Raw genomic sequence first — 57,671 nt, forward strand, 5'->3', positions numbered from 1 at the left:
ATGCGGTCATCGTACGCGCCGACGGTCGGGTCGATGATGCAGTTAGAGGTCATCACGATAGGGCCAGGGAAGCGGGCGAACTCCACCTGCTGGTTCTGCCAGCCGCTGCCGTAGTTACCGATCAGATGCTTAAATTTACGCAACTCCGGGTAGCCGTGCGCCGGCAGCATTTCGCCGTGGGTATAAACGTTAACGCCGGTGCCGTCGGTTTGCTTCAGCAGGTTGTAGAGATCTTTCAGGTCGTGACCGGAAATCAGGATGCACTTGCCTTCAGTTGCCTTGACGTTGACCTGCGTCGGCGTCGGGTGGCCGTAGGTGCTGGTTTCACCGGCATCCAGAATGCTCATCACGCGGAAGTTCATCTTGCCGATTTCCATTGAGCACTCAAGCAGCGCGTTCATATCGGCAGGCCAGGTACCCAGCCACGCCATGATTTTGTGGTACTGGGCGTAGATGTCGTTGTCGTACTGACCGAGCACATGCGCGTGTTCCATATAGGCCGCAGCGCCTTTCAGGCCGTACAGGCACAGCAGGCGCAGGCCGAGAATGTTCTCGCCAATCGCCGCTTTGTCTTTATTCGGGGTGAATTCTGCCGCCTGACGCTGGAGGTCGCCGAGATCGTCGCTGACCAGCTGCAGCTCAGACATCGGGTTTTCCACGCGGGCGCTGGCGTCCGCCTTCAGGCACTGTGCTTTCAGCGCTTCACGCAGGGCAATCGCTTCGCGGGCGTAGCCGACAATGCGCGGAGAGTCGAAGTTAACGTTGGTTAGGGTGGAGAAAAACGCGCGCGGGGCGAAGCTATCGACGTAGTGGTCGACAATGCCGTATTCGCGGGCTTTGAACGCCCATGCGGAAAGGCCCTGCAGGGCCGCAATCAGCAGGTCCTGCAGGTCAGATGTTTCTGCGGTTTTACCGCACATACCCTGTGCGTAAGAGCAGCCATTGCCTGCCGGGGTACGGATGGTTTGTTCACATTGCACACAAAACATAATCACACCTGTTAAAGTTATATTTGATATACATGTTTAAGGTTATGCCTGTGCCAGAACGGAGAAAAGGGCTTTCTGCTACAAAATAGAGGGAGATTGATTTAGCGCAATTTTGGCGGCAGGAAACCTACCGCCAAAGAAGTATCAGGCAGAGAAGAAGGCCATCATGACCGGAACCAGCAGGCTTAAAATAAATCCGTGCACGATAGCCGCGGGCACCATCTCCAGCCCTCCGGAGCGTTGTAGTACCGGCAGGGTAAAGTCCATTGACGTTGCGCCGCACAGGCCCAGCGCGGTAGAACGGCTGCGGCGAACCAGGCTCGGGATCAGCATGATGGCAATCAGCTCGCGCGCCAGATCGTTAAAGAAGGCGGCGCTGCCGATCACCGGACCGAACGATTCGGTCAGCAGAATACCGGAGAGCGAATACCAGCCAAAACCAGACGCCATCGCCAGGCCGGTTTTCAGCGGCAGATCGAGAATAAAGGCGTTAATGACGCCCGCCACCATTGAACTGGCGACAACCATAACGGCAACCATCATCCCCCGACGGTTGAGGACAATTTGTTTTAGCGTCATGCCATTATTTCGCAGCTGAATACCAATCAGGAACAGCAGGAAGATCAGCGTATATTCACTGGCCTCAGTCGCGTGCTGTAAAAATGCCCAACCGGTCAGCCCAAGAAGAAAACCGAGCACCACGACGCCGCATAATTTTAATGATTCAAGCGCCATTGCAATTCGTGAAGGGAGTTTTTCCTGATGGTGGTGATTTTTCCATGGAATAGTGCGCTCCAGCCACAGCAGCGCGGCAATATTGCACAGCAAAATAACCACCACGGTGACGACAGAATAATGGAGGATGGAGAGTAAATTCGCCGATAAGTTGTCCAAAAATGCCAGGCTAATCCCCATAAAGAAAAGAATAACGTAGACAATCCAGCTCAGGAATCGATTAATGAGCCTTAATGCGGATTCACGGTGCAGCGGAATAAGATAGCCCACGATCAAGGGCAGCAAAATGATGAGGAGTCCTGAAAACATGAACAGCCGGTCCTTTTTGAGTATCGGTTAAGCGCCAGTGACACTACCCAATAAAGACTGTTCAGTAAAGCGGCAAAAGAAAGCCGGGCGGCGGCTACGCCTTACCCGGCTTGTGTCTATGTGGGGTGTGCGGCCTGCAGCCCTCACCCCGGCACTCTCCCACGGGGAGAGGGAGGAAAGATTAATCGCGTTTTTCCAGCAGGGTGCGATACAGCACGCCGCCCAGGATACCGCCGATAATTGGCATCACCCAGAATAGCCACAGCTGCTCAAGCGCCCAGCCGCCCTGGAAGATGGCGACGGCGGTACTGCGCGCCGGGTTAACGGAGGTGTTGGTGACCGGAATAGAAATCAGGTGGATAAGCGTCAGCGCCAGACCAATGGCGATCGGGGCGAAACCGGCTGGCGCGAGTTTGTCCGTTGCGCCGTGGATCACCAGCAGGAAGCCGGCAGTAAGCACGATTTCAATCACGATGGCAGACAGCATGGAGTAGCCGCCCGGAGAGTGCTCGCCAAAGCCGTTAGAGGCAAAGCCGCTGGCCGCCGCGTCGAACCCGGCTTTACCGCTGGCAATCACGTACAGAACCCCCGCTGCGATAATACCGCCAACCACCTGGGCGACAATATAACCAATCACCTCTTTCGCCGGAAAACGACCACCGGCCCATAAACCTAATGTCACTGCCGGGTTAAAATGGCCGCCGGAAATATGCCCCACGGCAAACGCCATGGTTAATACGGTTAAACCAAACGCCAGCGCGACGCCGACAAAACCAATGCCTAATTCCGGGAATGCTGCTGCCAGAACGGCGCTACCGCAGCCACCAAATACCAGCCAGAATGTACCAAAGCATTCTGCTGCCAATTTTCTAAACATAACCACCTCAAATAATTTTCCGCACGCATTCCCGCGCACGGGATATATCGCCATAAAGGGATGACGACTCAAAGAGCCCGTATTTTAAAAACCAATAACACCCCTTCGCCACTTAAATAAATTCGATTAATTTGATTTAAGGCAATGTGATGTCAATCCTTGTTCAAATCAGCGGTAAATAGAGCTTAGACCAATTCTGGTAAGGGCGAATGTTGTGCTGTCGTGGCAGAGCGCCTCCCGCTATACTGCTGATAACTTGAAGGAAAAAGTGATCATTTCGCGGGGGATTTATGCTTCTCGAACGTGTGGAAATTGTCGGGTTTCGCGGTATTAACCGTCTGTCGCTGCAGCTGGAGCAGAACAACGTCCTGATTGGCGAGAATGCGTGGGGTAAGTCCAGCCTGCTGGATGCGTTGACGCTACTGCTTTCGCCCGAAGACGATCTGTATCACTTCGTCCGCGACGATTTCTGGTTTCCGCCCGGTGACGTAACGGGGCGCGAGAAGCACCTGCATATCATCCTGACGTTCCGCGAATCCGAGCCCGGACGTCACCGCGTGCGTCGCTTCCGCCCGCTGTCACCCTGCTGGGTGCCGTGCGATGACGGTTTCCACCGGATTTTCTATCGGCTGGAAGGCGAGATGGCGGAGAACGAGGGGGTACTCACCCTGCGTGATTTTCTCGATGAGAAAGCCAACCCGATCCCGCTGGACAATATCGACGATCTGGCCCGCCATCTGATCCGCCTGACGCCGGTGTTACGCCTGCGCGATGCGCGTTTTATGCGGCGTATTCGTAACGGTACCGTACCGAATATGCCGGAAGTGGAAGTCACCGCCCGCGAGCTGGATTTTCTGGCCAGAGAGCTGGTGTCGCGTCCGCAGAATCTGACCGATGGCCAAATTCGTCAGGGGTTGTCCGCAATGGTACAGCTTCTGGAGCACTATTTTTCCGAGCAGGGCACGTCGGAGTCGCGCCACCGTCTGATGCGCCGCCGCTCTCATGATGAGCAGCGAAGCTGGCGTTACCTCGACATCATTAACCGGATGATCGACCGGCCCGGCGGTCGCACCCATCGGGTGATTCTGCTGGGGCTGTTTTCAACGCTTCTGCAGGCCAAAGGCACCGTTCGTCTGGACCGGGACGCCAGGCCGCTGCTGCTGGTGGAAGACCCGGAAACGCGCCTGCATCCCATCATGCTCTCCGTGGCATGGCATCTGCTGAATCTGCTGCCGCTCCAGCGCATTACGACCACCAATTCCGGAGAATTATTATCGCTGACGCCGGTAGAACACGTATGTCGCCTGGTGCGTGAATCCTCCCGCGTTTCCGCTTTCCGGCTTGGGCCGGGCGGTTTGAATGCGGAAGACGGGCGGCGCATCGCGTTTCATATTCGCTTTAACCGGGCGTCGTCGCTCTTTGCCCGCTGCTGGCTGCTGGTGGAGGGGGAAACGGAAACCTGGGTTATCAACGAGCTGGCGCGCCAGTGCGGCCACCATTTTGATGCGGAAGGCATTAAGGTGATCGAATTCGCCCAGTCGGGATTAAAGCCGCTGATAAAATTTGCCCGCCGGATGGGGATCGAGTGGCACGTGCTGGTAGACGGTGATGAGGCGGGCAAAAAATATGCTTCGACCGTGCGTAGCCTGCTGAACAACGAGCGCGAGGAAGAGCGCGACCATTTAACCATGCTGCCCGCGATGGACATGGAGCACTTTATGTATCGTCAGGGGTTCGACGACGTCTTCCACCGAATTGCCATGGTGCCGGTCGATGTCCCGATGAACATGCGGCGCGTAATCGCCAAAGCCATTCATCGTTCGTCAAAACCGGATTTAGCCATTGAAGTGGCGACGGAAGCGGGGAGGCGGGGCGTGGAGGCGGTGCCGACCCTGCTGCGGAAGATGTTCTCCCGCGTGCTGTGGCTGGCACGCGGGAAAGCGGATTAGCCTTGGGTCGCCTGTTTCACCTGCTGAATCAGGCTATCCAGCAGTTCGTAGCGGCGGCGATATTCGGAGCGTTTTTTGCTGGCGATCTCTTCCATTGGTTTACGCGGCATGACGAGCGGCAGCATAAAGTTACCGTTGTCCTGCTTTTCGCCGCCGAGGGAGATCCAGAAACTGTCGTAATCGGCCAGCAGTTTGCCCTCTTTTTTCTTGCGGTAGCGCCAGCTGCGATAAATGTGCGTATCGTTACTGACGGCAACAATTTGCTCTACCGGGAACGCGGCGCCGAGGGTCATGGCGGCCTCGACCAGCAGACGTTTCGGGAACAGACCGTGGCAGGCTTTCGTCGCACTCTGGATCAGCTCATGGGGAACATGTGCTTTTGCGCCCTGCAAACCGCCAATGAACAGCGTTGATTTTCCCTCAAACTGGCATAGCGTAAAGGTCATCTCCGCCAGCGCCGTATTTTGACCGTCACGGAAAACGAGGGTAGCTTCTCCCTCTTTATCCATAAACGCGTCGGCACACAGGCGGACGGTAAATTGCTGTTCATCTTTTCCGGCTATGGTCAGCAGGGTCACGCCCTGCTTTGAGAGGTAACCCTTTGTCAGCGTCGCCGGCAGCTGGCGACACATCATCTGGTAGTGCCAGGACAGCGATTCCAGCGCACGCTGTCGATCCATATTGACAGTCAGCCATGGACGATGAAGGCGGCAGGGCAGCCCCGGCTGAACCTGGAGCATTTGCATCAGGTGCGGATGCCTGGCAAGCTCAGAAAGCAGACGCGCGGTGCTGAACGGTGTCGCCAGTGAACGCAGCATGAACTTACGTCGGTAGGCGGTGTTTTCCCATGCCAGCCCGGGTGCGATCTCACCGAAAGCCAGGTTTTTGAAGAGCTGCCAGCCGGATTTTGGCTGCGGCAGGTTTGAAAGTGATGTATCGACGATAGAAGACATGGTAGATCCTGATCCTTTTGGAATATCGCTATTTCAACAGGGGGAATGTCAACGTCTCGTAAACAAATTAGGGCGATTTCGGAGAACAGGGGTTTCGTTGAAGAGTCGTTTAGATAGAATCAACATTTATAATTGCCAGAACATTTATTTGGAATATTTATGAACCTCAAGGGAAAACGCAGAACGTGGTTTCTGCTGCTGGCGGTCGCGGTTTTAGCCGGTGGGTACTGGCTATGGCAGGTGCTGAATGCGCCGGTGCCACAGTATCAGACGCTGATTGTTCGCCCGGGCGAACTGCAGCAAAACGTCCTCGCGACGGGCAAGCTTGACGCGCTGCGCAAGGTTGACGTCGGCGCTCAGGTCAGCGGCCAGCTGAAAACGCTGTCGGTTGAGATTGGCGACAAGGTGAAAAAAGGTCAGCTGCTCGGCGTGATCGATCCTGAGCAGGCTGAGAACCAGATCCGCGAGGTGGAAGCCACGCTGATGGAGCTGCGCGCGCAGCGTGCGCAGGCGCTGGCAGAGCGTAACCTGGCCCAGGTGACGCTGACTCGTCAGCAGGCGCTGGCCAAAACCCAGGCTATTTCAAAACAGGATTTAGATACTGCCACCACCGAACTGGCGGTGAAACAGGCGCAAATTGGCACAATTGACGCGCAAATCAAACGCAACCAGGCCTCGCTGGATACGGCCAAAACCAACCTCGATTACACCAAAATCGTCGCGCCGATGGCGGGCGAAGTCACCCAGATCACTACGCTGCAGGGCCAGACGGTGATTGCCGCGCAGCAGGCGCCAAACATTCTGACGCTGGCGGACATGAGCACTATGCTGGTCAAAGCCCAGGTTTCAGAGGCGGATGTGATCCATCTTAAGCCGGGACAGAAGGCCTGGTTTACGGTGCTGGGTGACCCGCAAACGCGCTACGAAGGCGTGCTGAAGGACATTCTGCCGACGCCGGAAAAAGTTAACGACGCTATCTTCTACTATGCCCGCTTTGAGGTACCAAACCCGCAGGGCGTGCTGCGTCTGGACATGACCGCACAGGTGCATATCCAACTGACCGGCGTGAAGAACGTGCTGACCATTCCGCTCTCTGCGCTCGGCGAGTCCGCCGGGGAGAGCCGTTATAAAGTGAAAGTGCTGCGCAACGGCGAAACGCGCGAGCGCGAGGTCGTGATCGGCGCGCGCAACGACACCGACGTGGTGGTGGTGAAAGGGCTGGAAGAGGGCGAGGAGGTTGTTGTCAGCGAAAGCCTGCCCGGAGCAGCTAAATGACGGCGCTGCTTGAGCTGAATAACATTCGTCGCAGCTATCCGTCCGGCGACGGCCCGGTGGAGGTGCTGAAGGGCATCTCCCTGCGCGTGGAGGCGGGCGAGATGGTGGCTATTGTCGGCGCATCGGGTTCCGGTAAATCGACGCTGATGAACATTCTCGGCTGCCTGGATAAGCCGACCAGCGGGACCTATCGCGTGGCCGGGATGGATGTCTCCACGCTGAACGGCGACGCGCTGGCGAAGCTGCGCCGGGAACATTTCGGCTTTATCTTCCAGCGTTACCATCTGCTTTCTCACCTGAATGCGGCGCAGAACGTGGAAGTGCCTGCGGTGTATGCGGGCGTCGAGCGGAAAAAGCGACTTGAGCGCGCGCAGATGCTGCTGACGCGTCTGGGGCTGGCGGAACGGGTGGAGTACCAGCCGTCGCAGCTTTCCGGCGGCCAGCAGCAGCGCGTGAGTATTGCCCGTGCCCTGATGAACGGCGGGCAGGTGATCCTCGCGGATGAACCGACCGGCGCGCTCGACAGCCATTCCGGCGAAGAGGTGATGGCGATCCTGCACCAGCTTCGCGATCGGGGGCATACGGTGATCATCGTCACCCACGATCCGCAGGTGGCGGCGCAGGCGGAACGCATTATTGAGATCCACGACGGCGAGCTGGTCAGCAACCCGCCGCCGCGTGAGTCCAGGGCTGCGGCGCCGAAAGAAGCGCTGCCGGCATCAACCGGCTGGGGGCAGTTCTCCAGCGGCTTTCGCGAAGCGCTAACCATGGCCTGGCTGGCGATGGCGGCCAACAAAATGCGCACTCTGCTGACGATGCTCGGCATCATTATCGGGATCGCCTCGGTGGTGTCGATTGTGGTGGTGGGCGACGCGGCGAAGCAGCTGGTGCTGGCCGATATCCGCGCCATCGGCACCAATACCATTGACGTCTATCCCGGCAAAGACTTTGGCGACGACGAGCCGCAGTATCAGCAGGCGCTGAAGTACGACGATCTGGCGGCGATTCAGAAGCAGCCGTGGGTAAACTCCGCCACGCCTGCGGTTTCGCAGAACCTGCGTCTGCGCGTGGGCAACGTTGACGTGGCCGCCAGCGCTAACGGCGTGAGCGGAGACTACTTCAACGTCTACGGCATGACCTTCAGCGAAGGTGCCACCTTCAACGCCGAGCAGCTGGCGGGCAGGGCGCAGGTGGTGGTGCTGGACGCAAACTCGCGCAGGCAGCTCTTCCCAAATAAAGCCAACGTGGTGGGCGAAGTGATCCTGGTCGGCAACATGCCTGCCACGGTCATCGGCGTGGCGGAAGAGAAGCAGTCGATGTTTGGCAGCAGCAAGATCCTGCGCGTCTGGCTGCCCTACACCACCATCTCAGGGCGGATTATGGGGCAGTCATGGCTCAACTCCATCACCGTACGCGTGAAGGAGGGCTACGACAGCGCGCTCGCCGAACAGCAGCTTGAGCGGCTGTTGACCCTGCGCCACGGGAAGAAAGATTTCTTCACCTGGAATATGGACGGCCTCTTGAAAACGGCGGAAAAGACCACACGTACTCTTCAGCTGTTCCTCACGCTGGTGGCGGTGATCTCGCTGGTCGTCGGCGGTATTGGGGTGATGAATATCATGCTGGTGTCGGTCACCGAGCGCACCCGGGAGATCGGCATCCGCATGGCGGTCGGGGCCCGGGCCAGCGACGTGCTGCAGCAGTTTTTGATTGAAGCGGTACTGGTGTGTCTGGTCGGCGGGGCGATGGGCATTGCGCTCTCGATGATGATCGCGTTTGCGCTCCAGCTCTTTTTACCCGGCTGGGAGATTGGCTTCTCGCCGGTTGCCATTATCACCGCCTTTTTGTGTTCGACCTTTACCGGCATTTTGTTTGGCTGGTTGCCCGCCCGCAACGCGGCGCGGCTGGATCCGGTGGACGCGCTGGCTCGGGAATAACCCGAAAATAAAAATGCCAGCCGATCGGGCTGGCATTTTGACTGCGGGATGTACACAATAAAACAGAGAGCTATGCAACCGTCTCTGCTTCAACGGGTACGATTAGGCTGGCATGATTGCCTTTTGGTCCCTGATGTACATCGAACCGGACGGACTGCCCGGCTTTGAGCGTTCTGTAACCATCCATCTGAATGGTGGAATAGTGAGCGAAGATATCCTCGCCGCCGCCTTCGGGGCAGATGAAGCCAAACCCTTTGGCGTTGTTGAACCACTTAACAGTACCCATTTCCATGCTTCGACATCCTTCGTAAATCTTATAAGTTAAGATGGAATGAACCGGTGGTGGAGTGGGGGCTGTTCAAAACCTCGCCATCTCACGCTTGTACAATTTAGAGAAACGAAAGAAGTCGTCAAGCGTTTGGCGCTGGAGATGGGACAATAATCAACCAAAGTTTGAAGCAGTTAACGCTATTGCAACAGTTTGTGACAGACATCGCGGATGACAGTAATAGATGATTGTTATCTAACATCTGAGGTAGATTCAAAGTGGTTATGCATAATGGGTAAGACCAACGATTGGCTGGATTTCGACCAGCTGGCGGAAGACAAAGTGCGCGACGCGCTAAAACCGCCATCTATGTATAAAGTTATGTTAATGAACGATGATTACACGCCGATGGAATTTGTTATTGACGTGCTACAAAAGTTCTTTTCTTATGATGTAGAACGTGCAACGCAACTGATGCTTACCGTTCATTATCGTGGCAAAGCTATCTGCGGCATCTTCACAGCCGAAGTGGCGGAAACCAAAGTGGCGATGGTGAACGACTATGCGAGGGAGAACGAGCATCCGTTGCTGTGTACGCTGGAAAAGGCCTGATAAGGCATAAAATTGGGGGAGGTGCCTATGCTCAATCAAGAACTGGAACTCAGTTTAAACATGGCTTTCGCCAGAGCGCGTGAGCACCGACATGAGTTTATGACCGTCGAGCATTTACTGCTCGCACTGCTTAGCAACCCATCTGCCCGCGAAGCGCTGGAAGCCTGCTCCGTGGATCTGGTGGCGCTACGTCAGGAACTCGAAGCCTTCATCGAACAAACCACACCGGTGCTGCCAGCCAGTGAAGAAGAGCGCGACACGCAGCCGACGCTCAGCTTCCAGCGCGTGCTGCAGCGCGCGGTATTCCACGTCCAGTCTTCCGGGCGTAGCGAAGTGACTGGCGCAAACGTCTTAGTCGCCATCTTCAGCGAGCAGGAGTCACAGGCTGCCTACCTGCTGCGCAAACACGAAGTCAGCCGCCTCGACGTGGTTAACTTTATTTCTCACGGAACGCGCAAAGACGAGCCTAACCAGGCATCGGATTCCAGCAATCAGGTCAATAACAATGAAGAGCAAGCAGGCGGGGAGGATCGTATGGAAAACTTCACCACCAACCTTAACCAGCTTGCTCGCGTTGGCGGTATCGACCCGCTGATTGGTCGCGATAAAGAGCTGGAGCGCGCGATCCAGGTGCTGTGCCGTCGCCGCAAGAACAACCCGCTGCTGGTGGGCGAGTCAGGCGTGGGTAAAACCGCGATTGCTGAAGGGCTTGCCTGGCGCATTGTGCAGGGCGACGTGCCGGAAGTGATTGCCGACTGCACCATCTACTCGCTGGATATCGGCTCGCTGCTGGCGGGCACCAAATACCGCGGTGATTTTGAAAAACGCTTCAAGGCGCTGTTGAAACAGCTGGAGCAGGACACCAACAGCATCCTGTTTATCGATGAGATCCACACCATCATCGGCGCAGGTGCGGCCTCCGGTGGGCAGGTGGACGCTGCAAACCTGATCAAACCGCTGCTCTCCAGCGGCAAGATCCGCGTGATTGGCTCCACGACCTACCAGGAGTTCAGCAACATCTTTGAGAAAGACCGTGCGCTGGCGCGTCGCTTCCAGAAAATCGACGTGACCGAACCGTCCGTCGAGGAAACGGTGCAGATCATCAACGGCCTGAAGCCGAAGTACGAAGCGCACCACGACGTGCGTTACACCGCGAAAGCGGTACGTGCGGCGGTGGAGCTGGCGGTGAAATACATTAATGACCGTCACCTGCCGGATAAGGCGATTGACGTGATTGATGAGGCAGGGGCGCGTGCGCGCCTGATGCCGGCCAGCAAGCGTAAGAAAACCGTTAACGTGGCGGATATTGAGTCCGTGGTGGCCCGCATCGCGCGTATTCCTGAGAAGAGCGTTTCTCAGAGCGACCGCGACACGCTGCGCACCCTCGGCAATCGCCTGAAAATGCTGGTCTTTGGTCAGGATAAAGCCATTGAGGCCTTAACCGAAGCGATCAAGATGGCCCGCGCCGGGCTGGGGCATGAGCATAAGCCTGTCGGTTCCTTCCTGTTTGCCGGTCCAACCGGCGTGGGGAAAACCGAGGTGACGGTTCAGCTCTCCAAAGCGCTGGGCATTGAGCTGCTGCGCTTTGATATGTCCGAGTATATGGAGCGTCACACCGTCAGCCGTTTGATTGGTGCGCCTCCGGGCTACGTGGGCTTTGACCAGGGCGGCCTGCTCACCGACGCGGTGATCAAGCATCCGCACGCGGTACTGCTGCTCGATGAAATCGAGAAGGCGCACCCGGACGTGTTCAACATCCTGCTGCAGGTGATGGACAACGGGACGCTGACCGACAACAACGGGCGCAAGGCGGACTTCCGCAACGTGGTGCTGGTGATGACCACCAACGCCGGGGTGCGTGAAACCGAGCGTAAATCCATCGGCCTGATCCACCAGGATAACAGCACCGATGCGATGGAGGAGATCAAGAAGATCTTCACGCCGGAGTTCCGTAACCGTCTGGACAACATTATCTGGTTCGATCACCTGTCTACCGAGGTGATCCATCAGGTGGTGGACAAGTTCATCGTCGAGCTGCAGGTTCAGCTGGATCAGAAAGGCGTGTCGCTGGAAGTGAGCCAGGAGGCCCGCAACTGGCTGGCCGAGAAAGGCTATGACCGCGCGATGGGGGCCCGTCCGATGGCGCGCGTGATTCAGGACAACCTGAAGAAACCGCTGGCGAACGAGCTGCTGTTTGGCTCGCTGGTGGATGGCGGTCAGGTGACCGTGGCGCTGGATCAGGCGAAGAACGAACTGACGTACGATTTCCAGAGTGCGGCGAAGCACAAGCCGGAAGCGGCTCACTGATTTCTTACGTAGGTCTTAAAAACCGGGCAATAGCCCGGTTTTTTTATGCCCGCTTTTCTCACTCTCCCTGTGGGTGAGGGCATCAGGCCGCAGAGGAATTTTGCGAGGCGCTTTCCAGTTTCTTTCGAAGTCAGTTTCTGGATAAATCCACAGTAATAAAATGGCGGCGCACCTGCAAAATCAGGTGCCGGGATTGGCGTCCTGAAAGTGTGTGCACAGACAATCTTGCGTGCATAAAGGATCACATATGACTGATATTAATAGCATCGCACAACTCTACACCGAACTCTCCCTCAACCCCGATCTTCCAACCCTGGCCGAGCGCTGCAACTTGCTCACCGAAATCCTCCTCGACTGTCATTCGCTCCCACAAACGCAGCCCGTATGTCGTTGCCTCGGGGCTTATCTGGAAGAGGTGAAATCCGGCCTCACAGAATCCATGCGTGATTTTCAGGTGGTGGAATTTGAGAACGAAGCGGAACAACCGCGACAAAAAGAGTGGTTGCTTGAAGATACAGAAACGAAATGCGACTACTGCCGGGCGTTAAACCACATACTGCTGGTATCGCATTTTGACCGCGATATGTTGCCGCACCTCACGGGATTACTCCACGACATGGCTCATTCTATGGCAGGGGATTTAATCGCTCCTGTACAACCGTGGATGACAATACATCTTCCGACGCAGCAACACTAAAGCCATAAATAAAAAAGGCCGGGATTATCCCGACCTTTTAAATATTCATCTGCCATTACAGGCGAAAACAATTAGCGACTACGGAAGACAATGCGGCCTTTGCTCAGGTCGTACGGGGTCAGTTCAACAGTCACTTTGTCGCCCGTCAAAATGCGGATGTAGTTTTTGCGCATTTTACCGGAGATGTGCGCAGTTACCACGTGACCGTTTTCCAGCTCTACGCGAAACATGGTATTAGGCAACGTATCAAGTACGGTACCCTGCATTTCAATATTGTCTTCTTTGGCCATCTAATCCTCTGGGGTATCACTACCAAGTTTTGAACCGGCAAGATAATGCCGAAATTCATCAATTAAGTAAAGAATTGCGCGATTAAAACGCAGCAAAACAGTTTCGGCGCATTGCCCAAGCGTCACGGTACAACCGAACAGGAAGCGCATTCGTAAAGGGGAGACAACAGGATAAACGTCAGGACGTTATCTGAAGCGAGGGTCCCAAACGGCGGCGGGGCAACAGGCAGAAGCTACTCTGCGGCATAATTATAACACCCTCACAAAAAATATGCGGAAAACATTTAGGCATTGGGCATAAAGAGCGTTCTCGGTATCCAGAAGTCGCGCGGGAGCTTCTCCTGACGGCTGGCATCCAGATGTTCGATGTACTGGCGTCGCGGGATTTCAACAGCCCCCAGGGAGGCCGTGTGCTCGTTGAGCACCTGACAATCGATCAGGCGTCCGCCGCGCTGGGCAAACGCCTCGCAGAAGACCAACAGAGCGGTTTTCGAGGCGTTAACCGCGCGAGAGAACATCGACTCGCCGCAAAACAGCGTGCCTTGCGCCACGCCGTACATACCGCCGACGATTCTTTCACCTTCCCACACCTCAATGGAGTGGGCGTACCCAAGTTCATGAAGCTGGTGGTAGGCAGTGATGATATCGCTGGTTATCCATGTCCCTTCATAGCGGTCTTCAGCGCAGCCTTCAATGACCTGACCAAAAGCGTGGTTAAGGGTGACGCGGTAGGGGGATTTCGCATGGAAACGCTTCATGCTGCGGCTCACGTGAAACTGCGCTGGCCACAGCACGGCACGCGGATCGGGGGACCACCATAAAATCGGATCGCCGGGGGAAAACCAGGGGAAGATACCGCGCTGGTACGCCATTAATAGTCGCGCGGGACTGAGGTCACCACCAAGGGCCAGCAGCCCGTTGGGCTCACGCAGCGCCCCTTCCGGAGAAGGGAACGCGATGTTATGACGAGAAAGCTGGACCAGGCGCATGACAGCAAAACTCCAGTACGCGAGTAAGGACGCTACAAATATAGTCTACAGACGCTGTTTAAACTGGTAGTAGCGACCCTGTTTGGCCAACAGCTCTGCGTGACTACCTTGCTCAATAATGTGTCCGTTGTCCATCACAATTATCCGATCAAAACTCGCCAGTCCGCGCAGGCGGTGTGTGACCATCAGCACGGTTTTGCCGGTCATGACATTCGCCAGTAAATCAAGGATTTGGCTCTCGGTTGTGGCGTCCAGCCCTTCGGTTGGTTCGTCGAGCAGCATCAGCGGCGCATCGTGCAGCAGCGCGCGCGCGATTGCGAGACGGCGCAGCTCACCGCCGGAGAGCTGACGGCCGCCTTCGCCCAGCCAGCTGTTCAGTCCGTCGTCCTCAAGCAGTTTTTGCAGTCCGACCTGCTCCAGCACGGCGCGAAGCGCATCATCAGAGGCCTCTGGCGCGGCCAGCAGCAGGTTATCGCGCAGGGTGGCGCTAAACAGATGCACGCGCTGCGGAACGACGCTCACCGTCTTGCGCAGGGTCTGCTCGCTGAAATCGGTCAGCAACGTGTTATTAAAACGAATTTTGCCGCGCTGCGGATCCCAGGCGCGGGTCAGCAACTGCAACAGCGTCGATTTACCGCAGCCGGTACGGCCGAGGATCGCCATCCGCTGACCTGCACTAACAGAAAGGTTGATACCGTCCAGCGCGTTCTGCGCCTGTTTGTCATAGGCGAAGGTGACATCTTCAAGCGTTAGCGCAACCTGCTCAGGTACCGCGGTTTGCCCGGCACTGAACGTGACTTCAGGCTCCTGTTCGGCAATCTGCGTGATGCGCAGGGCAGAGGCGATCACCTGACCAAGATGCTGGAAGGCGCCCGTCACCGGGGCCAGCGCTTCAAACGCCGCCAGCGCGCAGAAGACGAACAGGGCAATAAGAGGACCCGGCTGCGTATTACCGCCAACATCGCCTGAAGCCAGCCACAGCATAGCAATCACCGCCACGCCGCCGATTAACATCATCAGCGCCTGAGAAAAGGCCGTCAGCTCCGACTGGCGGCGCTGGGCCTCATGCCAGTTAAGCTCCGTACTTTCCATCCGCGCGCGATAGCGCTTGCTGGCGCCAAAAATCGTCAGCTCTGCCTGCCCCTGAAGCCAGGAGGTCAGCTGCTGACGGTAGTCCCCGCGCAGCCGCGTCAGGTTTTCCCCGGTGGATTTCCCGGCGCGGTAAAACAGCGGCGGCAGAATGATGAGCGTCAGCAGCATGATCCCGCCCAGCGTCAGCGCAACGGAAGCATCCAGAAAAGACAGCCCCAGCGTGACCACCACAATCACCACAAACGCGCCCACGATCGGGGAAATCACGCGCAGGTAAAGGTGATCCAGCGTGTCGACATCCGCAACAACACGGTTAAGTAACTCACCCTGACGAAAACGCGCCAGCCCGGCAGGGGAGAGGGGCAGCAGTTTGCTGAAGGTGTAGATGCGCAGGTGCTGCAGCACGCGGAAAGTAGCGTCGTGGCTGACAAGACGTTCGAAATAGCGTCCGGCTGTACGGGTGATGGCGGTACCGCGAACGCCGGCAGCCGGGAGCATATAGTTGAAGCTGTATAAACCGGCAAAGCCCGCGACGGCCGAAGCCGACAGGAACCAGCCGGAAAGCGTGAGCAGGCCAATGCTGGCGAGCAGCGTGACAATCGCCAGCACAATCCCCAGCGTCAGCATCCATTTGTGGCGTTTATAGAGCGCAAGATAAGGCAGCAAAGCACGCATCAGATATCCTCCTGACGGTTCGCCAGTAGGGCGGCAAACGGTCCCTGGGCGGCAACGAGAGAGGCGTAATCGCCTTGCTCAACAATACGGCCGTTCTCCATGACCCAGATCTGGTCCCAGTCGGCAATCCCTTCCAGCTGGTGGGTGACCATCAGGGTGGTTTGCTGCCGGGAGGCGGCGTTCAGGGCCTCCATTACGCGCTGTTCGCTGTGGGCATCCAGGCTGGCGGCAGGCTCATCCAGTAGCATCAGATGGCATGGGTTAAGCAGCGCGCGTGCCACGGCTACGCGCTGCGCCTGTCCGACCGACAGCCCGGCGGACTGATCGCCGACCACGGTATCTACCCCCTGCGGGAGCAGCGGCAGAAACTCGCTGACCCAGGCGCGGTCGAGCACCGATTGCAGTTCATCGTCACGCGCATCCGGGCGCGCCAGCAGGACGTTTTCACGCAGCGTAGCGGCGGGAAGCTGCGGGTTCTGGCCCACCCAGCTGAGCTGTTTACGCCAGGCGTCTGGATCGAGGTTGCGCAGTTCGGTTTTGTTGATCCGCAGTGAACCCGTGTAGGCCATAAAGCCGGATAGCGCATTCAGCAGAGAGCTTTTCCCGGAACCGCTGGTGCCGACGAGCACCACGCGTTGTCTCGCAGGTAAGGTAAAGTTCAGCGGACCGGCGAGCACTTTGCCTTCGGGCGACAGAATGGAAAAGTCCTGCGCTTCAATGGACACCGGATCTTTCGCATTCAGCGTTACGTCACCGCGCTCCGGGTGGGCCAGCGGCGTTTCCAGGAACGTTTTCAGGCTATCGGCTGCACCAACCGCCTGCGCTTTGGCGTGATAGAAGGTTCCCAGATCGCGAAGCGGCTGGAAAAACTCCGGGGCCAGGATCAGCGCCAGGAATCCGGCTGAAAGGGTCACCGCCGTGCCGTAATGGCCGAAATCCAGCGCGCCAAGATAGGAGAAGCCAAAGTAGACCGCCACGAGGGCAATCGACAGCGAGGTAAAGAATTCCAGTACGCCGGAAGACAGGAAGGCGAGGCGTAACACTTCCATGGTGCGCTGACGGAAGTCCTGTGATGCCTGGCGAATGTTTTCGGTTTCTGCTTCACCGCGGCCAAAAATGCGTAACGTCTCCATGCCGCGAAGACGATCGAGGAAATGGCCGCTAAGGCGACCCAATGCCAGGAAGTTACGGCGGTTGGCATCCGCTGCCCCCATGCCGACCAGCGCCATAAACAGCGGGATCAGCGGGGCGGTGCCCATCAGAATCAGCGCAGCCATCCAGTTCACAGGGAAGATGGCGATCACGATCAGCAGCGGAACGAAGACGGCAAGGGCCATTTGCGGCAGATAGCGCGCATAGTAGTCGTGCATATCGTCAATCTGCTCAAGGATCAGCGTCGCCCAGCTACCGGCCGGTTTACCCTGGATCCACGCGGGCCCGGCTTCCTGAAGGCGATCCAGCACCTGACGGCGGATCTCGTAGCGGATATGCTGTCCGGCGTGAAAACCGACGCGCTCACGCAGCCACACCACCCAGGCGCGCAGGATAAAAATCAGGATCAGGACAATAAAGGGCAGCAACAGCGCTTCGCGCGGGATGTTCTCCATGATCATATGATTAAGAATGCGGGCCAGCAGCCATGCCTGGGCAACAATCAACAGGCCGCTAACGAACCCCAGGAGACGGGAAATCGTAAGCCAGCGGCGGGAAATAACGCTTTGCTGTTTCAGCCAGCGTGTTAACTCTTGTTGACGGGTTTTTTCCATTGCGTACTTTGCAGGTGACGTTATTAGAAGTTGGGCAGCGCAATGTTACAACGGGGAGACAATAAAGGCGACTTATCGCCGCCTTTATTTACGTTTGTTACTGACTTGTAAAGATTATTTACCTTGTTCAGCCAGTCCATCAAGGTAGCGTTCAGCGTCCAGCGCGGCCATACAACCGGTACCCGCAGAAGTAATCGCCTGACGATAAATATGGTCCATCACGTCGCCAGCCGCGAACACGCCAGGGATGCTGGTCTGGGTCGCATTACCGTGAATGCCGGACTGCACTTTGATGTAGCCGTTTTCCAGCTCCAGCTGACCGTCGAAGATCGCGGTGTTCGGGCTGTGACCGATCGCCACAAACAGACCCGCCACTTCCAGCGTTTCGACGTTATCGGTGTTCTGGGTATCACGGATACGCAGGCCGGCAACGCCCATCTGGTCGCCCGTCACTTCTTCCAGGGTACGGTTAGTGTGCAACACGATGTTGCCGCTTGCCACTTTATCCATCAGACGCTTGATCAGGATCTTCTCCGCGCGGAAGGTTTCGCGACGGTGGATCAGGTGCACCTCAGAGGCAATGTTCGCCAGGTACAGCGCTTCTTCCACCGCGGTGTTGCCGCCGCCGATAACCGCGACTTTCTGGTTGCGATAAAAGAAACCATCACAGGTTGCGCAGGCAGAGACGCCGCGGCCTTTGAACGCTTCTTCGGATGGCAGACCAAGGTAACGGGCAGAAGCGCCGGTGGCAACGATCAGCGCGTCACAGGTGTATTCGCCGCTGTCGCCCGTCAGGCGGAACGGACGGTTCTGCAGATCGACCTTATTGATGTGGTCGAACAGAATTTCGGTTTCGAATTTAGCGGCATGCTCGTGCATGCGCTCCATCAGCAGCGGCCCGGTCAGGTCGTTCGGGTCCCCTGGCCAGTTTTCCACTTCGGTGGTGGTGGTCAGCTGACCGCCTTTTTCCATACCGGTGATGAGTACCGGGTGCAGGTTAGCGCGTGCAGCATAGACCGCTGCGGTATATCCCGCAGGTCCAGAACCAAGGATTAGCAGCTTACTGTGTTTGGCCGTGCCCATGAGATCCCCATTATTGTTGGCAGACATTTGGCTGGATTGTAGGGAATTTGTTGTCGTAAAAAAAGAGCGCAGCAATTTTGATATCAATCTGTGTAATAGTCACGGACGATGAATGGCGCGCTATAACATCACGCTTTCGCCTGAAAACCGGTCGTTTGTAAGGCAATAAAATGAGGATTAATACCCTGCCGTAATGAATATCCGGCATGTTGTACTAAAAAACGATGTTTTGCTTTGACAATCCCCTGCGCTTTTGCGAAAACATTCAAGGAAGAAAAAAAACCGCGTTAACCGTATGCCGCATAGGCATGCACGTAAATGCCATTTTTACCGGGTCAGTGAAATCTACGCATGGCGTGGACAGACGCCATACGTGATGTCGGTGACTGCCTTCGGGCAACGGTCTTCTTACCAACAGAACCCGAATCCGCATCGCGTCTAATACATAATCAGGCGATGTGATGACTAACGGGTACAGGCTCTGAACAGTGATGTGCACAGGGTCCAGGCAGGAGTAGGGAAGGAATACAGAGAGACAATAATAATGGTAGATAGCAAGAAGCGCCCTGGCAAAGATCTCGACCGTATCGATCGTAACATTCTTAATGAATTGCAAAAGGATGGGCGTATTTCCAACGTCGAGCTTTCAAAACGTGTGGGACTTTCCCCGACGCCGTGCCTTGAGCGTGTGCGCCGACTGGAAAGACAGGGTTTCATTCAGGGCTATACAGCTCTGCTGAACCCGCATTATCTGGATGCCTCACTTCTGGTATTTGTTGAGATTACTCTGAATCGTGGTGCGCCGGATGTGTTTGAGCAATTTAACGCCGCTGTACAAAAACTTGAAGAAATTCAAGAGTGTCACCTGGTGTCCGGTGATTTCGACTACCTGTTGAAAACCCGTGTGCCTGATATGTCCGCCTACCGTAAGCTGCTGGGTGAAACCCTGCTGCGTCTGCCAGGCGTGAACGACACCCGTACTTATGTGGTGATGGAAGAGGTCAAACAGAGCAATCGTCTGGTTATTAAGACGCGCTAACACGGAACAGGTGCAAAATCAGCGTAGTTTGATTACACTCCTGTTAATCCATACAGCAACAGTGCCGGGGAGTCCCGGCGCTGTTGTCCGTTTTAGCAAAAAGGCAGGATATGCCTGATACCTGGAGAGCCTTTTTTGAGCCAGGAATACACTGAAGACAAAGAAGTCACACTATCGAAGCTAAGCAGCGGACGTCGTCTCCTCGAGGCTTTGCTGATTGTTATTGCTCTTTTCGCCGTCTGGCTGATGGCAGCCTTACTCAGTTTCAACCCCTCAGATCCCAGCTGGTCACAAACTGCATGGCATGAGCCTATCCATAATTTAGGCGGTGTCCCCGGTGCCTGGCTTGCGGACACGCTGTTCTTCATTTTCGGTGTGATGGCCTACACCCTTCCCGTCATTATTATTGGCGGATGCTGGTTTGCGTGGCGTCATCGTCAGAACGATGATTACATCGACTATTTTGCCGTGTCGCTGCGCCTGATTGGCGCACTGGCGCTGATCCTCACCTCGTGCGGGCTAGCGGCGATAAATGCGGATGATATCTGGTACTTCGCCTCTGGCGGGGTGATCGGCAGCTTACTCAGTTCTGCGCTGCAGCCGATGCTGCACAGCAGCGGCGGTACGCTGGCGCTGCTCTGCATCTGGGCGGCCGGGCTGACGCTGTTTACCGGCTGGTCCTGGGTGAGCATTGCCGAGAAAATTGGCAGTTTTATCCTCACCATTTTGACCTTCGCCAGCAACCGTACCCGCCGTGACGATACGTGGGTTGATGAAGACGCGTACGAAGATGAAGAGGAAGACGACGCGCCTGTGCAGCGTCGCGAGTCTCGTCGTGCGCGTATTCTGCGCGGCGCGCTGGCGCGTCGCCAGCGTGTTGCTGAGAAATTTGCCAACCCGCTGGGTCGTAAAACCGATGCGGCGCTCTTCTCCGGTAAACGCATGGATGAAGACGAGCAGGTGGCGTATCGCGCTGCAGGTGTCGCCGTCGATCCTGACGATGTGCTCTTCTCCGGCAGCCGGGCCACGCCGGGTGACTTCGACGAATACGATCCGCTGTTAAACGGCCATTCGGTTACCGAGCCGGTTGCAGCCGCCGCAGCCGCGACGACCGCTGCGCAGGCGTATGCCGCGCCTGTCGACGCCGTGACGCCATCCGCGCCGGTTTCGCCGCCGGAATCCGTTATTCAGCAGCCTCAGGTTGACTGGCAGACTGCGCCAGGCGTTCACACGCCGGAGCCGGTTATCGCGCCTGAACCTGAAAGCTACATCCCTGTGCAGCAGGAGCAGTGGCAGCAGCCTTATCAGCCGCCGCAGCCTGCGTATGAACCGCAAGATTATCCGCACTATGAACAGCCTGTGGCCCAACCTTATCAGGAGTATGTGCCTGAACCGGTTGAACCTGTGCAGCCTTATGTAGAGCCGCAGCCTGAACCTGAAATCGTGGAGGAGGTAAAACCCTCTCGTCCACCAATGTACTATTTTGAAGAAGTCGAAGAGCGTCGTGCGCGTGAACGTGAACAGCTGGCCGCATGGTATCAGCCTGTGCCTGAACCGGTGCAGGAGCCAGTGACGAAAGCGCCTTCTGTTTCTGTTCCACCGGTCGACCCGACGCCTGCTGTTGCACCCGTAGCAGAAAGCGTGAAGCAGGCTGCCGCGGCTGCTGCCGTGGCTGCACCTGTCTTTAGCCTGGCAACAGGGAGCGCGCCACGTCCTCAGGTGAAGGAGGGGATTGGTCCGCAACTGCCACGCCCTAATCGCGTTCGCGTTCCAACCCGCCGTGAGCTTGCCTCTTATGGCATCAAGCTGCCTTCCCAGCGTATGGCCGAAGAGAAAGCGCGCGAGCCTGAGTACGAAGATGACGCCGATGAAATGCAGCAGGACGAGCTGGCCCGTCAGTTCGCCGCGCAGCAGAATCAACGCTACGGTGAAGAATATCAGCACGATGAACCGGTGCTGGAAGACGAAGAGGACGCGGCTGAAGCCGAATTAGCGCGCCAGTTTGCCGCCACCCAGCAGCAGCGCTATTCCGGTGAACAACCGGCTGGTGCAAATCCGTTCTCGCTGTCTGATTTTGAATTCTCACCGATGAAAGATCTGGTGGATGATGGCCCGAGCGAGCCTTTATTTACCCCGAGCGTGATGCCGGAAGCAGAGCCTGTGCGCCAGCAGCCAGCACCGCAGGCCTACTCGCAGCCGCAACAACCTGTTCAGCAGCCGTATGCGCAGCCGCATCAATCTGTTCAGCAGCCACCACAGCCGCCGCAGTTCCAGCAGCCTGCGCCTCAGCCGCAGGAAAGTCTGATTCACCCGCTGCTGATGCGTAACGGTGACAGCCGTCCGCTGCAGCGTCCAAGCACGCCGCTGCCGTCTCTGGATCTGTTAACGCCGCCGCCGTCAGAAGTGGAGCCGGTTGATACCTTCGCGCTGGAGCAGATGGCGCGTCTGGTGGAAGCGCGTCTGGCTGACTTCCGCATCAAGGCAGACGTGGTGAACTACTCGCCGGGTCCTGTTATCACACGATTTGAACTGAACCTGGCGCCTGGCGTTAAAGCCGCGCGTATTTCCAACCTGTCCCGTGACCTGGCGCGTTCTCTGTCGACCGTTGCGGTACGTGTGGTGGAAGTAATACCGGGCAAACCGTACGTTGGCCTTGAGCTGCCGAACAAGAAACGTCAGACCGTCTACCTGCGTGAAGTGCTGGATAACACCAAATTCCGCGATAACCCCTCTCCGCTGACGGTTGTGCTGGGTAAAGATATCGCTGGCGATCCGGTCGTTGCGGATCTTGCCAAAATGCCTCACCTGCTGGTAGCGGGTACTACCGGTTCCGGTAAGTCTGTCGGTGTGAACGCCATGATCCTCAGCATGCTCTATAAAGCGCAGCCGGAAGATGTGCGTTTCATCATGATCGACCCGAAAATGCTCGAACTTTCGGTCTACGAAGGCATCCCGCATCTGCTGACCGAAGTGGTCACCGATATGAAGGACGCCGCCAACGCTCTGCGCTGGAGCGTCAATGAGATGGAACGCCGCTACAAGCTGATGTCTGCGTTAGGCGTGCGTAACCTGGCCGGTTATAACGAGAAAATCGCCCAGGCGATGCGCATGGGGCGTCCGATCCCGGATCCTTACTGGAAGCCGGGTGACAGCATGGATGCCCAGCATCCGGTGCTGGAAAAACTGCCTTATATCGTCGTGCTGGTCGATGAATTCGCTGACCTGATGATGACCGTCGGTAAGAAAGTGGAAGAGCTGATTGCCCGTCTGGCGCAGAAAGCGCGTGCGGCCGGTATTCACCTTGTGCTGGCGACCCAGCGTCCTTCCGTGGACGTTATCACTGGTCTTATCAAAGCGAACATCCCGACGCGTATCGCCTTTACCGTATCCAGTAAAATTGACTCCCGTACCATTCTTGACCAGGGCGGCGCAGAGTCGCTGCTGGGTATGGGTGATATGCTCTATTCAGGCCCGAACTCTACCTCTCCGGTGCGTGTCCACGGTGCGTTCGTCCGCGATGAGGAAGTACACGCCGTCGTGCAGGACTGGAAGGCGCGCGGTCGTCCGCAATACGTTGACGGTATTACCAGCGATACGGAAAGCGAAGGCGGCGGCGGTGGCTTCGACGGCGGCGAAGAGCTGGATCCGTTATTCGATCAGGCGGTTAACTTCGTTACTGAAAAACGCAAAGCGTCCATCTCTGGCGTGCAGCGTCAGTTCCGAATTGGCTATAACCGCGCAGCGCGCATCATCGAGCAGATGGAAGCGCAGGGCATTGTGAGCGAGCAGGGGCATAACGGTAACCGCGAGGTGCTGGCGCCGCCGCCGTTTGATTAACCTTCAGCGATTGCAAAGAAGGGTAAATCAGCCAAAATTAAGCATTTTCTTCTGTCGCCTGCCTTCGGGCAGGTCCAGAATAGAAGACGGAAACCCCATATCGGGAAGACGTATTTTAAGGAATAACAATGAAAAAAATCGCCATCGCCTGTGCATTACTCACCAGTTTTGTCGCCAGCAGCGTCTGGGCTGATGCAGCCAGCGACCTTAAAAGCCGACTGGATAAAGTAAGCAGCTTCCACGCCAGCTTCACGCAAAAAGTGACGGACGGCAGCGGCAACGCGGTGCAGGAAGGTCAGGGAGATTTGTGGGTAAAACGCCCGAATCTGTTCAACTGGCACATGACCCAGCCGGATGAAAGCATCCTGGTGTCGGACGGCAAAACCTTATGGTTCTTCAACCCGTTCGTTGAGCAGGCAACGGCCACCTGGCTGAAAGATGCCACCAGCAATACGCCGTTTATGCTGATTGCCCGTAACCAGTCCAGCGACTGGCAGCAGTACAATATTAAACAGACGGGTGATGAGTTTGTCCTGACGCCGAAAGGCAGCAACGGCAACCTGAAGCAGTTCACCATTAACGTAAGCACCAACGGTACCATTAATCAGTTCGGCGCGGTTGAGCAGGACGATCAGCGCAGCAGCTACCAGCTCAAGTCTCAGCAGAACGGCGCCGTTGATGCATCGAAATTCACCTTTACCCCGCCGAAGGGCGTAACGGTGGACGACCAACGCAATAAGTAAGAGGCGTGAGTGGGCAATCTGTCGCTCGATTTTTCAGATAACGCGTTTCAACCTCTGGCCGCCCGTATGCGGCCAGAAAATTTAGCGCAGTACATCGGCCAGCAGCATCTGCTGGCTGCCGGTAAGCCATTGCCGCGCGCCATTGAGGCCGGGCATCTTCACTCCATGATCCTCTGGGGCCCCCCTGGCACCGGCAAGACCACGCTTGCAGAAGTTATCGCCCGCTATGCCAATGCGGACGTTGAACGTATCTCGGCGGTCACCTCCGGCGTGAAAGAGATCCGTGAGGCGATCGAGCGTGCGCGGCAGAACCGCAATGCCGGGCGGCGCACCATCCTCTTCGTGGACGAAGTCCACCGCTTCAACAAAAGCCAGCAGGATGCGTTCCTGCCGCATATTGAAGACGGCACGATCTTCTTCATCGGTGCGACCACCGAAAACCCGTCGTTTGAACTCAACTCAGCATTGCTTTCCCGCGCCCGCGTCTACCTGCTTAAATCCCTGACCACTGAGGATATCGAAAAGGTTCTCACTCAGGCGATGGAGGACAAAGCGCGCGGCTACGGCGGGCAGGATATCGTTCTGCCTGACGACACGCGTCGTGCGATTGCCGAGCTGGTCAACGGCGATGCGCGTCGTGCGCTGAATACGCTGGAAATGATGGCCGATATGGCCGAAGTCGACGATGCCGGGAAGCGTGTGCTGAAGCCGGAACTGCTCACCGAAATTGCCGGGGAGCGCAGCGCGCGGTTCGATAATAAAGGCGACCGTTTTTACGATCTCATTTCGGCCCTGCATAAGTCCGTGCGCGGCAGCGCGCCGGATGCGGCGCTTTACTGGTACGCGCGCATTATCACTGCGGGCGGCGATCCTTTATATGTCGCGCGTCGCTGTCTGGCGATTGCGTCAGAAGATGTCGGTAATGCCGATCCTCGCGCCATGCAGGTTGCACTGTCGGCCTGGGACTGCTTCACCCGCGTTGGACCCGCGGAAGGCGAACGTGCCATTGCGCAGGCGATTGTCTATCTGGCCTGTGCGCCGAAAAGCAATGCGGTTTATACCGCGTTCAAAGCGGCGATGTCCGACGCGCGCGAACGTCCGGACTACGACGTGCCGGTTCACCTGCGTAACGCGCCGACCAAACTGATGAAAGAGATGGGCTATGGGCAGGAGTATCGTTACGCTCACGACGAACCCAATGCCTACGCCGCCGGGGAGGAATATTTCCCGCAGGAGATGGCACAAACGCGCTATTATCACCCCACAAACAGAGGTCTTGAAGGCAAGATTGGTGAAAAGCTCACCTGGCTCGCCGGACAGGATCAAAATAGCCCTATAAAACGCTACCGTTAGTTCAATCGTTGCGGTAATGTTGGCAATGTATCCTTGTGGCCGCAGGCTGTGGCCACATTTTCCTATTTTAATTCGATAAGCACAGGATAAGCATGCTCGATCCCAATCTGCTGCGTAATGAGCCAGACGCAGTCGCTGAAAAACTGGCACGCCGGGGCTTTAAGCTGGATGTAGATAAGCTGCGCGCTCTCGAAGAGCGTCGTAAAGTTCTGCAGGTACAAACTGAAAATCTGCAGGCAGAGCGTAACTCTCGATCGAAATCCATCGGCCAGGCGAAAGCGCGCGGGGAAGATATTGAGCCATTACGCCTGGAAGTGAACAAGCTGGGTGAAGAACTGGATCAGGCAAAAGCTGAGCTGGATGTTCTTCAGGCCGAGATTCGTGATATTGCCCTGGCTATCCCGAATATTCCTGACGACAGCGTGCCTGTTGGCAAAGATGAAAACGACAACGTTGAAGTGAAACGCTGGGGTACGCCTCGTGAGTTTGACTTCGAGGTGCGCGATCACGTAACGCTGGGCGAAATGCACGCGGGCCTGGACTTTGCGGCAGCGGTTAAGCTGACCGGTTCTCGCTTCGTGGTGATGAAAGGCCAGATTGCCCATCTGCACCGTGCGCTGGCGCAGTTCATGCTGGATCTGCACACCGAGCAGCATGGCTACAGCGAAACCTACGTGCCGTATCTGGTCAACCACGATACGCTGTACGGTACGGGCCAGCTGCCGAAATTTGCCGGCGATCTGTTCCATACCCGTCCGCTGGACGAGGAAGCAGACAGCAGCAACTACGCGCTGATCCCAACCGCGGAAGTGCCGCTGACTAACCTCGTGCGTGATGAGATCATCGACGAAGACGAGCTGCCGATCAAACTGACGGCACACTCTCCGTGCTTCCGTTCTGAAGCAGGTTCTTACGGTCGCGACACGCGCGGTCTGATCCGTATGCACCAGTTCGACAAGGTTGAGATGGTGCAGATCGTTCGTCCTGAAGAGTCCATGGACGCGCTGGAAGAGATGACCGGCCACGCGGAGAAAGTGCTGGAGCTGCTGGGTCTGCCGTACCGTCGTATGGCCCTGTGCACCGGTGATATGGGCTTTGGTGCCTGCAAAACCTTCGACCTGGAAGTGTGGGTGCCTGCGCAGAACACTTACCGCGAGATATCCTCCTGCTCTAACGTCTGGGATTTCCAGGCGCGCCGCATGCAGGCTCGCTGCCGCAGCAAGTCCGACAAGAAAACCCGTCTGGTGCATACCCTGAACGGTTCTGGTCTGGCTGTGGGCCGTACCCTGGTTGCCGTGCTGGAAAACTATCAGCAGGCAGACGGTCGTATTGAAATCCCGGAAGTGCTGCGTCCATACATGAAAGGCCAGCAGTACATCGGCTAATTCTTTGCCTCACAACAAAAAAGCGCCTCAGGGCGCTTTTTTTATGCCTTTGATTTGATACGACGCAATAACCCTTCCCTCTAAAGTAGTAATACTCCTCCGAATGAAAGTCAGAATAAAAATCTGATAACGAAAAAAATCGTTATATATAAAACTACATAGCGGTTTGTGCCGCCACTCTTTTCTTTGTGAGCAACCAAAGTGAGTCTCTATGAAAATCAACGCGCCTGAAGCATTAATGGCTGCCGAGGTCACTCGCCGTGGGTTGATGAAAACCACGGCAATAGGCGGCCTGGCCGTAGCCAGCAGCGCCTTCACGCTCCCTTTTACCCGACTGGCCTCAGCGGCGGATGCACTATCCCCAGCCTCAGTTCCGGAAAAAGTGGTGTGGAGTGCCTGTACCGTTAACTGCGGTAGCCGTTGTCCGCTGCGTATGCATGTGGTGGATGGCGAAATTAAATATGTCGAAACCGACAATACCGGGGACGATAACTACGAAGGGTTACATCAGGTCCGTGCCTGCCTGCGTGGTCGCTCCATGCGTCGTCGCGTGTATAATCCGGACCGCCTGAAATATCCGATGAAGCGCGTCGGTAAGCGTGGGGAAGGGAAGTTCGAGCGGATTAGCTGGGATGAAGCCTACGACATCATTGCCACCAACATGCAGCGTTTGATTAAAGAGTACGGCAACGAATCCATCTACCTGAACTACGGTACCGGGACGCTTGGCGGCACGCTGACCCGCTCCTGGCCACCGGGTAAAACGCTGGTGGCACGCCTGATGAACTGCTGCGGCGGTTATCTCAATCACTACGGCGACTATTCCTCTGCGCAGATCGCAGCAGGACTGAACTACACCTACGGCGGCTGGGCTGATGGCAACAGCCCGTCCGATATTGAAAACAGTAAGCTGGTCGTGCTGTTCGGTAACAACCCGGGTGAAACCCGCATGAGCGGCGGTGGGGTAACTTACTACCTCGAACAGGCCCGCGCCAAATCCAATGCCCGCATGATCATCATCGATCCGCGCTATACCGACACCGGTGCCGGACGTGAAGACGAGTGGATCCCAATCCGTCCGGGGACCGATGCGGCGCTGGTCTCCGCGCTTGCGTGGGTAATGATCACAGAAAACCTCGTCGATCAGCCTTTCCTGGATAAATACTGCGTCGGCTATGACGAGAAAACCCTGCCGGCCAGCGCGCCTGATAATGGTCACTACAAGGCGTATATTCTCGGGCAGGGCAATGACGGCGTGGCGAAAACGCCGCAGTGGGCATCCACCATCACCGGTATTCCGGCCGAGCGTATCGTTCAGCTGGCGCGTGAGATTGGCTCGGCCAAACCGGCCTACATCAGCCAGGGCTGGGGTCCGCAGCGTCATGCGAACGGCGAAATCGCGACCCGCGCCATCTCAATGCTCTCCATTCTGACCGGCAACGTCGGCATCCACGGCGGTAACACCGGCGCGCGTGAAGGTTCATATGAAGTGCCGTTCGAACGTATGCCGACGCTGGATAACCCGGTTCAGACCAGCATCTCCATGTTTATGTGGACCGATGCGATTGAACGCGGCCCGGAAATGACCGCCCTACGCGACGGGGTACGCGGCAAGGACAAGCTCGACGTGCCGATCAAGATGATCTGGAACTATGCCGGTAACTGTCTCATCAACCAGCACTCGGAAATCAACCGCACCCATGAAATCCTGCAGGATGACAAGAAGTGCGAGATGATTGTGGTGATCGACTGCCACATGACCTCTTCGGCAAAATATGCCGATATCCTGCTGCCGGACTGCACCGCCTCTGAGCAGATGGATTTCGCGCTGGACGCCTCCTGCGGCAACATATCCTACGTGATTTTTACCGACCAGGCGATTAAACCGCGCTTCGAGTGCAAAACCATCTATGAGATGACCTCCGAGCTGGCGAAACGTCTTGGCGTTGAGCAGCAGTTTACCGAGGGGCGCACTCAGGAAGGGTGGATGCGCCATCTGCATGAACTCTCCCGTAGGGCCATTCCTGACCTGCCTGATTTCGATACCTTCCGCAAGCAGGGGATGTACAAACAGCGCGATCCGGAAGGGCACCACGTGGCGTACAAAGCGTTCCGTGAAGATCCGCAGGCAAACCCGCTGACCACGCCGTCGGGCAAAATCGAAATCTACTCCGAAGAGCTGGCAAAAATCGCGTCGACGTGGGAGCTGCCGGAAGGGGACGTTATCGATCCGCTGCCGATCTACACGCCGGGTTTTGAAAACTATAACGATCCGCTGACGGCGAAATTCCCGCTGCAGCTGACCGGTTTCCACTACAAAGCGCGCGTGCACTCCACCTACGGTAACGTCGACGTACTGAAAGCCGCCTGCCGTCAGGAGATGTGGATCAACCCGATGGATGCCAAAGCGCGCGGCATCAGCAATGGCGATCGCGTGCGTATCTTCAACGGTCGCGGCGAGGTCCACATCGAAGCCAAAGTGACGCCGCGCATGATGCCAGGCGTGGTGGCGCTGGGGGAAGGGGCCTGGTACAGCCCTGATGCCAACCGCATCGACCAGGCGGGCAGTATTAACGTACTGACCACGCAGCGTCCGTCGCCACTGGCGAAGGGCAACCCATCCCACACAAACCTTGTCCAGGTTGAAAAGGTTTAAGGAGTAGCCGATGACAACCCAGTATGGATTTTTTATCGATTCCAGCCGTTGCACCGGGTGCAAAACCTGCGAGCTGGCCTGTAAAGATTACAAAGACCTGACTCCTGACGTCAGCTTCCGCCGCATCTACGAATACGCCGGGGGCGACTGGCAGGAAGATAACGGCGTCTGGCATCAGAACGTCTTTGCCTATTACCTGTCGATTGCCTGCAACCACTGTGAAGAGCCGGCCTGCACCAAGGTCTGCCCGAGCGGGGCGATGCACAAGCGTGAAGACGGTTTTGTGGTAGTGGATGAAGATGTCTGCATCGGCTGTCGCTACTGCCATATGGCCTGTCCGTACGGCGCACCGCAGTACAATGCCGCTAAAGGCCACATGACCAAATGCGACGGTTGCCACACCCGCGTAGCGGATGGCAAAAAGCCAATCTGCGTCGAGTCCTGTCCGCTGCGCGCGCTGGACTTCGGTCCCATCGAAGAGTTGCGTCAAAAACACGGTCAGCTTGCCGCCGTGGCACCGCTGCCGTCTGCGCACTTCACGAAGCCGAGCATTGTGATTAAACCTAACGCCAACAGCCGTCCTACTGGTGACACCACCGGCTACCTGGCAAACCCGAAGGAGGTGTGAGATGGGAAGTGGATGGCATGAATGGCCGCTGATGATCTTCACGGTCTTTGGTCAGTGCGTGGCGGGCGGCTTCATTGTGATCGCGCTGGCGTTGTTGAAAGGGAACCTCAATGCCGAACAGCAGCAGCGTTTAGTGTTGAGCATGTTTGGCCTGTGGGTGCTTATGGGGATTGGCTTTATCGCCTCAACGCTGCACCTGGGTTCGCCGATGCGCGCGTTTAACTCTCTGAACCGTGTGGGGGCCTCATCCCTCAGTAACGAGATTGCCAGCGGGGCAATTTTCTTTGCCGTCGGTGGTCTGGGCTGGCTGCTGGCCGCTTTGAAGAAATTGCCAGCGGGTCTGCGCAGCCTGTGGCTGATCCTGACCATGGTGCTGGGCGTGGTGTTCGTGTGGATGATGGTACGTGTCTATAACACCATCGATACCGTCCCCACCTGGTACAGCGTCTGGACGCCAATGAGCTTCTTCCTGACTATGTTTATCGGCGGGCCGCTGCTGGGCTACCTGCTGCTGCGCGTGGCGGGTGTCGACGGATGGGCTATGCGTTTGCTGCCTGCTGTTTCGCTTCTGGCGCTGGTAGTGAGTGCGATGGTCGCCCTGATGCAGGGTTCTGAACTGGCAACCATTCACAGCTCTATCCAGCAGGCTTCTGCCTTGGTGCCGGACTACGGTGCGCTGATGGCCTGGCGTATCGTTCTGCTGGTCGCTGCGCTGGTATTCTGGATTGCTCCTCAGCTCAAAGGTTATCAGCCCGCGCTGCCGCTGCTGTCACTGGCCTTTGTGCTGGTCCTGGCGGGTGAACTGATTGGCCGCGGCGTGTTCTACGGGTTGCATATGACGGTTGGTATGGCTGTCGCCAGCTAACGTTGCATTTGGTTATATCAAGCCGGGCCAGAGTGCCCGGCTTTTCTTTTTTCGATCATGAAATTTTTCGACTGTCGTTTTGTTTTAATTTCGCCCATTAATAAATAAAAACAGACACATAATTAATATCTATAGCAGGCGTGGCATTAGCAGGATAAGTTTTTTAAATCGACAGGGAACATATTGTGCGAGGCGGCTAAATCAGTGGATTGACTTTGTTTTTGCCAGTGGCATGATGCGCACGAAATCTGAACTTCCTCACGGTTTTTAATCCATGACCACCTATACCCGCCCAGTGCTTCTGTTGCTCTGTGGCCTGCTTCTGTTGACCCTGGCGATCGCAGTGTTAAATACGCTCGTCCCGCTATGGCTCGCCCATGAAAACTTACCGACCTGGCAGGTGGGTATGGTCAGCTCGTCCTTTTTTACCGGGAACCTGCTGGGTACGCTAATGACCGGGAGTCTGATTAAGCGCTTTGGCTTTAATCGCAGCTATTATCTGGCTTCGCTGATTTTCGCCGCCGGGTGTGCAGGGCTGGGCCTGATGGTCGGCTTCTGGAGCTGGATGGCATGGCGCTTTATCGCAGGCGTAGGCTGCGCGATGATTTGGGTGGTGGTTGAAAGCGCGCTGATGTGCAGCGGCACTTCGCGCAACCGTGGACGCCTGCTGGCAGCCTATATGATGGTTTATTACGTCGGCACCGTGCTGGGTCAACTGATGGTCAGCAAGCTGCCAACCGATCTGATGAGCGTTCTGCCGTGGGTAACGGGCATGGTGCTCGCCGCGATCCTGCCGCTGCTCTTCACGCGCATTGTGAACCAGAACAGCGAGCATCAGGAAGCGACCCACGTCTGGCCGATGCTGAGACTGCGTCAGGCGCGCCTGGGCGTTAACGGCTGCATTATCTCGGGGATTGTACTGGGCTCGCTCTACGGCCTGATGCCGCTCTATCTGAATCATCAGGGCGTCAGCGATTCCGGAATTGGCTTCTGGATGGCGGTGATGGTGAGTGCGGGGATCGTCGGGCAGTGGCCGATTGGCCGCCTTGCGGACCGCTTCGGTCGTTTGCTGGTGCTTCGCGTTCAGGTCTTCGTGGTCATCATGGGATGCCTTGCCATGCTCAGCAATGCCGCGATGGCGCCTGCGCTGTTTATTCTCGGGGCCGCCGGCTTTACGCTCTATCCGGTCGCGATGGCCTGGGCCTGTGAGAAAGTTGAACATCACCAGCTGGTGGCAATGAACCAGGCGCTGTTACTGAGCTATACCATCGGCAGTTTATTAGGGCCGACGTTTACCGCGATGCTGATGCAGAATTATTCCGATAATTTATTGTTTATCATGATCGCCAGCGTGTCGTTTATTTATCTCTTGATGCTGCTGCGCAAAGCGGGCGAGCATCCAACGCCTGTGGCACATGCCTGATTAAATAAAAGCCTGTTGATGACAGGCTTTTTTGTCCCTGTCACAACTAAGAGTTTTACTTATTGTTTGTTTATTGCGCCAGGCGATAATTCATGTGAGTCCTACCACTATAAGGCAGCAATCATGTCTATTCGTCGTTTTTCCACTACCGCACTTGCCGTAGTGTTGTCTTTAACGTTTGCAACGGCTCCGGTCATGGCTAATCCTGGAAACGGGAATGGCGGTGGTCACGGAAACGGTGGCGGGCAAGGTAATGGCGGTAATCATGGTAACGGGAATTCTGGTAACCATGGCAATAAGCAAAATAACGGTCAGGATAACCCTGGAAAATCGGATAAAAGCTTTAAAAGCAGTAAAGATGTCGGTAACGATGTCGACGCTCGCGTGAGCTTCGATCATGCCCGCCATCTGGCGCTGAATTATGGCTTAACGGGCTATGACTCTCTGCCTCCGGGTATCGCGAAAAACCTGGCGCGCGGTAAGCCGTTGCCTCCGGGCATTGCGAAGAAAACCGTGCCGGCCTCAATGCTGGGCCAGCTTCCTTCCTACCCTGGCTATGAATGGCGCGTAGTCGGAGACGACCTGGTCTTAATTGCGCTGAGTACAGCCATTGTGACGTCCGTTATTAACGGCGTCTTTAAATAGAATATAAAAAGGCCCGGTTCTCACCGGGCCTTTTCTTTAATACATCACCTTGTGGCCGTACTGTTCAAGAATACCTTTGACGCGTTCCATCGTCTCTTTTTTCGGCGGCTTCACGCCATCAAGTTTGTACTCTTCGCCCATCGCCACCCATTTATGTTTACCCAGCTCGTGATAGGGCAGAAGCTCGATTTTCTCGACGTTGCCCATGTCGCGGGTAAATTCCCCCAGGCGGTGCGCGGAGTCGTCATCATCTGACCAGCCGGGAACCACCACGTAGCGGATCCAGGTTTTGATGCCTTTATCGGCAATGTATTTGGCAAATTCCAGCGTGCGGTGGTTTGAGACGCCAACCAGGTTCTGGTGGATCTCATCGTTCATCTGTTTGAGATCGAGCATCACCAGATCGGTCACTTCAAGCAGTTCGTCGATAACCGGATCGTAACGGCGTACGAAGCCGTTGGTGTCGAGGCAGGTATGAATGCCTTCTTTATGGCAGGCGCGGAACCAGTCGCGGACAAATTCAGCCTGCAGAATGGCTTCACCGCCGGATGCGGTGACGCCGCCGCCGGACGCGTTCATAAAGTGGCGGTAGGTCACCACCTCTTTCATCAAATCTTCAACGGTCACTTCTTTACCGCCATGGGTATCCCAGGTGTCACGGTTATGGCAGTACAGGCAGCGCATCAGGCAGCCCTGGAAAAAGGTGATGAAGCGGATACCCGGGCCATCGACGGTGCCACAGGATTCAAAGGAGTGAATGCGACCAATAATTGACATTGCGGTGATATCTCCAGCATCGGCCCGTCCGGGGCCTGAGTATGCACAGCTCAAAGCCGGCTGTGTTGAAGTCTGTTTTGGCTGATATCCATAGAGTATAGATAGCGGACAAAAGAGACTGAGGTGGAGAGGGTGCTAAAAAGGCCCCACTGACGTGGAGCCTTTATTGTACGCTTTTTAACGCGTGATTTCAGTCAATTCCAGTTACATGGACTGAGTGAAAGTACGGGTGATAACGTCCTGCTGCTGTTCTTTAGTCAGAGAGTTAAAACGTACTGCGTAGCCAGATACGCGGATGGTCAGCTGAGGATATTTCTCAGGATGTTCCATCGCGTCGAGCAGCATTTCACGGTTCATGACGTTCACGTTCAGATGTTGACCACCTTCGATGGACGCTTCGTGGTGGAAGTAACCATCCATCAGACCCGCGAGGTTAGTTTTACGCACTTCGTCGTCTTTACCCAGCGCGTTTGGCACGATAGAGAAGGTGTAAGAGATACCATCTTTCGCGTAAGCAAACGGCAGTTTAGCAACGGAAGTCAGAGAGGCAACCGCACCTTTCTGGTCACGACCGTGCATTGGGTTAGCACCTGGGCCGAATGGCGCGCCAGCACGACGACCGTCTGGGGTGTTACCGGTTTTCTTACCATACACAACGTTAGAGGTGATGGTCAGAACAGACTGAGTCGGGATAGCGTTACGGTAGGTAGTCAGTTTCTGAATTTTCTTCATGAAACGTTCTACTAGGTCAACCGCCATGTCATCAACGCGAGAGTCGTTGTTACCAAACTGCGGATATTCACCTTCGATTTCGAAGTCTACAGCCAGGCCGTCTTCGTCACGAATTGGCTTAACTTTCGCATATTTGATTGCAGACAGGGAGTCAGCTGCAACGGACAGACCAGCGATACCACACGCCATGGTGCGGATAACGTCACGGTCATGCAGCGCCATCAGAGAAGCTTCGTAGCTGTACTTGTCGTGCATGTAGTGGATAACGTTCAGCGCAGTGACGTATTGTTTCGCCAGCCAGTCCATGAAGTGATCCATGCGGTCCATCACTTCGTCGAAGTTCAGAACGTCGCCTTTGATCGGTTCAGACTTAGGACCAACCTGCATTTTCAGTTTTTCATCAACGCCGCCGTTGATTGCGTACAGCATGGTTTTCGCCAGGTTTGCACGCGCACCGAAGAACTGCATTTGCTTACCAACAACCATTGGGCTTACGCAGCAAGCGATAGCGTAATCGTCGTTGTTGAAGTCCGGACGCATCAGGTCATCGTTCTCGTACTGCAGAGAAGAGGTATCGATGGACACTTTAGCGGCGAATTTCTTGAAGTTCAGAGGCAGTTTTTCAGACCACAGAACGGTGATGTTCGGCTCCGGAGAAGGACCCATGGTGTACAGGGTGTTCAGGAAGCGGAAGCTGTTTTTGGTTACCAGAGTACGGCCGTCAACGCCCATACCACCGATTGATTCTGTTGCCCAGATTGGGTCACCAGAGAACAGCTCATCGTATTCAGGGGTACGCAGGAAGCGAACCATACGCAGTTTCATGACCAGGTGGTCAATCATTTCCTGAGCGTCTTGCTCGGTGATTTTGCCTGCTTTGATGTCGCGTTCGATGTATGCATCCAGGAAGGTGGATACGCGACCGAAGGACATTGCTGCACCGTTCTGAGACTTAACAGCGGCCAGGTAGCCGAAGTAGGTCCACTGGATAGCTTCCTGAGCGTTGGTAGCAGGACCAGAGATATCGCAGCCATATTTCGCTGCCATCTCTTTGATCTGACCCAGCGCGCGGTGCTGTTCAGCGATTTCTTCACGCAGACGGATAGTCGCTTCCAGGTTTACGCCGTTTTCCAGATCGGACTGCAGGGAAACAAACTGCGCGTACTTGTCTTTCATCAGGAAGTCGATACCGTACAGCGCAACGCGACGGTAGTCGCCGATGATACGGCCACGGCCATACGCATCTGGCAGACCAGTCAGAACGCCAGATTTACGGCAGTTCAGAATGTCTTTGGTGTAAACATCGAATACACCCTGGTTGTGGGTTTTGCGGTATTCGGTGAAGATTTTTTTCAGCATTGGGTCCAGCTCGCGGTTATACGCTTTGCAGGAACCTTCAACCATTTTAATACCACCGAACGGGATGATTGCGCGTTTCAGTGGTGCTTCAGTCTGCAGACCAACGATTTTCTCAAGGGCTTTGTTGATGTAGCCAGCATCGTGAGAAGTGATGGTGGAAGCAACGGAGGTGTCAAAATCAACTGGCGCGTGGGTGCGGTTTTCCAGTTTAACGCCTTCCATTACGCTGTCCCACAGCTTGGTGGTCGCGTCAGTTGCGCCAGCCAGGAAGGATTCGTCACCTTCATACGGGGTATAGTTTTTCTGAATGAAGTCACGTACGTTTACTTCATTCTGCCAGTCACCTTTCGCAAAACCTTCCCAGGCTGTGGCTAACTTTTCATTAAGCTCGGACATGTAACACCTACCTTCTTAAGTGGATTTTTTATTTACTGCCTGAGAAAACCATCAATGATGATCGTCGCCACGCAGGTAAATGACCCAGTATGTCAACCCAACTAACAGACCCCCACCGATAATGTTCCCGATAGTGACAGGGATCAGGTTATCAGTAATGAAATTCATAATAGTCAGGTGAGAGAAACTTTCCGGGGATGAACCAACTGCGGTCCAGAACTCCGGGCTTGCAAAGTCGCGGATGACAATGCCCATTGGGATCATGAACATATTCGCGATACTGTGCTCAAAGCCGCTGGCAACAAACATCGCAACCGGCAGAACCATAATTAAGGCTTTGTCCATCAGGCTACGACCCGAGTAGCTCATCCATACAGCCAGGCAGACCATCAGGTTAGCGAGGATGCCGAGAGCAACGGCTTCAATAAATGTGTGGTGCATTTTGTGGTCGGCGGTTTGCAGGACGTTAAGGCCCCAGCCACCGTTGGCGGTCATGTACTCGCCAGAAAGCCACATCAACAAAACAAAGAGCAGACAGCCAACCAGGTTACCCACGTAGACGTTAAGCCAGTTACGTGCCAGCTGACCCCAGGTAATTCTTCCGCTGGCCTTTGCCACGACAATCAGCACCGTTGAGGTGAAGAGGTCGGCGCCGCAGATGACGCAAAGAATCAGACCCAGTGAGAAGCAAATGCCGCCAATCAGTTTGGCCATGCCGAAAGGCATTCCGGCAGTACCGGTGGTGGCGGTGATGTAGAAGACGAAAGCGATAGAGATGAACACACCAGCCGTGATCGCCAGATAGAACGTCTTCATCGGGTGTTTCGTTGCTTTATAGACACCCGCTTCTTCGGCAACTTTGGCCATCGCAGCAGGGAGTAAAAGATCAAAAGGGTTGTCAGCTTTCACACTAACTCTCTCTTTATTAAGTCGGCGACGAGATACTAACAAAGCATTATAGAAGAGAAATTGATATAGATCATATCTCGCCTGGCTTATAGGCCCGCAGTGTGTATGGTTTTACAGCAAATGCGGAGTAAGTGTTTGATTATCCTTATAAAAATAAATTTTAAAAGTTATGAAAAGAGTTGAATTTTTTCGTTCGGCCACCTCTGACACAGTTAATTAATATGGAGTATTTACCATAAAAAGTAACAGTAAAGCCCAGGTAAATATTATTATATTTACCCATGTTTAACTTTATTATTACAATCAACAGTCATTGCCGAAGAAAATAAAAAACGGGGCAATGAAATTGCCCCGTAATATAGCCCAGACGATTGAATACGCCTACAGCTGGTAATGTTATCTGCGCTTATTTTGACCAGTAAGCGGCTTTTGCTTTCTGCAGCTTTTCGTAGGCCTTAAGCAGCGACTGATGCGCCGGGAAGGCTTTCAGGTCGCTATCAACAGCCTGCAGGCCATAGAACGGCTCTTCGCCGCTCAGGGCTGCACTGGCTGCTTCTACGGCCTCAGCTCCGTACATCCGCACGAAAGCATTCAGGTATTGCAGCGGCTCGCGATCGTCTTCCTGTGCCAGCAGCAACAGGGTTTGCAGGCAGCGGTAATAATTGGTGCGCTCGGCAGAGAAGACCGACTGGTTGAATTCCATGGTCCACTCGGTCCAGGCCAGAGCCTGATCCAAATCGCCACCCGCCAGGGCCAGCATCGCTTTCAGCTCACCGATACGCAGGGTATACCAGCCGTTGTCTTTACCGGTCGCCAGGCCCAGCAGTTCGCGTACGCGGGTAAAGTCATCGTGGCCTTCTTCGTCCAGCTGGGCGATCAGGTTCAGATAATCTTCTTTCTCCCACTCGCTGCCCGGCAGAGCCAGCAGCGTTTCGCGCAGGTGCGCGCCCATGCTGTTATTCGCCAGCCACAGATCTTCAGCCGGGTAGATGTCGGACATGCCCGGAACGATAATGCGGCACGCGTAGACGCCAAGGTGTTCGTAGTCGGCAATGTAGACTTCCTGATCTTCGGCGTTGAAGATAGCCATCAGCGTGGCGAACTCTTCTTCCGTGGTACCGGCAAAGCTCCAGTCCACGAACGGATAGTCGGCGTCCTGCTTGAACATATCCCAGGAAATTAAACCGCTGGAGTCGATGAAGTGGGTTTCAAGGTTGGTATGCTCGGCCACTTCTTCATCGTCAAACGTTGGCGGGGTGAAGACGTCGAGATCTTTCAGGCTACGGCCCTGCAGCAGCTCGGTAACGGTACGCTCCAGCGCCACGCCGAAGTCAGGGTGCGCGCCGAAGGAGGCGAAGCAGGTGCCGTTGGCCGGGTTAAACAGCACCACGCAGATAACCGGATACTTGCCGCCCAGCGAGCCGTCGTAGGCAAAGATTGGGAAACCTTCTGCTTCCAGCTTAGCGATGGACTCCACAACGCCCGGGTAGCGCGCCAGCACGTCTGCCGGAATTTCAGGCAGGCTGATGGATTCAGCGATGATGCGGTTTTTAATGTGGCGTTCGAAAACTTCAGACAGACCCTGCACGCGCGCTTCATTGCGGGTGTTACCGGCGGACATACCGTTGGACACATACAGGTTGCCGACGATGTTCATCGGAATATATACGGTCTGCTCGTCAGACTGACGGGTGAACGGCAGGGCGCAGATCCCACGGTCTTCATTGCCAGACTGCAGATCGATCAGCATGCTGGCGGTCAGTTCGCTGTCTGGATCGTAGAAGGCACGCAGGCGCGCGTCGAGAATACCTTCCGGCAGCTCGTCATCTTCGGTCAGCGGGAACCATTTTTCATTTGGATAGTGAACGAACGGGCCGTTAGCGATGGTTTCGCCCAGCCAGAAGTCAGCGAAGAAATAGTTGGTGGACAGACGCTCAAAATACTCACCCAGCGCAGAGGCCAGTGCCGCTTTTTTTGTCGCGCCTTTACCGTTGGTAAAGCACAGGGCACAGTCTTTATCGCGAATATGCACGGACCAGACATGAGGCACCGGATTGAGCCAGGAGGCTTCTTCGATGTTAAAACCCAGGTCGGTCAGTTTCTGCTGGAAGCGAGCGATGGAATCTTCCAGAGCGGCATCTTTGCCGGGGATAAACGTTTGAGTCATGGCGTTCACTTTTATCGTACGTAAAGCGCGCAATGATACGGGTTTTGCGTGACGGGTGCTATCTTCGGCGAAAATAAATGGCTGGGCTATGCTTAGTGACAGTAACTGACTGTTAAGGCATAGAAAAATGAAAGCATTTGATCTCCAGCGGATGGCGTTTGATAAAGTTCCTCCTGAATTTCTGGGCGAAGTGGCGCTGCGCAGCCTGTATACCTTCGTACTCGTCTTCCTGTTTCTTAAAATCACCGGCCGCCGCGGCGTGCGGCAGATGTCGCTCTTTGAGGTGTTGATCATCCTGACGCTGGGTTCGGCGGCGGGGGACGTTGCCTTTTATGATGACGTGCCGATGGTGCCGGTGTTTATCGTTTTTGTCTCACTGGCGCTACTTTATCGCCTTGTCATGTGGCTGATGTCGAAAAGCGAAAAGCTGGAAGATCTGCTTGAAGGCAAGCCGGTCGTTATCGTCGAGGACGGACAGCTGGCCTGGGAAAATGTACAAAGCGCCAATATGACCGAGTTTGAGTTCTTTATGGAGCTACGCCTGAACAGCGTTGAACAGCTCGGGCAGGTGCGTCTGGCGATCATGGAAACCAACGGGCAGATCAGCGTTTATTACTATTCAGACGACGAGGTAAAACCGGGACTGTGTATCCTGCCGGATATGCTGATCGAGCGTTTCAGAACGGTACCTGAATCAGGCGAGTATGCTTGCGTAAGATGTAGCCATGTCGTCGCGATGCAGTCGGGGGATCGCCAATTATGCCCCCGCTGTGCAAATCCGGAATGGACGAAGGTTAGCCGGGCCAAACGTATCACCTGACAGCCATTTTGTCGGTTTTGACTTAGCGAGGCGGCAGATTGTTTTGTGTGACGCGGTGCACATTTCACGGGTCATAAGTTTTAGACATTGCGGCGCGTGTCACTGAATGATAAAACCGATATCCACAGTTATAACTTATGGCTTTTAGCGTGGTGAGGGGAAATGGCTCAAGTCTTTAATTTCAGTTCAGGTCCGGCAATGTTACCGGCAGACGTGCTTAAACAGGCTCAACAGGAACTTTGTGACTGGAACGGTCTCGGTACGTCGGTGATGGAAATCAGCCACCGTGGTAAAGAGTTTATTCAGGTGGCGGAAGAGGCAGAAAAGGATTTTCGCGATCTGCTGAATATTCCCTCGAACTACAAAGTATTGTTCTGTCACGGCGGTGGACGCGGCCAGTTTGCAGGCGTTCCGCTGAATATTCTCGGTGACAAAACGACGGCTGACTACGTTGATGCGGGTTACTGGGCGTCAAGCGCCGTTAAGGAAGCGCATAAATACTGCACGCCGAATGTTATCGACGCCAAAGTGACCGTTGACGGTCTGCGCGCCGTGAAGCCAATGAGCGAGTGGCAGCTTTCCGATAACGCAGCGTATCTGCACTACTGCCCGAATGAAACCATTGACGGGATTGCCATCGACGAGACGCCAAACTTCGGTAGCGATGTCGTGGTTGCCGCCGACTTCTCCTCCACCATTCTGTCTGCGCCAATTGATGTCAGCCGCTACGGCGTTATCTATGCGGGCGCGCAGAAAAATATCGGCCCGGCCGGTTTGACTATCGTCGTCGTGCGCGAAGACCTGCTGGGTAAAGCGCATAAATCCTGCCCGTCGATTCTCGATTACACCGTGCTGAACGATAACGATTCGATGTTCAACACTCCCCCAACTTTTGCCTGGTACCTCTCCGGCCTGGTCTTCAAATGGCTGAAGCAAAACGGCGGCGTGGCGCAGATGGACAAGGTCAATCAGCAGAAAGCCGAACTGCTGTATGGTGTGATCGACAAGAGCGATTTCTACCGCAACGATGTGGCGAAAGCGAACCGTTCCCGCATGAACGTGCCGTTCCAACTGGCGGACAGCAACCTGGATAAAGTGTTCCTGGAAGAGTCCTTCGCGGCAGGCCTGCATGCGCTCAAAGGTCACCGTGTCGTTGGCGGCATGCGTGCCTCCATCTATAACGCGATGCCGCTGGAAGGCGTTAAAGCCCTGACGGATTTCATGATCGACTTCGAACGTCGTCACGGTTAATTTGCTGTTTTTCACCCCCGCAGCGTCCCTGCGGGGTTTTTATTATGTTGAGTTGAGAGTTTAGTTTTCATGGAATCCCTGACGTTACAACCTATCGCGCGGGTAGATGGCACCATCAATCTGCCTGGTTCAAAAAGTGTCTCGAACCGCGCTCTGCTGCTGGCAGCTCTGGCAAACGGCACCACCGTCCTTACAAACCTGCTGGACAGCGATGACGTGCGCCATATGCTCAATGCGCTGAAAGCGTTGGGCGTTCAGTACACTCTCTCCGACGATCGTACCCGCTGCGAAGTGACCGGCAACGGCGGCGCGCTGCGCTCGGGCGAAGAGCTTGAGCTGTTTCTGGGCAACGCGGGTACCGCGATGCGCCCGCTGGCGGCGGCCCTGTGTCTGGGCAGCAACAACATCGTGCTGACCGGCGAGCCGCGCATGAAAGAGCGTCCGATTGGTCACCTGGTGGATGCTCTGCGCCAGGGCGGCGCGCAGGTTGAGTATCTTGAGCAGGAAAACTATCCGCCACTGCGTCTGCGCGGCGGTTTTACCGGCGGTAACATCGAGGTGGACGGCAGCGTTTCCAGCCAGTTCCTGACGGCACTGCTGATGACCGCGCCGCTGGCGCCGCAGGATACGGTTATTAGCATCAAGGGCGACCTGGTTTCTAAACCGTACATTGATATCACGCTACACCTGATGAAAACCTTCGGTGTTGAGGTGGAAAACCAGTCTTATCAGCGTTTCGTGGTGCGCGGGGCGCAGCAGTACCAGTCTCCGGGCAACTACCTTGTTGAGGGTGATGCGTCATCCGCGTCCTACTTCCTGGCCGCGGGTGCGATTAAAGGCGGCACGGTAAAAGTGACCGGTATTGGCCGTAACAGCGTGCAGGGCGACATCCGTTTTGCGGACGTGCTGGAAAAGATGGGCGCCATTGTCACCTGGGGCGATGACTTCATCTCCTGTACCCACGGCGAGCTGAACGCCATCGACATGGACATGAACCATATCCCGGATGCGGCGATGACCATTGCCACGGCGGCGCTGTTCGCCAAAGGCACTACCACGCTGCGTAACATCTACAACTGGCGCGTAAAAGAGACGGACCGCCTGTTCGCGATGGCGACCGAGCTGCGAAAAGTCGGTGCTGAGGTGGAAGAGGGCGAAGACTACATTCGCGTGACTCCTCCGGCAAAACTGCAGTTTGCGGAAATCGGCACCTACAACGATCACCGTATGGCGATGTGCTTCTCGCTGGTGGCGCTTTCAGACACGCCTGTAACGATTCTTGACCCGAAATGTACCGCGAAAACCTTCCCGGACTACTTTGAACAGCTGGCACGCATTAGCACGCTGGCCTGATAACGTATTGCCGCATCACCCGATGCGGCATTTCCTTACGCTTCATTACGAACACCTCCGCTCATTTCTTCTACACTCTGCTTCAATCATTCCGTAATTTGCACGCAAAGGTAACAGTTGCGCACGTTGGCGCGTATAATGCGCGGCGTTCATGTAAACGGTATGCCTTATTTAAGGAGAAAAAGATGACGGCAGTTGCCCCGGTAATCACCATTGATGGGCCGAGTGGCGCAGGGAAAGGTACTCTGTGCAAAGCGATGGCGGAAGCATTGCAATGGCATCTTTTAGATTCGGGAGCAATCTATCGCGTGCTGGCGCTGGCCGCTCTGCATCACCATGTGGATGTCGCGTCTGAAGAAGCGCTGGTTCCGCTGGCTGCGCATCTGGATGTGCGTTTCGTATCGACCGATGGCAACCTGGAAGTCATCCTTGAAGGGGAAGACGTGAGCGGCGAAATCCGTACGCAGGAAGTGGCTAATGCGGCCTCTCAGGTCGCGGCGTTCCCGCGCGTTCGCGAGGCGCTTTTACGTCGTCAGCGCGCGTTCCGTGAAGCCCCGGGGCTGATCGCTGACGGACGCGATATGGGAACGGTGGTATTCCCTGATGCGCCAGTAAAAATTTTCCTCGACGCCTCTTCGGAAGAACGTGCTCAACGCCGCATGCTTCAGTTGCAGGAAAAGGGGTTTAGTGTTAACTTTGATCGCCTTTTATCCGAGATAAAAGAGCGCGATGACCGCGATCGTAACCGCGCCGTCGCCCCACTTGTTCCTGCAGAAGATGCATTAGTTCTGGATTCAACCAGTTTAACTATTGAGCAAGTGATTGAAAAAGCGCTACAATATGCGCGCCAAAAACTGGCACTCGCGTAATCGCGACCGATTTAGCAGTACCCCCGCTGCAATGGATTGACGGCGGGTATGTGAAACAACCCCATCCGGCACGGAGCCAGGTGGACGTTAATATTAACCTGAAGATTAAACATGACTGAATCTTTTGCTCAACTGTTTGAAGAATCCTTAAAAGAAATCGAAACCCGCCCGGGTTCCATCGTTCGCGGTGTTGTTGTTGCTATCGACAAAGACGTAGTACTGGTTGACGCCGGTCTGAAATCTGAGTCCGCCATTCCGGCAGAGCAGTTCAAAAACGCCCAGGGCGAGCTGGAAATCCAGGTTGGTGACGAAGTTGACGTTGCTCTGGACGCAGTAGAAGACGGCTTCGGTGAAACCCTGCTTTCTCGTGAGAAAGCTAAACGTCACGAAGCATGGATCACGCTGGAAAAAGCTTACGAAGAAGCTGAAACTGTGGTCGGTGTTATCAACGGCAAAGTTAAAGGTGGCTTCACTGTTGAGCTGAATGGTATTCGTGCGTTCCTGCCAGGTTCTCTGGTAGACGTTCGTCCAGTTCGTGACACTCTGCACCTGGAAGGCAAAGAGCTTGAGTTCAAAGTAATCAAGCTGGACCAGAAGCGTAACAACGTTGTTGTTTCCCGTCGTGCCGTTATCGAATCCGAAAACAGCGCAGAACGCGATCAGCTTCTGGAAAACCTGCAGGAAGGCATGGAAGTCAAAGGTATCGTTAAGAACCTCACTGACTACGGCGCATTCGTTGACCTGGGCGGCGTTGATGGCCTGCTGCACATCACCGACATGGCGTGGAAACGCGTTAAGCACCCAAGCGAAATCGTGAACGTGGGCGACGAAATCACTGTTAAAGTGCTGAAGTTCGACCGCGAGCGTACTCGTGTATCCCTCGGCCTGAAACAGCTGGGCGAAGATCCATGGGTAGCTATCGCTAAGCGTTACCCAGAAGGTACTAAACTGACTGGTCGCGTAACCAACCTGACTGACTACGGCTGCTTCGTTGAAATCGAAGAAGGCGTTGAAGGTCTGGTGCACGTTTCCGAAATGGACTGGACCAACAAAAACATCCACCCATCCAAAGTTGTTAACGTTGGTGATGTAGTGGAAGTGATGGTTCTGGATATCGACGAAGAACGTCGTCGTATCTCCCTGGGCCTGAAACAGTGCAAAAACAACCCATGGCAGCAGTTCGCGGAAACCCACAACAAGGGCGACCGTGTTGAAGGTAAAATCAAGTCTATCACTGACTTCGGTATCTTCATCGGCCTGGACGGCGGCATCGATGGCCTGGTTCACCTGTCTGACATCTCCTGGAACGTTGCAGGCGAAGAAGCAGTTCGTGAATACAAAAAAGGCGACGAAATCGCTGCAGTTGTTCTGCAGGTTGACGCAGAGCGTGAGCGTATCTCCCTGGGCGTTAAACAGCTCGCAGAAGATCCGTTCAACAACTGGGTTGCACTGAATAAGAAAGGCGCAATCGTAAACGGTAAAGTGACTGCAGTTGACGCTAAAGGCGCAACCGTAGAACTGGCTGACGGCGTTGAAGGTTACCTGCGCGCTTCTGAAGCTTCCCGTGACCGCGTTGAAGATGCCACTCTGGTTCTGAACGTAGGCGACGACGTTGAAGCTAAGTTCACCGGTGTTGACCGTAAGAACCGTGCAATCAGCCTGTCTGTTCGTGCTAAAGACGAAGCTGATGAGAAAGATGCAATCGCAACTGTTAACAAACAGGAAGATGCAAACTTCTCTAACAACGCAATGGCTGAAGCTTTCAAAGCAGCTAAAGGCGAGTAATATCAGGTTCTCAGCATCATTTGCGCTGTAACGCATTTACAGCCTGAAGGATGAGGAGCAAACTTGACAGATTGCAGGATTCGTCCTGTAATCAATAACAAAGGGCGGCTACGGCCGCCCTTGTTTAATGAGCTGTTCAGCTAATTGGTTTGAAAGGAACCGGAGGAATCATGACCAAGTCAGAATTGATTGAAAGACTTGCCAGTCAGCAACCGCATATCCCTGCCAAGGCAGTGGAAGATGCCGTAAAAGAGATGCTGGAGCATATGGCCTCCACTCTTGCCCAGGGCGAGCGCATTGAAATCCGCGGTTTCGGTAGTTTTTCTCTGCACTATCGTGCTCCACGTACCGGGCGTAACCCGAAAACTGGCGATAAAGTCGAGCTGGAAGGTAAGTACGTTCCACACTTTAAGCCGGGTAAAGAACTGCGCGATCGCGCCAATATTTACGGCAACTGAGTTTAGCCAGCCGGTTAAACTGGGTTCGAAAGAAAGCACCTGCGGGTGCTTTTTTTGTGTCTGTCGCTTTCATTCTGAAGATGCCCCGCATTTTCCATTTCGTTTTCTGCAAACCGATAAAAACAGCACAGCGCGCGCTGTAAAACGCACTCTTCCCATCTGACATTCCTTCTGCCTGATTACATACTGCCCCTCTGAAACAGGGAGGTAGCAATGGGAATTCCCGCGCTTAGCATCTGCGCCATTCTGGCGATAGCCCCGTTACTCTGGTTACCTGAACTGCCATCACGTCATACCGTGTGGATAATGATTGTTGGCGGGATCGTGCTGGCCGCACGGCGAAACGTACGACTGAAGTATGCGGGTATCACGCTGTTATTTTGCGTGTGGGGTATTCTGGCTGCGAAGGAGAGCGTCTGGCCGATGCAGCATTTAACCACGGGGGCCGTGCAGGCTGAGGTAGCAATTACCGCCACAGATGGCGCAACGCAGCATCAGGGAAACATTCTCCGCGTTGATGGCAAGCGCTGGTGGGCCTCTACCGGCGTAACGCTGTATGGCAATTATCTGCCACAGAAAGCGTGTGCCGGCCAGCGCTGGAGCATGACGCTCAGGCTCAGGCCTGCTCATGGCGAACTGAACGACGGCGGCTATGATTCCCAGCGCAGCGCTTTTTCCCGGCACCAAACGCTGAGCGGGCGCTTCACCCGTGCGGAACTCGTCGATGGGCGCTGCAGCCTTCGATCGCAATATCTCATGTCACTGGAAAACCGACTTTCGGCTTACCGCTGGGGGGCGGTTATCCTCGGACTGGGAATGGGTGAACGTCTGGATGTGCCCCGGGAAATACAAGACCTGATGCGTGAAACCGGGACGCTGCATCTGATGGCGATTTCGGGTCTGCATATCGCGCTGGCGGCATCCCTCGCCTGGTTACTCGCGCGTGGGCTTCAGTTTTTGTTACCCAGCCACCGGATCCACTGGCAAATGCCTCTTCTGGCCGGGTTATGCTTTGCCGCTTTCTACGCCTGGCTTACCGGTCTGCAACCTCCGGCGCTACGAACGGTCATCGCGCTTGCTGTGCTTGCAATGTTGCGGATCGCTGCCCGGCAATGGTCTCCCTGGCAGGTATGGGGATGCTGTATCGCGGCGATCCTGATAAGCGATCCCTTAGCCATACTCTCGCAGAGTCTGCTCTTGTCTGCATTTGCCGTCGCCGCACTGATTTTCTGGTTTCAGTGGCTGCCTCTTCCTCGCTGGCGCCGGGCACGACGTATACGGCCGCTGCTGAACCTGATCTATCTGCAGGTGGGCATGCTGATGCTGCTGATGCCACTACAAGTTCTGATTTTCCATGGCTTCAGCATCACCTCCCTGGTCGCAAATCTCTTTGCCGTTCCCCTGGTGACGTTTGTCTCCGTGCCGCTGATCCTGCTCGGCATGCTGCTTCACCTCCTGCCGCTGGCGGCACCTGAAAGCATCGTCTGGTTCGCAGTCGATAAGTCACTTGCGGGATTGTTCTGGCTCCTCATGCGCTTGCCTTATGGCTGGCAAAATGTCGACCAACGCTGGCAGTACATGACATTACTGCCCTGGCTTATCATCATTGGCTGGCGCTTTCGTGCCTGGAAAACCCTTCCTGCCGTTTGTCTTGCAGGGAGTGTTTTACTCACATTTCCTCTCTGGAGAACGGAAAAAAACGAGAGCTGGACGCTCCATATGCTGGATGTAGGGCAGGGGCTGGCGATGGTCGTTGAACGGCAGGGAAAAGCCATTCTCTATGATACCGGGCTTGCCTGGCCGGGCGGGGATAGTGCGCAGCGGTTAATTATCCCGTGGCTTCGCTGGCATCACCTGCGGCCTGAAGGCGTTATTCTCAGTCATGAACACCTCGACCATGCGGGAGGACTCGCATCGTTGCAAAAAGCGTGGCCGGACGTGTGGGTAAGAAGCCCATTGCGCCTGGCGGGGCATCACCCCTGTTTTCGCGGGCAGAGATGGAAATGGCAGGGACTCTCCTTCACCGTACACTGGCCCCCTGAAAATTACCCGGCTCAGGGAAACAACCATTCCTGCGTGGTAAAGGTGGACGACGGTGAGCAGAGTGTTCTGCTAACTGGGGATATTGAAGCGCAGGCGGAACAGGCTATGCTTAGCCATTACTGGCGTTATCTGACGTCCACGCTCATACAGGTGCCCCATCATGGCAGCAATACTTCGTCTTCATTGCCGCTGGTACAGCGGGTGGAAGGTCAAATCGCCCTGGATTCCGCGGCCCGCTATAACGTATGGCGATTCCCGTCGGCAAAAGTTGTCCGACGCTATCGAAAAGAGGGGTACATCTGGCACGATACCCCTCATTCTGGACAAATATCGGTGACATTCTCGCAACATGACTGGCAAATCCGGCGCTTGCGTGAGCAATTTTTACCCGTTTGGTATCATCAGTGGTTTGGCGAGCCCGTCGATAACGGGTAGAATATGCGGCTATTTCAACGAATGCTGGTTTTTTGAATGCATAACGACAAAGATCTCTCCACGTGGCAAACCTTCCGCCGACTCTGGCCGATGATTGCGCCCTTTAAAACAGGCCTGATCGTGGCGGGAGTAGCGTTAATCCTCAACGCAGCCAGCGATACTTTTATGCTATCGCTTCTCAAACCGTTACTGGACGACGGTTTTGGTAAAACGGATCGCTCAGTGTTGCTATGGATGCCTCTGGTGGTTATCGGACTGATGATCTTACGCGGCATTACCAGCTATATCTCCAGCTACTGTATTTCCTGGGTATCAGGGAAAGTGGTTATGACCATGCGCCGTCGCCTGTTCAGCCACATGATGGGCATGCCGGTCTCGTTCTTTGACAAGCAGTCTACCGGGACGCTGCTGTCCCGTATTACCTACGATTCCGAGCAGGTTGCCTCCTCGTCCTCAAGCGCACTGATCACCGTTGTGCGTGAGGGCGCGTCAATCATCGGCCTGTTCGCGATGATGTTCTATTACAGCTGGCAGCTGTCGATCATCCTTATCGTTCTGGCGCCGATAGTTTCTATTGCTATCCGCGTCGTCTCAAAGCGTTTCCGCAATATCAGTAAGAATATGCAGAACACGATGGGGCAAGTGACGACCAGCGCGGAACAGATGCTGAAAGGGCATAAAGAAGTTCTGATTTTTGGCGGTCAGGACGTCGAAACCAAACGCTTTGATAAAGTCAGCAATAAAATGCGCCTTCAGGGGATGAAAATGGTCTCGGCCTCTTCCATCTCTGACCCGATTATTCAGCTGATAGCGTCACTGGCGCTGGCATTCGTCCTGTATGCGGCAAGCTTCCCTAGCGTGATGGAGACGCTGACGGCGGGTACTATCACCGTGGTCTTCTCCTCGATGATCGCCCTGATGCGTCCGCTGAAATCCCTGACGAACGTGAACGCCCAGTTCCAGCGCGGGATGGCCGCCTGCCAGACCCTGTTCAGCATTCTGGATTCCGAGCAGGAAAAGGATGAAGGTAAGCGCGTGATCGAGCGTGCAAACGGAGACGTTGAATTCCGTAACGTGACCTTTACCTATCCGGGCCGCGAAGTGCCTGCCCTGCGTAATATCAACCTGTCTATTCCGGCGGGTAAAACCGTGGCGCTGGTGGGCCGTTCCGGCTCGGGTAAATCGACGATTGCCAGCCTGATGACCCGTTTCTACGACATTGATGAAGGTGAAATCCTGTTAGATGGTCACGACCTGCGGGAATATACCCTGCAGTCGCTGCGTAACCAGGTGGCGCTGGTTTCCCAGAACGTGCACCTGTTTAACGATACCGTCGCCAACAACATTGCTTATGCGCGCACGGATGAATACAGCCGCGAGCAGATTGAGAACGCCGCACGTATGGCCTACGCAATGGACTTTATCAATAAGATGGATAACGGTCTGGATACCATCATTGGTGAAAACGGCGTGCTTCTCTCCGGTGGCCAGCGCCAGCGTATTGCGATTGCGCGCGCGCTGCTGCGCGATAGCCCAATTCTGATCCTGGACGAAGCGACGTCCGCGCTGGATACCGAATCTGAACGCGCTATCCAGTCCGCGCTGGATGAACTGCAAAAGAACCGTACCTCACTGGTGATTGCACACCGTCTGTCGACTATTGAGCAGGCTGATGAAATCGTCGTGGTTGAGGATGGCGTCATTGTTGAACGCGGAAGCCATGCCGATCTACTGGAACACCGCGGCGTTTATGCCCAGTTGCATAAGATGCAGTTCGGTCAACAATGATTGCACGCATCTGGTCCGGTGAATCCCCGCTGTGGCTGCTGCTTTTGCCGCTCTCCTGGCTGTATGGTCTGGTGAGCGGCATTATCCGTCTGCTTTACCGTTTAGGGTTTAAGCGGGCCTGGCGTGCGCCGGTTCCGGTTGTGGTGGTCGGTAATCTCACGGCGGGCGGCAACGGTAAAACCCCGGTGGTGATCTGGCTGGTGGAGCAATTGCAAAAACGCGGTATTCGTCCGGGGGTTGTCTCTCGCGGTTATGGCGGTAAAGCGGCGCAGTATCCTCTTCTGCTCACGGCGGAAACTACAACCGCCGAAGCGGGCGATGAACCGGTCCTGATATATCAGCGTACCGGCGCGCCGGTTGCGGTTTCGCCGGTGCGCAGCGACGCCGTTCAGGCACTGCTTGCCGAACACGCGGTGCAAATCATCATTACGGATGATGGTCTGCAACATTACGCCCTGGCGCGTGATAAAGAGATTGTGGTCATCGACGGGGTTCGCCGCTTCGGTAACGGCTGGTGGCTACCGGCCGGACCCATGCGCGAACGCGCTTCGCGCCTTAAGTCTGTTGATGCGGTGATTGTGAACGGTGGTGAGGCAAACGCGGGTGAAATCCCCATGCACCTGCAGCCGGGTCCTGCGATTAACCTGCTGACGGGGGAACGCCGGTCGGTTGCTGAGCTGCCTTCACCGGTGGCGATGGCGGGTATTGGTCATCCGCCACGCTTCTTCGCGACGCTGGAACAGTGTGGTGCCCGTCTGGAAAAGCGCGTTCCGCTGGCCGACCATCAGGCGCTGGTGGAAGGGCAGGTAGATGCCCTGACCGTACCGGGGCAGTCGCTGATCATGACCGAAAAAGATGCGGTGAAATGCCGCGCCTTTGCGAAAGATAACTGGTGGTATCTGCCGGTTGACGCCGAACTCAGCGGTGAGCAGCCGGAACGTTTGCTCAAGGAACTGATTGCGTTGGTGCACTAAAGGCTTACGCGGTTCTGGTGGCGCTTTGACTGACAGGAAAACGCATGTCTCTACCGCAACTCTCGCTCTCAGCCGCACGTAATCTCCACCTTGCCGCGCAGGGGCTGCTTAAAAAGCCCCGCCGCCGCGCGCAGCCTGCCGATATTCTCTCTACCGTCCTGCGCATGTCGCTGCTTCAAATCGACACCATTAACATTGTTGCCCGTAGCCCTTACCTGGTGCTGTTTAGCCGCCTGGGAAATTATCCTTCGCAGTGGCTGGATGAGGCGCTCAGCAAGGGGGAGTTAATGGAGTACTGGGCGCACGAAGCCTGCTTCCTGCCTCGCAGCGATTTTGCCCTGGTTCGTCACCGCATGCTTGCCCCTGAAAAGATGGGCTGGAAATATCGTCAGGCGTGGATGCTGGAACATGCGGCTGAAATTGAGCAGCTTGTCGCGCATATTCAGGATAACGGTCCCGTACGCTCCGCTGATTTTGAACATCCGCGCAAAGGCACCAGCGGCTGGTGGGAGTGGAAACCGCACAAGCGTCATCTCGAAGGACTGTTCACGTCAGGTAAAGTCATGGTCATTGAACGGCGTAATTTTCAGCGCGTTTATGACCTGACGCATCGCGTGATGCCCCACTGGGACGACGAGCGTGATCTGCTTACTCAGGAGGCCGCCGAGGCCATCATGCTGGAGAACAGCGCCCGCAGTCTGGGCATTTTCCGTCCGCAATGGCTGGCAGATTATTATCGCCTTCGTCAGCCCGCGCTGAAACCGCTGATGGACATATGGCAACGCGAACAGCGCGTCATCCCCGTCACGGTGGAAACGCTGGGCGAAATGTGGCTGCATGCGGATCTCCTCCCGCTACTGCCTCTGGCCCAGGAGGGGAAACTTCAGGCAACCCACAGTGCGGTGTTGTCGCCTTTCGACCCGGTCGTCTGGGATAGAAAACGCGCCGAGCAGCTGTTCGATTTTAGCTACCGGCTGGAATGTTATACCCCGGCTCCAAAGCGCCAGTATGGTTACTTTGTTCTCCCGCTGCTGCATAAGGGGCAACTGGTCGGGCGCATGGACGCCAAAATGCACCGCAAGACCGGCACGCTTGAAATCATTGCGCTTTACCTGCAAGAGGGGGTTAGGGTGACGGCGAGCCTGGAAAAAGGGGTAACGTTCGCCATTGGCGAATTCGCGCGCTGGCAGGGTGCCCGCGACGTGACGCTGGGCCGGGTGCCCGACGGACTGTTTACTTCCTGTCGAAGTGGCTGGGAAACAGGCACTCCCTGAAAAGGGAATGTGTTAAGCTTTAGCGATTACCCATACGGAGGAACTATGGATCACCGTTTACTTGAAATTATTGCCTGCCCGGTATGCAACGGCAAACTCTACTACAGCCAGGACAAACAGGAGCTGATTTGCAAGCTGGACAGCCTGGCTTTCCCGCTGCGTGACGGCATTCCGGTACTGCTGGAAAATGAAGCTCGTTCCCTGGTGGCAGAAGAGAGCAAACCATGAGTTTTGTTGTCATTATTCCTGCGCGCTATGCCTCAACGCGTCTGCCGGGTAAACCGCTGGTGGATATCAACGGCAAGCCGATGATTGTGCATGTCCTCGAGCGTGCGCGTGAATCCGGTGCCGATCGCGTGATTGTTGCTACCGATCATCCTGACGTCGCCCGTGCGGTTGAGGCGGCAGGCGGTGAGGTGTGCATGACCCGCGCCGATCACCAGTCCGGTACCGAGCGTCTGGCGGAAGTGGTTGAGAAATGTGGCTTCAGTGATGATACGGTCATCGTTAACGTGCAGGGCGACGAGCCGATGATCCCGGCGGTGATTATCCGTCAGGTGGCAGAAAACCTGGCTCAGCGTCAGGTCGGTATGGCGACGCTGGCGGTACCCATTCACCACGCTGAAGAGGCATTCAATCCGAATGCGGTGAAGGTGGTCATGGATGCCGAAGGCTATGCGCTCTATTTCTCCCGCGCCACCATCCCGTGGGATCGCGATCGCTTTGCGCTCTCTAAAGAGACCATCGGCGATACCTTCCTGCGTCATATCGGGATCTACGGCTATCGCGCCGGTTTTATTCGTCGATATGTTACCTGGGCGCCGAGTCCGCTGGAGCATATCGAAATGCTGGAGCAGCTTCGCGTGCTCTGGTACGGCGAAAAAATTCACGTTGCCGTTGCCAGCGAAGTGCCTGGGACGGGCGTTGATACGCCGGAAGATCTTGAGCGCGTCCGCGCCGAGTTGCGCTAATACCGCCTGCATCCCTCCTGACGGGGGGATGTCCTCTCCCCGCTAATTCCCCTTTCTTTTTCCTAATTGTTCTCTTCCGGGTGACATCTCCCTTCAGGACGCTCATTATAAAAGCAGTAGTCTTAATGGGGGTAATCTCATATGGAACAGCTGCGTGCCGAACTTAGCCATCTGCTGGGTGAGAAATTAAGCCGGGTCGAATGCGTGAGTGAAAAGGCCGATACCGCGCTTTGGTCGTTGTATGACAGTCAGGGCAACCCGATGCCGCTGATGGCCAGAAGTTTCACCTCGCCGGGCGTTGCCAGACAGCTGGCATGGAAAATGTCGATGCTGGCGCGGGAGGGAACCGTCCGTATGCCGACGGTGTACGGCGTGATGACCCACGAGGAACACCCCGGCCCGGACGTGCTGCTGATTGAGCGTTTACGCGGCGTGCCCGTTGAAGCGCCCGCGCGCACGCCGGAACGCTGGGAGCAGTTAAAAGACCAGATTGTCGAGGCGCTGCTGGCCTGGCACCGCCAGGATAGCCGCGGACTTGTCGGTCCGGTCGACAGTACCCAGGAAAACCTGTGGCCGCTGTGGTATCGCCAGCGGGTGGAAGTGCTGTGGGGAACGCTTAACCAGTTCAGCAATACCGGTTTGACCATGCAGGATAAGCGTATCCTGTTTCGTACCCGCGAGTGCTTGCCGGCGCTGTTCGATGGTTTTAATGACAACTGCGTGCTGATCCACGGTAATTTCACCCTGCGCAGCATGCTCAAGGACTCCCGCAGCGATCAGCTTCTGGCGATGTTGGGGCCGGGGATCATGCTCTGGGCTCCGCGCGAATATGAGCTGTTCAGGCTCAGCGACAGCGGGGCGGCGGAAGGTTTACTGTGGCACTACCTTCAACGCGCGCCCGTTGCAGAAGCGTTTCTCTGGCGGCGCTGGCTTTACCTGCTCTGGGACGAAGTCGCACAGCTGGTGAATACCGGACGTTTCAATCGCGCCAACTTCGATCTGGCGACAAAATCACTCTTGCCCTGGCTCGCCTGACGATCCTTTCAGCCACTGCCAGAGGCGTCCGAGCGTCTCGTAGCCGACGCGATCGCTATGCATCAGCCACACCGGGGAGGGGATCGCCCGTTCCCACGGGTTGAGCGGCGCGTCGATGGCCATCTGGTTTGCCGGTGCGGGAAGCGGGTGCAGGCCTTGCTTCTGGAAAAAAATCATCGCGCGCGGCAGGTGTGAAGCGGAGGTCACCAGTAAGAACGGGACATCGCCAATCGCCTGCTTCACTGCGGCAGCCTCTTCTTCGGTATCTTTTGGGCTGTCGAGCGTGATAATCGAGGAACGCGGCACGCCGAGTGATTCTGCGACCCTGGCGCCCGCTTCTGCCGTACTCACCGGGTTTGTTTTGGCCGCCGCGCCGGTGAAGATCATTTTTGATCCCTGATTTGCCAGCCAGAGGCGAATGCCTTCGTTTAGCCGTGGCAGGCTGTTGTTGATCAGATTTGAACTGGGGGCCCAGTCAGGATCCCAGGTATATCCGCCGCCCAGCACCACGATGTACGCCACTTTCTGATTTCCCTGCCATGTTGGGTACCTGTTTTCGATGGGGCGTAACAGACCGTCCGCGACCGGCTGCAGGCTCAGCAGCAGCAAGACCAACCAGCCGAACGTGATCAGCGTTTTTCCACTCTTCTGAAAGCGACTGAACCACACCAGCGCCAGCCCCAGCGCGATGATGATGAGCAGCAGCGGAAGGGGAAGCATCATCCCTCCAATGTATTTCTTAAGGGTAAAAAGCATCCTTTTTGGTTCCTTTTTTGACCATATAGCAGGTGATTACCCGTGATATTACACCAGAGAGGTTCATTCTCCGCGCGGGTGTGACAAAATAGCGGTTTTGCAGTTAGCGAGTGGAACTCTCCCAATGCGGGATCGCAATTTTGATGACATCGCGGAAAAGTTTTCGCGCAACATTTATGGCACCACGAAAGGGCAGCTCCGTCAGACGATCCTCTGGCAGGATCTGGATACCATTCTGGCTACGTTCGGTGGGCAAACGTTGCGCGTGCTGGACGCCGGTGGCGGTGAAGGGCAGACGGCGATAAAAATGGCCGAGCGCGGTCATCACGTCACGCTTTGCGATCTTTCTGCTGAAATGGTCGCCCGCGCGACGCGTGCTGCAGAAGAGAAAGGTGTGAGCGACAACATGCATTTTATACAATGCGCCGCTCAGGACATCTCACAGCATTTGGAAACCCAGGTTGATCTGATATTGTTTCATGCGGTGCTGGAGTGGGTTGCCGATCCGCAAAGCGTGTTACAAACCCTGTGGTCGATGTTGCGCCCGGGCGGCACGCTGTCGCTGATGTTCTACAATGCTAACGGCTTCCTGATGCACAACATGGTTGCAGGAAACTTCGACTATGTGCAGGTCGGGATGCCCAAAAAGAAAAAGCGCACGCTTTCCCCGGACTATCCGCGCGATCCACAGCAGGTTTATGGCTGGCTGGAAGCGATTGGCTGGCAGATCGTCGGGAAGACGGGCGTCAGGGTGTTTCATGATTATCTGCGTGAAAAACACAAACAGCGTGACTGTTTTGACACCTTAACAGAATTAGAAACGCGGTATTGCCGTCAGGAGCCTTTTATCAGCCTTGGCCGCTATATTCACGTCACCGCGCACAAGCCGCAGATGCAAGGATAACCTATGAGTGAATTTTCCCAGACAGTCCCCGAACTGGTTGCCTGGGCCAGGAAAAACGATTTCTCCATCTCGCTGCCGGTAGACAGACTCTCTTTCCTGCTGGCGGTTGCCACGCTGAACGGCGAACGGCTGGACGGTGAAATGAGCGAGGGTGAACTGGTGGATGCGTTCCGCCATGTCAGTGATGCGTTTGAGCAAACCAGCGAAACCATTAGCGTGCGTGCCAACAACGCGATCAACGATATGGTGCGTCAACGTCTGCTGAACCGCTTTACCAGCGAGCAGGCGGAAGGAAACGCCATCTATCGCCTGACGCCGCTGGGCATCGGCATCACCGATTACTATATTCGCCAGCGTGAATTTTCCACGCTGCGTCTTTCCATGCAGCTCTCGATCGTGGCGGGTGAGCTTAAGCGCGCCGCGGACGCGGCGGATGAAAACGGTGACGAATTCCACTGGCACCGTAACGTCTACGCGCCGCTGAAATATTCGGTGGCCGAGATTTTCGACAGTATCGATCTCACCCAGCGCCTGATGGACGAACAGCAGCAGCAGGTGAAAGACGATATTGCCCAGCTGCTGAATAAAGACTGGCGAGCGGCCATCTCCAGCTGTGAACTTCTGCTGTCAGAAACATCCGGCACGCTGCGTGAGCTCCAGGATACGCTGGAAGCCGCAGGAGACAAGCTGCAGGCGAACCTGCTGCGCATCCAGGATGCGACGCTGGCGCACGACGATCTGCATTTTATCGACCGCCTGGTCTTCGACCTGCAAAGCAAACTCGACCGCATTATCAGCTGGGGCCAGCAGTCGATCGACTTGTGGATCGGCTACGACCGACACGTGCATAAATTTATCCGTACCGCGATTGATATGGATAAAAACCGCGTCTTTGCTCAGCGTCTGCGTCAGTCGGTGCAGACCTATTTCGATGCGCCGTGGGCGCTGACCTACGCCAATGCCGATCGTCTGCTGGATATGCGCGACGAAGAGATGGCGCTGCGCGATGAAGAGGTGACCGGTGAACTGCCGCCGGATCTGGAATACGAAGAATTTAACGAAATTCGCGAGCAGCTTGCGGCGATGATCGAAGAACAGCTCGCGGTCTACAAAACCAGACAAGTGCCGCTGGATCTTGGGCTCGTGGTGCGCGACTATCTGGCGCAATATCCACGCGCGCGCCACTTCGACATTGCCCGCATTGTGGTAGACCAGGCGGTGCGCCTGGGCGTCGCGCA

Annotated in this window: 46 protein-coding genes (2 of these 46 running past the window's edge); 31 read left to right on the plus strand and 15 right to left on the minus strand. The window is 55.7% G+C overall.

Annotated elements, in window-relative coordinates:
- The 3 genes from hcp to aqpZ form a co-directional block, all read right to left on the minus strand.
- Positions 1 to 989 carry the 5' portion of a hydroxylamine reductase gene (hcp, locus tag NUX24_RS01415; protein WP_257829479.1) on the minus strand. The gene continues 664 nt to the left of window position 1, outside the view, so the window shows 989 of its 1,653 coding nt (coding positions 1-989); it begins with the start codon at positions 987 to 989; its stop codon lies off the left edge, out of view.
- A 144-nt stretch (positions 990 to 1,133) separates the two neighbouring features.
- Positions 1,134 to 2,033 (minus strand): lysine exporter LysO family protein, encoded by a 900-nt coding sequence (locus NUX24_RS01420; protein ID WP_047653130.1) that lies wholly within the window; start codon positions 2,031 to 2,033, stop codon positions 1,134 to 1,136.
- Positions 2,034 to 2,214: 181 nt separating this feature from the next.
- A complete protein-coding gene (aqpZ, locus tag NUX24_RS01425) occupies positions 2,215 to 2,910 on the minus strand; it encodes an aquaporin Z (protein WP_257829482.1) in 696 nt (231 codons plus the stop codon).
- Between the two features lie 290 nt (positions 2,911 to 3,200).
- On the opposite strand from aqpZ, the gene NUX24_RS01430 reads away from it, so the two are divergent.
- Positions 3,201 to 4,859: an ATP-dependent endonuclease gene (locus NUX24_RS01430; RefSeq protein WP_029739481.1), complete on the plus strand. Its 1,659-nt coding sequence runs from the start codon at positions 3,201 to 3,203 to the stop codon at positions 4,857 to 4,859.
- Here NUX24_RS01430 and NUX24_RS01435 read toward each other — a convergent pair.
- Positions 4,856 to 5,812, minus strand: a complete 957-nt coding sequence (locus NUX24_RS01435; protein WP_257829485.1) for a VirK/YbjX family protein — start codon at positions 5,810 to 5,812, stop codon at positions 4,856 to 4,858. The genes NUX24_RS01430 and NUX24_RS01435 overlap by 4 nt on opposite strands.
- Before the next feature lie 159 nt (positions 5,813 to 5,971).
- Between NUX24_RS01435 and macA the strand changes: the two genes are divergently transcribed.
- Together macA and macB are read left to right on the plus strand one after the other, a co-directional pair.
- Positions 5,972 to 7,087, plus strand: a complete 1,116-nt coding sequence (macA, locus tag NUX24_RS01440; protein ID WP_047653122.1) for a macrolide transporter subunit MacA — start codon at positions 5,972 to 5,974, stop codon at positions 7,085 to 7,087.
- A complete protein-coding gene (macB, locus tag NUX24_RS01445; protein WP_257829487.1) occupies positions 7,084 to 9,024 on the plus strand; it encodes a macrolide ABC transporter ATP-binding protein/permease MacB in 1,941 nt (646 codons plus the stop codon). Before macA ends, macB begins: the two co-directional genes overlap by 4 nt.
- Before the next feature lie 70 nt (positions 9,025 to 9,094).
- On the opposite strand, the gene cspD is transcribed toward macB, so the two are convergent.
- Positions 9,095 to 9,316 (minus strand): cold shock-like protein CspD, encoded by a 222-nt coding sequence (gene cspD, locus NUX24_RS01450; protein ID WP_006809408.1) that lies wholly within the window; start codon positions 9,314 to 9,316, stop codon positions 9,095 to 9,097.
- Positions 9,317 to 9,583: 267 nt separating this feature from the next.
- Between cspD and clpS the strand changes: the two genes are divergently transcribed.
- From clpS to NUX24_RS01465, 3 genes are all read left to right on the plus strand, one after another.
- Positions 9,584 to 9,904, plus strand: a complete 321-nt coding sequence (gene clpS, locus NUX24_RS01455) for an ATP-dependent Clp protease adapter ClpS (protein WP_006174393.1) — start codon at positions 9,584 to 9,586, stop codon at positions 9,902 to 9,904.
- A gap of 27 nt (positions 9,905 to 9,931) precedes the next feature.
- On the plus strand, positions 9,932 to 12,211 hold the full coding sequence (clpA, locus tag NUX24_RS01460; protein ID WP_014831269.1) for an ATP-dependent Clp protease ATP-binding subunit ClpA: 2,280 nt from the start codon (positions 9,932 to 9,934) through the stop codon (positions 12,209 to 12,211).
- Between the two features lie 247 nt (positions 12,212 to 12,458).
- The gene (locus NUX24_RS01465; RefSeq protein WP_257829490.1) at positions 12,459 to 12,908 is read left to right on the plus strand and encodes a hypothetical protein; all 450 of its coding nucleotides are present in this window, start codon (positions 12,459 to 12,461) and stop codon (positions 12,906 to 12,908) included.
- Between the two features lie 71 nt (positions 12,909 to 12,979).
- Here the strand turns inward: NUX24_RS01465 and infA are convergent, their stop codons facing one another.
- From infA to trxB, 5 genes are all read right to left on the minus strand, one after another.
- The gene (gene infA / locus NUX24_RS01470) at positions 12,980 to 13,198 is read right to left on the minus strand and encodes a translation initiation factor IF-1 (protein ID WP_002211347.1); all 219 of its coding nucleotides are present in this window, start codon (positions 13,196 to 13,198) and stop codon (positions 12,980 to 12,982) included.
- Positions 13,199 to 13,482: 284 nt separating this feature from the next.
- Positions 13,483 to 14,187 (minus strand): leucyl/phenylalanyl-tRNA--protein transferase, encoded by a 705-nt coding sequence (aat, locus tag NUX24_RS01475; RefSeq protein WP_257829492.1) that lies wholly within the window; start codon positions 14,185 to 14,187, stop codon positions 13,483 to 13,485.
- A 45-nt stretch (positions 14,188 to 14,232) separates the two neighbouring features.
- Positions 14,233 to 15,954, minus strand: coding sequence for a cysteine/glutathione ABC transporter ATP-binding protein/permease CydC (gene cydC / locus NUX24_RS01480; protein WP_126328133.1), 1,722 nt, complete (start codon positions 15,952 to 15,954; stop codon positions 14,233 to 14,235).
- A complete protein-coding gene (cydD, locus tag NUX24_RS01485) occupies positions 15,954 to 17,720 on the minus strand; it encodes a cysteine/glutathione ABC transporter permease/ATP-binding protein CydD (protein ID WP_126328134.1) in 1,767 nt (588 codons plus the stop codon). The genes cydC and cydD overlap by 1 nt, the downstream gene beginning before the upstream one ends.
- 114 nt (positions 17,721 to 17,834) lie before the next feature.
- Positions 17,835 to 18,803 (minus strand): thioredoxin-disulfide reductase, encoded by a 969-nt coding sequence (gene trxB, locus NUX24_RS01490; protein ID WP_023616696.1) that lies wholly within the window; start codon positions 18,801 to 18,803, stop codon positions 17,835 to 17,837.
- Positions 18,804 to 19,347: 544 nt separating this feature from the next.
- Between trxB and lrp the strand changes: the two genes are divergently transcribed.
- From lrp to NUX24_RS01540, 10 genes are all read left to right on the plus strand, one after another.
- Positions 19,348 to 19,842, plus strand: a complete 495-nt coding sequence (gene lrp / locus NUX24_RS01495; RefSeq protein ID WP_000228469.1) for a leucine-responsive transcriptional regulator Lrp — start codon at positions 19,348 to 19,350, stop codon at positions 19,840 to 19,842.
- A gap of 135 nt (positions 19,843 to 19,977) precedes the next feature.
- A complete protein-coding gene (locus NUX24_RS01500; protein WP_257829500.1) occupies positions 19,978 to 23,679 on the plus strand; it encodes a DNA translocase FtsK 4TM domain-containing protein in 3,702 nt (1,233 codons plus the stop codon).
- A gap of 128 nt (positions 23,680 to 23,807) precedes the next feature.
- Positions 23,808 to 24,422: an outer membrane lipoprotein chaperone LolA gene (lolA, locus tag NUX24_RS01505; RefSeq protein WP_028019257.1), complete on the plus strand. Its 615-nt coding sequence runs from the start codon at positions 23,808 to 23,810 to the stop codon at positions 24,420 to 24,422.
- Positions 24,423 to 24,431: 9 nt separating this feature from the next.
- The gene (gene rarA / locus NUX24_RS01510; protein ID WP_257829506.1) at positions 24,432 to 25,775 is read left to right on the plus strand and encodes a replication-associated recombination protein RarA; all 1,344 of its coding nucleotides are present in this window, start codon (positions 24,432 to 24,434) and stop codon (positions 25,773 to 25,775) included.
- 92 nt (positions 25,776 to 25,867) lie between these two features.
- On the plus strand, positions 25,868 to 27,160 hold the full coding sequence (gene serS, locus NUX24_RS01515; RefSeq protein ID WP_096150562.1) for a serine--tRNA ligase: 1,293 nt from the start codon (positions 25,868 to 25,870) through the stop codon (positions 27,158 to 27,160).
- Between the two features lie 211 nt (positions 27,161 to 27,371).
- Positions 27,372 to 29,816, plus strand: coding sequence for a dimethylsulfoxide reductase subunit A (dmsA, locus tag NUX24_RS01520; protein WP_257829510.1), 2,445 nt, complete (start codon positions 27,372 to 27,374; stop codon positions 29,814 to 29,816).
- A 10-nt stretch (positions 29,817 to 29,826) separates the two neighbouring features.
- Positions 29,827 to 30,444, plus strand: coding sequence for a DMSO/selenate family reductase complex B subunit (locus NUX24_RS01525; protein WP_257829512.1), 618 nt, complete (start codon positions 29,827 to 29,829; stop codon positions 30,442 to 30,444).
- Between the two features lies 1 nt (position 30,445).
- Positions 30,446 to 31,309 (plus strand): dimethyl sulfoxide reductase anchor subunit family protein, encoded by an 864-nt coding sequence (locus NUX24_RS01530; RefSeq protein WP_257829514.1) that lies wholly within the window; start codon positions 30,446 to 30,448, stop codon positions 31,307 to 31,309.
- A gap of 274 nt (positions 31,310 to 31,583) precedes the next feature.
- Positions 31,584 to 32,732, plus strand: a complete 1,149-nt coding sequence (locus NUX24_RS01535; protein ID WP_047742311.1) for an MFS transporter — start codon at positions 31,584 to 31,586, stop codon at positions 32,730 to 32,732.
- Between the two features lie 123 nt (positions 32,733 to 32,855).
- Positions 32,856 to 33,377 (plus strand): anti-virulence regulator CigR family protein, encoded by a 522-nt coding sequence (locus tag NUX24_RS01540; RefSeq protein WP_023310990.1) that lies wholly within the window; start codon positions 32,856 to 32,858, stop codon positions 33,375 to 33,377.
- 36 nt (positions 33,378 to 33,413) lie between these two features.
- On the opposite strand, the gene pflA is transcribed toward NUX24_RS01540, so the two are convergent.
- The 4 genes from pflA to ycaO form a co-directional block, all read right to left on the minus strand.
- Positions 33,414 to 34,154, minus strand: a complete 741-nt coding sequence (pflA, locus tag NUX24_RS01545) for a pyruvate formate lyase 1-activating protein (protein WP_023310991.1) — start codon at positions 34,152 to 34,154, stop codon at positions 33,414 to 33,416.
- A 204-nt stretch (positions 34,155 to 34,358) separates the two neighbouring features.
- A complete protein-coding gene (pflB, locus tag NUX24_RS01550) occupies positions 34,359 to 36,641 on the minus strand; it encodes a formate C-acetyltransferase (RefSeq protein ID WP_024907798.1) in 2,283 nt (760 codons plus the stop codon).
- Between the two features lie 51 nt (positions 36,642 to 36,692).
- On the minus strand, positions 36,693 to 37,550 hold the full coding sequence (focA, locus tag NUX24_RS01555) for a formate transporter FocA (RefSeq protein ID WP_008499974.1): 858 nt from the start codon (positions 37,548 to 37,550) through the stop codon (positions 36,693 to 36,695).
- A 406-nt stretch (positions 37,551 to 37,956) separates the two neighbouring features.
- Positions 37,957 to 39,717 carry a 30S ribosomal protein S12 methylthiotransferase accessory factor YcaO gene (gene ycaO / locus NUX24_RS01560; protein ID WP_257829521.1) on the minus strand — a complete coding sequence of 587 codons (1,761 nt, stop codon included), beginning with the start codon at positions 39,715 to 39,717 and terminating at the stop codon, positions 37,957 to 37,959.
- A gap of 127 nt (positions 39,718 to 39,844) precedes the next feature.
- Here ycaO and NUX24_RS01565 point away from each other — a divergent pair, with 127 nt between their 5' ends.
- The 13 genes from NUX24_RS01565 to NUX24_RS01625 all read left to right on the plus strand — a co-directional run bounded on the left by NUX24_RS01565 (position 39,845) and on the right by NUX24_RS01625 (position 54,773).
- On the plus strand, positions 39,845 to 40,537 hold the full coding sequence (locus tag NUX24_RS01565; RefSeq protein WP_257829524.1) for a DUF421 domain-containing protein: 693 nt from the start codon (positions 39,845 to 39,847) through the stop codon (positions 40,535 to 40,537).
- A 162-nt stretch (positions 40,538 to 40,699) separates the two neighbouring features.
- Positions 40,700 to 41,788, plus strand: a complete 1,089-nt coding sequence (gene serC, locus NUX24_RS01570) for a 3-phosphoserine/phosphohydroxythreonine transaminase (RefSeq protein ID WP_257829527.1) — start codon at positions 40,700 to 40,702, stop codon at positions 41,786 to 41,788.
- A 69-nt stretch (positions 41,789 to 41,857) separates the two neighbouring features.
- Positions 41,858 to 43,141 (plus strand): 3-phosphoshikimate 1-carboxyvinyltransferase, encoded by a 1,284-nt coding sequence (gene aroA, locus NUX24_RS01575; protein WP_257829528.1) that lies wholly within the window; start codon positions 41,858 to 41,860, stop codon positions 43,139 to 43,141.
- A gap of 185 nt (positions 43,142 to 43,326) precedes the next feature.
- A complete protein-coding gene (gene cmk / locus NUX24_RS01580) occupies positions 43,327 to 44,010 on the plus strand; it encodes a (d)CMP kinase (RefSeq protein WP_013097305.1) in 684 nt (227 codons plus the stop codon).
- A gap of 111 nt (positions 44,011 to 44,121) precedes the next feature.
- Positions 44,122 to 45,795 (plus strand): 30S ribosomal protein S1, encoded by a 1,674-nt coding sequence (gene rpsA, locus NUX24_RS01585; RefSeq protein ID WP_008499966.1) that lies wholly within the window; start codon positions 44,122 to 44,124, stop codon positions 45,793 to 45,795.
- Positions 45,796 to 45,965: 170 nt separating this feature from the next.
- Positions 45,966 to 46,253, plus strand: coding sequence for an integration host factor subunit beta (gene ihfB / locus NUX24_RS01590; protein WP_008499965.1), 288 nt, complete (start codon positions 45,966 to 45,968; stop codon positions 46,251 to 46,253).
- Between the two features lie 213 nt (positions 46,254 to 46,466).
- A complete protein-coding gene (locus NUX24_RS01595; protein ID WP_257829532.1) occupies positions 46,467 to 48,731 on the plus strand; it encodes a ComEC family protein in 2,265 nt (754 codons plus the stop codon).
- A gap of 36 nt (positions 48,732 to 48,767) precedes the next feature.
- Entirely contained in the window at positions 48,768 to 50,519 is a 1,752-nt protein-coding gene (msbA, locus tag NUX24_RS01600) for a lipid A ABC transporter ATP-binding protein/permease MsbA (protein ID WP_126328145.1), read from the plus strand.
- Positions 50,516 to 51,493 (plus strand): tetraacyldisaccharide 4'-kinase, encoded by a 978-nt coding sequence (lpxK, locus tag NUX24_RS01605; protein ID WP_257829534.1) that lies wholly within the window; start codon positions 50,516 to 50,518, stop codon positions 51,491 to 51,493. The genes msbA and lpxK overlap by 4 nt, the downstream gene beginning before the upstream one ends.
- A gap of 44 nt (positions 51,494 to 51,537) precedes the next feature.
- Entirely contained in the window at positions 51,538 to 52,767 is a 1,230-nt protein-coding gene (locus tag NUX24_RS01610; protein ID WP_257829536.1) for a winged helix-turn-helix domain-containing protein, read from the plus strand.
- Positions 52,768 to 52,812: 45 nt separating this feature from the next.
- Entirely contained in the window at positions 52,813 to 52,995 is a 183-nt protein-coding gene (gene ycaR / locus NUX24_RS01615) for a protein YcaR (protein WP_006174474.1), read from the plus strand.
- Entirely contained in the window at positions 52,992 to 53,738 is a 747-nt protein-coding gene (gene kdsB, locus NUX24_RS01620; protein ID WP_023311001.1) for a 3-deoxy-manno-octulosonate cytidylyltransferase, read from the plus strand. The genes ycaR and kdsB overlap by 4 nt, the downstream gene beginning before the upstream one ends.
- 141 nt (positions 53,739 to 53,879) lie before the next feature.
- Complete coding sequence (locus NUX24_RS01625; RefSeq protein WP_047651301.1) at positions 53,880 to 54,773, plus strand: YcbJ family phosphotransferase; 894 nt, start codon at positions 53,880 to 53,882, stop codon at positions 54,771 to 54,773.
- Here the strand turns inward: NUX24_RS01625 and elyC are convergent.
- Positions 54,750 to 55,529 (minus strand): envelope biogenesis factor ElyC, encoded by a 780-nt coding sequence (gene elyC, locus NUX24_RS01630; RefSeq protein WP_257829539.1) that lies wholly within the window; start codon positions 55,527 to 55,529, stop codon positions 54,750 to 54,752. The genes NUX24_RS01625 and elyC overlap by 24 nt on opposite strands.
- A 124-nt stretch (positions 55,530 to 55,653) precedes the next feature.
- Here elyC and cmoM point away from each other — a divergent pair, with 124 nt between their 5' ends.
- Together cmoM and mukF are read left to right on the plus strand one after the other, a co-directional pair.
- Positions 55,654 to 56,433, plus strand: coding sequence for a tRNA uridine 5-oxyacetic acid(34) methyltransferase CmoM (cmoM, locus tag NUX24_RS01635; protein ID WP_198885082.1), 780 nt, complete (start codon positions 55,654 to 55,656; stop codon positions 56,431 to 56,433).
- A gap of 3 nt (positions 56,434 to 56,436) precedes the next feature.
- Positions 56,437 to 57,671, plus strand: partial view of a chromosome partition protein MukF gene (mukF, locus tag NUX24_RS01640; RefSeq protein ID WP_023311005.1) — the 5' portion only. It continues 88 nt past the right edge of the window; the window shows 1,235 of its 1,323 coding nt (coding positions 1-1,235); its start codon is at positions 56,437 to 56,439; its stop codon lies off the right edge, out of view.

This window comes from Enterobacter sp. HG048 (assembly GCF_024702055.1).
GTDB lineage: Bacteria > Pseudomonadota > Gammaproteobacteria > Enterobacterales > Enterobacteriaceae > Enterobacter > Enterobacter dykesii.

What these genes read in the sequence shown, in the direction of transcription:
- NUX24_RS01420 (WP_047653130.1), bottom strand. Translation starts at nt 2,033, where the DNA reads ATGTTTTCAGGACTCCTCATCATTTTGCTGCCCTTGATCGTGGGCTAT.
- aqpZ (WP_257829482.1), bottom strand. Translation starts at nt 2,910, where the DNA reads ATGTTTAGAAAATTGGCAGCAGAATGCTTTGGTACATTCTGGCTGGTA.
- NUX24_RS01430 (WP_029739481.1), top strand. Translation starts at nt 3,201, where the DNA reads ATGCTTCTCGAACGTGTGGAAATTGTCGGGTTTCGCGGTATTAACCGT.
- NUX24_RS01435 (WP_257829485.1), bottom strand. Translation starts at nt 5,812, where the DNA reads ATGTCTTCTATCGTCGATACATCACTTTCAAACCTGCCGCAGCCAAAA.
- macA (WP_047653122.1), top strand. Translation starts at nt 5,972, where the DNA reads ATGAACCTCAAGGGAAAACGCAGAACGTGGTTTCTGCTGCTGGCGGTC.
- macB (WP_257829487.1), top strand. Translation starts at nt 7,084, where the DNA reads ATGACGGCGCTGCTTGAGCTGAATAACATTCGTCGCAGCTATCCGTCC.
- cspD (WP_006809408.1), bottom strand. Translation starts at nt 9,316, where the DNA reads ATGGAAATGGGTACTGTTAAGTGGTTCAACAACGCCAAAGGGTTTGGC.
- clpS (WP_006174393.1), top strand. Translation starts at nt 9,584, where the DNA reads ATGGGTAAGACCAACGATTGGCTGGATTTCGACCAGCTGGCGGAAGAC.
- clpA (WP_014831269.1), top strand. Translation starts at nt 9,932, where the DNA reads ATGCTCAATCAAGAACTGGAACTCAGTTTAAACATGGCTTTCGCCAGA.
- NUX24_RS01465 (WP_257829490.1), top strand. Translation starts at nt 12,459, where the DNA reads ATGACTGATATTAATAGCATCGCACAACTCTACACCGAACTCTCCCTC.
- infA (WP_002211347.1), bottom strand. Translation starts at nt 13,198, where the DNA reads ATGGCCAAAGAAGACAATATTGAAATGCAGGGTACCGTACTTGATACG.
- aat (WP_257829492.1), bottom strand. Translation starts at nt 14,187, where the DNA reads ATGCGCCTGGTCCAGCTTTCTCGTCATAACATCGCGTTCCCTTCTCCG.
- cydC (WP_126328133.1), bottom strand. Translation starts at nt 15,954, where the DNA reads ATGCGTGCTTTGCTGCCTTATCTTGCGCTCTATAAACGCCACAAATGG.
- cydD (WP_126328134.1), bottom strand. Translation starts at nt 17,720, where the DNA reads ATGGAAAAAACCCGTCAACAAGAGTTAACACGCTGGCTGAAACAGCAA.
- trxB (WP_023616696.1), bottom strand. Translation starts at nt 18,803, where the DNA reads ATGGGCACGGCCAAACACAGTAAGCTGCTAATCCTTGGTTCTGGACCT.
- lrp (WP_000228469.1), top strand. Translation starts at nt 19,348, where the DNA reads ATGGTAGATAGCAAGAAGCGCCCTGGCAAAGATCTCGACCGTATCGAT.
- lolA (WP_028019257.1), top strand. Translation starts at nt 23,808, where the DNA reads ATGAAAAAAATCGCCATCGCCTGTGCATTACTCACCAGTTTTGTCGCC.
- serS (WP_096150562.1), top strand. Translation starts at nt 25,868, where the DNA reads ATGCTCGATCCCAATCTGCTGCGTAATGAGCCAGACGCAGTCGCTGAA.
- dmsA (WP_257829510.1), top strand. Translation starts at nt 27,372, where the DNA reads ATGAAAATCAACGCGCCTGAAGCATTAATGGCTGCCGAGGTCACTCGC.
- NUX24_RS01525 (WP_257829512.1), top strand. Translation starts at nt 29,827, where the DNA reads ATGACAACCCAGTATGGATTTTTTATCGATTCCAGCCGTTGCACCGGG.
- NUX24_RS01530 (WP_257829514.1), top strand. Translation starts at nt 30,446, where the DNA reads ATGGGAAGTGGATGGCATGAATGGCCGCTGATGATCTTCACGGTCTTT.
- NUX24_RS01535 (WP_047742311.1), top strand. Translation starts at nt 31,584, where the DNA reads ATGACCACCTATACCCGCCCAGTGCTTCTGTTGCTCTGTGGCCTGCTT.
- NUX24_RS01540 (WP_023310990.1), top strand. Translation starts at nt 32,856, where the DNA reads ATGTCTATTCGTCGTTTTTCCACTACCGCACTTGCCGTAGTGTTGTCT.
- pflA (WP_023310991.1), bottom strand. Translation starts at nt 34,154, where the DNA reads ATGTCAATTATTGGTCGCATTCACTCCTTTGAATCCTGTGGCACCGTC.
- pflB (WP_024907798.1), bottom strand. Translation starts at nt 36,641, where the DNA reads ATGTCCGAGCTTAATGAAAAGTTAGCCACAGCCTGGGAAGGTTTTGCG.
- ycaO (WP_257829521.1), bottom strand. Translation starts at nt 39,717, where the DNA reads ATGACTCAAACGTTTATCCCCGGCAAAGATGCCGCTCTGGAAGATTCC.
- NUX24_RS01565 (WP_257829524.1), top strand. Translation starts at nt 39,845, where the DNA reads ATGAAAGCATTTGATCTCCAGCGGATGGCGTTTGATAAAGTTCCTCCT.
- serC (WP_257829527.1), top strand. Translation starts at nt 40,700, where the DNA reads ATGGCTCAAGTCTTTAATTTCAGTTCAGGTCCGGCAATGTTACCGGCA.
- aroA (WP_257829528.1), top strand. Translation starts at nt 41,858, where the DNA reads ATGGAATCCCTGACGTTACAACCTATCGCGCGGGTAGATGGCACCATC.
- cmk (WP_013097305.1), top strand. Translation starts at nt 43,327, where the DNA reads ATGACGGCAGTTGCCCCGGTAATCACCATTGATGGGCCGAGTGGCGCA.
- rpsA (WP_008499966.1), top strand. Translation starts at nt 44,122, where the DNA reads ATGACTGAATCTTTTGCTCAACTGTTTGAAGAATCCTTAAAAGAAATC.
- ihfB (WP_008499965.1), top strand. Translation starts at nt 45,966, where the DNA reads ATGACCAAGTCAGAATTGATTGAAAGACTTGCCAGTCAGCAACCGCAT.
- NUX24_RS01595 (WP_257829532.1), top strand. Translation starts at nt 46,467, where the DNA reads ATGGGAATTCCCGCGCTTAGCATCTGCGCCATTCTGGCGATAGCCCCG.
- msbA (WP_126328145.1), top strand. Translation starts at nt 48,768, where the DNA reads ATGCATAACGACAAAGATCTCTCCACGTGGCAAACCTTCCGCCGACTC.
- lpxK (WP_257829534.1), top strand. Translation starts at nt 50,516, where the DNA reads ATGATTGCACGCATCTGGTCCGGTGAATCCCCGCTGTGGCTGCTGCTT.
- NUX24_RS01610 (WP_257829536.1), top strand. Translation starts at nt 51,538, where the DNA reads ATGTCTCTACCGCAACTCTCGCTCTCAGCCGCACGTAATCTCCACCTT.
- ycaR (WP_006174474.1), top strand. Translation starts at nt 52,813, where the DNA reads ATGGATCACCGTTTACTTGAAATTATTGCCTGCCCGGTATGCAACGGC.
- kdsB (WP_023311001.1), top strand. Translation starts at nt 52,992, where the DNA reads ATGAGTTTTGTTGTCATTATTCCTGCGCGCTATGCCTCAACGCGTCTG.
- NUX24_RS01625 (WP_047651301.1), top strand. Translation starts at nt 53,880, where the DNA reads ATGGAACAGCTGCGTGCCGAACTTAGCCATCTGCTGGGTGAGAAATTA.
- elyC (WP_257829539.1), bottom strand. Translation starts at nt 55,529, where the DNA reads ATGCTTTTTACCCTTAAGAAATACATTGGAGGGATGATGCTTCCCCTT.
- cmoM (WP_198885082.1), top strand. Translation starts at nt 55,654, where the DNA reads ATGCGGGATCGCAATTTTGATGACATCGCGGAAAAGTTTTCGCGCAAC.